Source organism: Pseudomonas sp. RA_105y_Pfl2_P56, assembly GCF_963970845.1.
Lineage (GTDB): Bacteria > Pseudomonadota > Gammaproteobacteria > Pseudomonadales > Pseudomonadaceae > Aquipseudomonas > Aquipseudomonas baetica_A.
The window spans coordinates 1-50,804 of sequence record NZ_CAXAPL010000041.1 but is presented as its reverse complement, the minus strand read 5'-3'; the positions used below and the strand labels follow the sequence as shown (position 1 = coordinate 50,804).

The 50,804-nt window shown below is 58.7% G+C and carries 68 protein-coding genes and 2 pseudogenes; 21 read left to right on the top strand and 49 right to left on the bottom strand.

Annotation, left to right across the window (positions count from 1 at the left end; genetic code table 11):
- The first annotated feature begins 161 nt into the window (after window positions 1-161).
- The gene (locus tag AACY11_RS23195) at window positions 162-2,045 is read left to right on the top strand and encodes a TonB-dependent receptor domain-containing protein (protein ID WP_339464752.1); all 1,884 of its coding nucleotides are present in this window, start codon (window positions 162-164) and stop codon (window positions 2,043-2,045) included.
- A 62-nt stretch (window positions 2,046-2,107) separates the two neighbouring features.
- On the opposite strand, the gene AACY11_RS23190 is transcribed toward AACY11_RS23195, so the two are convergent.
- The 12 genes from AACY11_RS23190 to nrdR form a co-directional block, all read right to left on the bottom strand.
- On the bottom strand, window positions 2,108-2,908 hold the full coding sequence (locus AACY11_RS23190) for a cobalamin-binding protein (RefSeq protein ID WP_339464753.1): 801 nt from the start codon (window positions 2,906-2,908) through the stop codon (window positions 2,108-2,110).
- A complete protein-coding gene (locus tag AACY11_RS23185) occupies window positions 2,908-3,327 on the bottom strand; it encodes an MFS transporter (protein ID WP_339431308.1) in 420 nt (139 codons plus the stop codon). Before AACY11_RS23185 ends, AACY11_RS23190 begins: the two co-directional genes overlap by 1 nt.
- The gene (ribA, locus tag AACY11_RS23180) at window positions 3,324-3,941 is read right to left on the bottom strand and encodes a GTP cyclohydrolase II (RefSeq protein WP_339431307.1); all 618 of its coding nucleotides are present in this window, start codon (window positions 3,939-3,941) and stop codon (window positions 3,324-3,326) included. The genes AACY11_RS23185 and ribA overlap by 4 nt, the downstream gene beginning before the upstream one ends.
- A 162-nt stretch (window positions 3,942-4,103) precedes the next feature.
- Complete coding sequence (locus AACY11_RS23175) at window positions 4,104-4,841, bottom strand: substrate-binding periplasmic protein (RefSeq protein ID WP_339431306.1); 738 nt, start codon at window positions 4,839-4,841, stop codon at window positions 4,104-4,106.
- A 36-nt stretch (window positions 4,842-4,877) separates the two neighbouring features.
- Window positions 4,878-5,381 carry a phosphatidylglycerophosphatase A family protein gene (locus tag AACY11_RS23170; RefSeq protein WP_221730243.1) on the bottom strand — a complete coding sequence of 168 codons (504 nt, stop codon included), beginning with the start codon at window positions 5,379-5,381 and terminating at the stop codon, window positions 4,878-4,880.
- Window positions 5,378-6,343: a thiamine-phosphate kinase gene (gene thiL / locus AACY11_RS23165; RefSeq protein ID WP_339464754.1), complete on the bottom strand. Its 966-nt coding sequence runs from the start codon at window positions 6,341-6,343 to the stop codon at window positions 5,378-5,380. Before thiL ends, AACY11_RS23170 begins: the two co-directional genes overlap by 4 nt.
- Before the next feature lie 18 nt (window positions 6,344-6,361).
- A complete protein-coding gene (nusB, locus tag AACY11_RS23160; RefSeq protein WP_339495775.1) occupies window positions 6,362-6,862 on the bottom strand; it encodes a transcription antitermination factor NusB in 501 nt (166 codons plus the stop codon).
- Window positions 6,859-7,335, bottom strand: coding sequence for a 6,7-dimethyl-8-ribityllumazine synthase (gene ribH, locus AACY11_RS23155; RefSeq protein WP_003228649.1), 477 nt, complete (start codon window positions 7,333-7,335; stop codon window positions 6,859-6,861). The genes nusB and ribH overlap by 4 nt, the downstream gene beginning before the upstream one ends.
- 91 nt (window positions 7,336-7,426) lie before the next feature.
- Complete coding sequence (gene ribBA / locus AACY11_RS23150; protein WP_095188502.1) at window positions 7,427-8,518, bottom strand: bifunctional 3,4-dihydroxy-2-butanone-4-phosphate synthase/GTP cyclohydrolase II; 1,092 nt, start codon at window positions 8,516-8,518, stop codon at window positions 7,427-7,429.
- Window positions 8,519-8,534: 16 nt separating this feature from the next.
- Window positions 8,535-9,200 carry a riboflavin synthase gene (locus tag AACY11_RS23145; protein WP_339431303.1) on the bottom strand — a complete coding sequence of 222 codons (666 nt, stop codon included), beginning with the start codon at window positions 9,198-9,200 and terminating at the stop codon, window positions 8,535-8,537.
- A gap of 47 nt (window positions 9,201-9,247) precedes the next feature.
- On the bottom strand, window positions 9,248-10,381 hold the full coding sequence (ribD, locus tag AACY11_RS23140; protein ID WP_339431302.1) for a bifunctional diaminohydroxyphosphoribosylaminopyrimidine deaminase/5-amino-6-(5-phosphoribosylamino)uracil reductase RibD: 1,134 nt from the start codon (window positions 10,379-10,381) through the stop codon (window positions 9,248-9,250).
- Window positions 10,378-10,842, bottom strand: coding sequence for a transcriptional regulator NrdR (gene nrdR / locus AACY11_RS23135; RefSeq protein ID WP_176470114.1), 465 nt, complete (start codon window positions 10,840-10,842; stop codon window positions 10,378-10,380). The genes ribD and nrdR overlap by 4 nt, the downstream gene beginning before the upstream one ends.
- A 128-nt stretch (window positions 10,843-10,970) precedes the next feature.
- Here nrdR and AACY11_RS23130 point away from each other — a divergent pair, with 128 nt between their 5' ends.
- The 3 genes from AACY11_RS23130 (at window position 10,971) to trxA (ending at window position 13,046) form a co-directional block, all read left to right on the top strand.
- Window positions 10,971-11,435, top strand: coding sequence for a YbaY family lipoprotein (locus AACY11_RS23130; RefSeq protein WP_339431301.1), 465 nt, complete (start codon window positions 10,971-10,973; stop codon window positions 11,433-11,435).
- A complete protein-coding gene (locus AACY11_RS23125) occupies window positions 11,432-12,088 on the top strand; it encodes a class I SAM-dependent methyltransferase (protein ID WP_339495774.1) in 657 nt (218 codons plus the stop codon). Before AACY11_RS23130 ends, AACY11_RS23125 begins: the two co-directional genes overlap by 4 nt.
- A gap of 85 nt (window positions 12,089-12,173) precedes the next feature.
- A complete protein-coding gene (gene trxA / locus AACY11_RS23120; RefSeq protein WP_339495773.1) occupies window positions 12,174-13,046 on the top strand; it encodes a thioredoxin in 873 nt (290 codons plus the stop codon).
- Between the two features lie 4 nt (window positions 13,047-13,050).
- Here trxA and AACY11_RS23115 read toward each other — a convergent pair whose 3' ends face one another.
- Window positions 13,051-13,407, bottom strand: a complete 357-nt coding sequence (locus tag AACY11_RS23115; protein WP_339464760.1) for a hypothetical protein — start codon at window positions 13,405-13,407, stop codon at window positions 13,051-13,053.
- A gap of 135 nt (window positions 13,408-13,542) precedes the next feature.
- Here AACY11_RS23115 and AACY11_RS23110 point away from each other — a divergent pair, with 135 nt between their 5' ends.
- From AACY11_RS23110 to AACY11_RS23090, 5 genes are all read left to right on the top strand, one after another.
- Complete coding sequence (locus AACY11_RS23110; protein WP_339431297.1) at window positions 13,543-14,142, top strand: DUF2796 domain-containing protein; 600 nt, start codon at window positions 13,543-13,545, stop codon at window positions 14,140-14,142.
- Between the two features lie 53 nt (window positions 14,143-14,195).
- Window positions 14,196-14,906 (top strand): ABC transporter ATP-binding protein, encoded by a 711-nt coding sequence (locus tag AACY11_RS23105; protein ID WP_187678771.1) that lies wholly within the window; start codon window positions 14,196-14,198, stop codon window positions 14,904-14,906.
- A 1-nt stretch (window position 14,907) separates the two neighbouring features.
- Window positions 14,908-16,173, top strand: coding sequence for an ABC transporter permease (locus AACY11_RS23100; protein WP_339431296.1), 1,266 nt, complete (start codon window positions 14,908-14,910; stop codon window positions 16,171-16,173).
- Between the two features lie 11 nt (window positions 16,174-16,184).
- On the top strand, window positions 16,185-16,703 hold the full coding sequence (locus tag AACY11_RS23095) for a DUF3299 domain-containing protein (RefSeq protein ID WP_339464761.1): 519 nt from the start codon (window positions 16,185-16,187) through the stop codon (window positions 16,701-16,703).
- A 191-nt stretch (window positions 16,704-16,894) separates the two neighbouring features.
- Complete coding sequence (locus AACY11_RS23090; protein ID WP_221730257.1) at window positions 16,895-17,593, top strand: OmpW/AlkL family protein; 699 nt, start codon at window positions 16,895-16,897, stop codon at window positions 17,591-17,593.
- Window positions 17,594-17,773: 180 nt separating this feature from the next.
- Here AACY11_RS23090 and AACY11_RS23085 read toward each other — a convergent pair whose 3' ends face one another.
- Complete coding sequence (locus AACY11_RS23085; protein ID WP_339431294.1) at window positions 17,774-18,703, bottom strand: NAD-dependent epimerase/dehydratase family protein; 930 nt, start codon at window positions 18,701-18,703, stop codon at window positions 17,774-17,776.
- A complete protein-coding gene (locus AACY11_RS23080) occupies window positions 18,696-19,580 on the bottom strand; it encodes a sugar nucleotide-binding protein (protein ID WP_339431293.1) in 885 nt (294 codons plus the stop codon). Before AACY11_RS23080 ends, AACY11_RS23085 begins: the two co-directional genes overlap by 8 nt.
- A gap of 324 nt (window positions 19,581-19,904) precedes the next feature.
- On the opposite strand from AACY11_RS23080, the pseudogene AACY11_RS28505 reads away from it, so the two are divergent.
- The 4 genes and pseudogenes from AACY11_RS28505 to AACY11_RS23065 all read left to right on the top strand — a co-directional run.
- Window positions 19,905-20,000 (top strand): annotated as a pseudogene (locus AACY11_RS28505) (DUF72 domain-containing protein); the annotation flags it as partial.
- A gap of 2 nt (window positions 20,001-20,002) precedes the next feature.
- Window positions 20,003-20,800: an endonuclease/exonuclease/phosphatase family protein gene (locus AACY11_RS23075; RefSeq protein ID WP_339495772.1), complete on the top strand. Its 798-nt coding sequence runs from the start codon at window positions 20,003-20,005 to the stop codon at window positions 20,798-20,800.
- Window positions 20,797-22,071 (top strand): cardiolipin synthase ClsB, encoded by a 1,275-nt coding sequence (gene clsB, locus AACY11_RS23070; protein WP_339431291.1) that lies wholly within the window; start codon window positions 20,797-20,799, stop codon window positions 22,069-22,071. The genes AACY11_RS23075 and clsB overlap by 4 nt, the downstream gene beginning before the upstream one ends.
- Complete coding sequence (locus AACY11_RS23065) at window positions 22,068-23,054, top strand: lysylphosphatidylglycerol synthase domain-containing protein (protein WP_339495771.1); 987 nt, start codon at window positions 22,068-22,070, stop codon at window positions 23,052-23,054. Before clsB ends, AACY11_RS23065 begins: the two co-directional genes overlap by 4 nt.
- 42 nt (window positions 23,055-23,096) lie before the next feature.
- On the opposite strand, the gene AACY11_RS23060 is transcribed toward AACY11_RS23065, so the two are convergent.
- The gene (locus tag AACY11_RS23060) at window positions 23,097-24,098 is read right to left on the bottom strand and encodes a GlxA family transcriptional regulator (protein ID WP_339464764.1); all 1,002 of its coding nucleotides are present in this window, start codon (window positions 24,096-24,098) and stop codon (window positions 23,097-23,099) included.
- A 101-nt stretch (window positions 24,099-24,199) separates the two neighbouring features.
- On the opposite strand from AACY11_RS23060, the gene AACY11_RS23055 reads away from it, so the two are divergent.
- The 7 genes from AACY11_RS23055 (at window position 24,200) to AACY11_RS23025 (ending at window position 29,386) form a co-directional block, all read left to right on the top strand.
- On the top strand, window positions 24,200-24,748 hold the full coding sequence (locus AACY11_RS23055; protein ID WP_339431288.1) for a cysteine hydrolase family protein: 549 nt from the start codon (window positions 24,200-24,202) through the stop codon (window positions 24,746-24,748).
- 238 nt (window positions 24,749-24,986) lie between these two features.
- A complete protein-coding gene (locus AACY11_RS23050) occupies window positions 24,987-25,568 on the top strand; it encodes a YjfI family protein (RefSeq protein WP_238547068.1) in 582 nt (193 codons plus the stop codon).
- A 17-nt stretch (window positions 25,569-25,585) separates the two neighbouring features.
- Entirely contained in the window at window positions 25,586-26,284 is a 699-nt protein-coding gene (locus AACY11_RS23045) for a PspA/IM30 family protein (protein ID WP_339431286.1), read from the top strand.
- Between the two features lie 149 nt (window positions 26,285-26,433).
- Entirely contained in the window at window positions 26,434-27,084 is a 651-nt protein-coding gene (locus AACY11_RS23040) for a DUF2491 family protein (protein ID WP_339431285.1), read from the top strand.
- Window positions 27,085-27,099: 15 nt separating this feature from the next.
- Window positions 27,100-27,525, top strand: coding sequence for a DUF350 domain-containing protein (locus AACY11_RS23035; protein WP_339464766.1), 426 nt, complete (start codon window positions 27,100-27,102; stop codon window positions 27,523-27,525).
- A gap of 17 nt (window positions 27,526-27,542) precedes the next feature.
- Window positions 27,543-28,226, top strand: a complete 684-nt coding sequence (locus AACY11_RS23030) for a DUF1190 domain-containing protein (protein ID WP_339431283.1) — start codon at window positions 27,543-27,545, stop codon at window positions 28,224-28,226.
- A gap of 2 nt (window positions 28,227-28,228) precedes the next feature.
- Window positions 28,229-29,386: a glutathionylspermidine synthase family protein gene (locus tag AACY11_RS23025; protein ID WP_339495770.1), complete on the top strand. Its 1,158-nt coding sequence runs from the start codon at window positions 28,229-28,231 to the stop codon at window positions 29,384-29,386.
- A gap of 75 nt (window positions 29,387-29,461) precedes the next feature.
- Here the strand turns inward: AACY11_RS23025 and AACY11_RS23020 are convergent, their stop codons facing one another.
- A complete protein-coding gene (locus AACY11_RS23020) occupies window positions 29,462-29,986 on the bottom strand; it encodes a single-stranded DNA-binding protein (RefSeq protein ID WP_007917224.1) in 525 nt (174 codons plus the stop codon).
- Window positions 29,987-29,995: 9 nt separating this feature from the next.
- Complete coding sequence (locus AACY11_RS23015) at window positions 29,996-31,393, bottom strand: MFS transporter (protein ID WP_339431281.1); 1,398 nt, start codon at window positions 31,391-31,393, stop codon at window positions 29,996-29,998.
- A 191-nt stretch (window positions 31,394-31,584) separates the two neighbouring features.
- Here AACY11_RS23015 and uvrA point away from each other — a divergent pair, with 191 nt between their 5' ends.
- Window positions 31,585-34,419, top strand: a complete 2,835-nt coding sequence (gene uvrA / locus AACY11_RS23010; RefSeq protein WP_339495769.1) for an excinuclease ABC subunit UvrA — start codon at window positions 31,585-31,587, stop codon at window positions 34,417-34,419.
- A gap of 62 nt (window positions 34,420-34,481) precedes the next feature.
- Here uvrA and bfr read toward each other — a convergent pair whose 3' ends face one another.
- The 31 genes and pseudogenes from bfr to AACY11_RS22855 form a co-directional block, all read right to left on the bottom strand.
- On the bottom strand, window positions 34,482-34,946 hold the full coding sequence (gene bfr / locus AACY11_RS23005; RefSeq protein ID WP_339431279.1) for a bacterioferritin: 465 nt from the start codon (window positions 34,944-34,946) through the stop codon (window positions 34,482-34,484).
- Window positions 34,947-35,095: 149 nt separating this feature from the next.
- Window positions 35,096-36,550: a catalase gene (locus AACY11_RS23000; protein WP_339495768.1), complete on the bottom strand. Its 1,455-nt coding sequence runs from the start codon at window positions 36,548-36,550 to the stop codon at window positions 35,096-35,098.
- Between the two features lie 239 nt (window positions 36,551-36,789).
- A complete protein-coding gene (gene rplQ, locus AACY11_RS22995; protein WP_003176402.1) occupies window positions 36,790-37,176 on the bottom strand; it encodes a 50S ribosomal protein L17 in 387 nt (128 codons plus the stop codon).
- Between the two features lie 42 nt (window positions 37,177-37,218).
- Window positions 37,219-38,220: a DNA-directed RNA polymerase subunit alpha gene (locus AACY11_RS22990; protein ID WP_003186012.1), complete on the bottom strand. Its 1,002-nt coding sequence runs from the start codon at window positions 38,218-38,220 to the stop codon at window positions 37,219-37,221.
- Between the two features lie 22 nt (window positions 38,221-38,242).
- Window positions 38,243-38,863 carry a 30S ribosomal protein S4 gene (gene rpsD / locus AACY11_RS22985; protein WP_003176404.1) on the bottom strand — a complete coding sequence of 207 codons (621 nt, stop codon included), beginning with the start codon at window positions 38,861-38,863 and terminating at the stop codon, window positions 38,243-38,245.
- A gap of 18 nt (window positions 38,864-38,881) precedes the next feature.
- Window positions 38,882-39,271, bottom strand: coding sequence for a 30S ribosomal protein S11 (rpsK, locus tag AACY11_RS22980; RefSeq protein WP_002555466.1), 390 nt, complete (start codon window positions 39,269-39,271; stop codon window positions 38,882-38,884).
- A gap of 30 nt (window positions 39,272-39,301) precedes the next feature.
- Entirely contained in the window at window positions 39,302-39,658 is a 357-nt protein-coding gene (gene rpsM / locus AACY11_RS22975; protein ID WP_009045849.1) for a 30S ribosomal protein S13, read from the bottom strand.
- A 130-nt stretch (window positions 39,659-39,788) separates the two neighbouring features.
- Complete coding sequence (rpmJ, locus tag AACY11_RS22970) at window positions 39,789-39,905, bottom strand: 50S ribosomal protein L36 (RefSeq protein WP_002555468.1); 117 nt, start codon at window positions 39,903-39,905, stop codon at window positions 39,789-39,791.
- A gap of 27 nt (window positions 39,906-39,932) precedes the next feature.
- Window positions 39,933-41,261, bottom strand: a complete 1,329-nt coding sequence (gene secY / locus AACY11_RS22965; RefSeq protein WP_003228718.1) for a preprotein translocase subunit SecY — start codon at window positions 41,259-41,261, stop codon at window positions 39,933-39,935.
- Window positions 41,262-41,699, bottom strand: coding sequence for a 50S ribosomal protein L15 (gene rplO, locus AACY11_RS22960; RefSeq protein ID WP_042561340.1), 438 nt, complete (start codon window positions 41,697-41,699; stop codon window positions 41,262-41,264). It lies immediately after the preceding gene.
- Between the two features lie 3 nt (window positions 41,700-41,702).
- Window positions 41,703-41,879 carry a 50S ribosomal protein L30 gene (gene rpmD, locus AACY11_RS22955; protein WP_003176408.1) on the bottom strand — a complete coding sequence of 59 codons (177 nt, stop codon included), beginning with the start codon at window positions 41,877-41,879 and terminating at the stop codon, window positions 41,703-41,705.
- A gap of 2 nt (window positions 41,880-41,881) precedes the next feature.
- Window positions 41,882-42,382 (bottom strand): 30S ribosomal protein S5, encoded by a 501-nt coding sequence (gene rpsE, locus AACY11_RS22950; RefSeq protein ID WP_003176409.1) that lies wholly within the window; start codon window positions 42,380-42,382, stop codon window positions 41,882-41,884.
- Between the two features lie 3 nt (window positions 42,383-42,385).
- Entirely contained in the window at window positions 42,386-42,736 is a 351-nt protein-coding gene (gene rplR, locus AACY11_RS22945) for a 50S ribosomal protein L18 (protein WP_003186037.1), read from the bottom strand.
- Window positions 42,737-42,746: 10 nt separating this feature from the next.
- A complete protein-coding gene (rplF, locus tag AACY11_RS22940; RefSeq protein WP_003176412.1) occupies window positions 42,747-43,280 on the bottom strand; it encodes a 50S ribosomal protein L6 in 534 nt (177 codons plus the stop codon).
- A gap of 12 nt (window positions 43,281-43,292) precedes the next feature.
- Window positions 43,293-43,685: a 30S ribosomal protein S8 gene (gene rpsH, locus AACY11_RS22935; RefSeq protein WP_007966178.1), complete on the bottom strand. Its 393-nt coding sequence runs from the start codon at window positions 43,683-43,685 to the stop codon at window positions 43,293-43,295.
- 209 nt (window positions 43,686-43,894) lie between these two features.
- Window positions 43,895-44,200, bottom strand: coding sequence for a 30S ribosomal protein S14 (gene rpsN / locus AACY11_RS22930; RefSeq protein ID WP_003228726.1), 306 nt, complete (start codon window positions 44,198-44,200; stop codon window positions 43,895-43,897).
- Window positions 44,201-44,213: 13 nt separating this feature from the next.
- A complete protein-coding gene (gene rplE, locus AACY11_RS22925) occupies window positions 44,214-44,753 on the bottom strand; it encodes a 50S ribosomal protein L5 (protein ID WP_003210069.1) in 540 nt (179 codons plus the stop codon).
- Window positions 44,754-44,773: 20 nt separating this feature from the next.
- Entirely contained in the window at window positions 44,774-45,088 is a 315-nt protein-coding gene (gene rplX, locus AACY11_RS22920; RefSeq protein ID WP_003186046.1) for a 50S ribosomal protein L24, read from the bottom strand.
- A gap of 11 nt (window positions 45,089-45,099) precedes the next feature.
- Window positions 45,100-45,468, bottom strand: a complete 369-nt coding sequence (gene rplN, locus AACY11_RS22915) for a 50S ribosomal protein L14 (RefSeq protein ID WP_002555479.1) — start codon at window positions 45,466-45,468, stop codon at window positions 45,100-45,102.
- A 23-nt stretch (window positions 45,469-45,491) separates the two neighbouring features.
- The gene (gene rpsQ / locus AACY11_RS22910; RefSeq protein WP_003194644.1) at window positions 45,492-45,758 is read right to left on the bottom strand and encodes a 30S ribosomal protein S17; all 267 of its coding nucleotides are present in this window, start codon (window positions 45,756-45,758) and stop codon (window positions 45,492-45,494) included.
- Between the two features lie 2 nt (window positions 45,759-45,760).
- On the bottom strand, window positions 45,761-45,952 hold the full coding sequence (rpmC, locus tag AACY11_RS22905) for a 50S ribosomal protein L29 (protein WP_002555481.1): 192 nt from the start codon (window positions 45,950-45,952) through the stop codon (window positions 45,761-45,763).
- The gene (rplP, locus tag AACY11_RS22900) at window positions 45,952-46,365 is read right to left on the bottom strand and encodes a 50S ribosomal protein L16 (RefSeq protein ID WP_003232424.1); all 414 of its coding nucleotides are present in this window, start codon (window positions 46,363-46,365) and stop codon (window positions 45,952-45,954) included. The genes rpmC and rplP overlap by 1 nt, the downstream gene beginning before the upstream one ends.
- A 12-nt stretch (window positions 46,366-46,377) precedes the next feature.
- On the bottom strand, window positions 46,378-47,064 hold the full coding sequence (rpsC, locus tag AACY11_RS22895; protein ID WP_003176422.1) for a 30S ribosomal protein S3: 687 nt from the start codon (window positions 47,062-47,064) through the stop codon (window positions 46,378-46,380).
- A gap of 13 nt (window positions 47,065-47,077) precedes the next feature.
- Window positions 47,078-47,410: a 50S ribosomal protein L22 gene (gene rplV, locus AACY11_RS22890; RefSeq protein WP_003103908.1), complete on the bottom strand. Its 333-nt coding sequence runs from the start codon at window positions 47,408-47,410 to the stop codon at window positions 47,078-47,080.
- An 11-nt stretch (window positions 47,411-47,421) separates the two neighbouring features.
- Window positions 47,422-47,697 (bottom strand): 30S ribosomal protein S19, encoded by a 276-nt coding sequence (rpsS, locus tag AACY11_RS22885; protein ID WP_003228731.1) that lies wholly within the window; start codon window positions 47,695-47,697, stop codon window positions 47,422-47,424.
- 16 nt (window positions 47,698-47,713) lie between these two features.
- Window positions 47,714-48,538 carry a 50S ribosomal protein L2 gene (rplB, locus tag AACY11_RS22880; protein WP_042561342.1) on the bottom strand — a complete coding sequence of 275 codons (825 nt, stop codon included), beginning with the start codon at window positions 48,536-48,538 and terminating at the stop codon, window positions 47,714-47,716.
- Between the two features lie 14 nt (window positions 48,539-48,552).
- A complete protein-coding gene (rplW, locus tag AACY11_RS22875; RefSeq protein ID WP_002555488.1) occupies window positions 48,553-48,852 on the bottom strand; it encodes a 50S ribosomal protein L23 in 300 nt (99 codons plus the stop codon).
- Window positions 48,849-49,451 carry a 50S ribosomal protein L4 gene (rplD, locus tag AACY11_RS22870; RefSeq protein ID WP_003228735.1) on the bottom strand — a complete coding sequence of 201 codons (603 nt, stop codon included), beginning with the start codon at window positions 49,449-49,451 and terminating at the stop codon, window positions 48,849-48,851. The genes rplW and rplD overlap by 4 nt, the downstream gene beginning before the upstream one ends.
- A 12-nt stretch (window positions 49,452-49,463) precedes the next feature.
- Window positions 49,464-50,099, bottom strand: coding sequence for a 50S ribosomal protein L3 (gene rplC, locus AACY11_RS22865; RefSeq protein ID WP_003228738.1), 636 nt, complete (start codon window positions 50,097-50,099; stop codon window positions 49,464-49,466).
- Between the two features lie 80 nt (window positions 50,100-50,179).
- Window positions 50,180-50,491, bottom strand: a complete 312-nt coding sequence (gene rpsJ / locus AACY11_RS22860) for a 30S ribosomal protein S10 (protein ID WP_003186070.1) — start codon at window positions 50,489-50,491, stop codon at window positions 50,180-50,182.
- A gap of 158 nt (window positions 50,492-50,649) precedes the next feature.
- Window positions 50,650-50,804: pseudogene (locus AACY11_RS22855) on the bottom strand (hypothetical protein); the annotation flags it as partial.

Genomic DNA, 50,804 nt, shown 5'->3' with positions numbered 1-50,804 from the left:
CCCAAGCACTGGTCGCACTAGCCCGCAAGCTTGCCCGGGTGGTATTTGCTCTGTTGAAAAACCAGAGCGAATACTCACCTAAAGCGGTTTAGGGGCTAGGCATGAACCATAGAATCTCCCACATTTGGTTTGTGTACACCTGAAAGACCTACGGATCACCGATGAACCTCTCGCGCCTCGCCCTGCCCTTCCTTCTGTTGCCAGCCACCAGCGCCCTCGCTGACACCTTCGAACGCGATCAGGCCCTGAAACTGCCGGACACGCTGATCAGCGCCAACCGTCAGGTCGAAGCGCGCAACGACAGCAGCGCCGCCAACACGGTGTTCACCCGTGAAGACATCGACCGCCTGCAACCCAGCGACGTACCCGATCTTTTGCGGCGCGTGCCCGGCGTGCAGGTGGCGCAAACCGGTGGGCGCGGCAGCCTGCCGGGCATTTACATCCGCGGCACGCAGTCGGCGCAGAGCCTGGTACTGGTCGATGGCCAGCGCATCGGCAGTTCCACTTCCGGCGACAGCAACCTGCAGCACTTGAACATCGAGCAGATCGAACGCGTCGAAGTGCTGCGCGGTTCGCGTTCGGTGATTTACGGCAGCGATGCGATTGGCGGGGTGATTCAGATCTTCACCCGACGCGGCACTGAGCAAGGCTTGCAGCCACGCCTGCACGTCGGTTTCGGCAGCCATCAGATCTGGGAGCGCAGCCTTGGCTTGTCCGGTGGCGATGACAAAACCCGCTTCAATCTGGGTGCCAGCCTGGATGAAACCGCCGGGATTGACCGCACACACGAGTCCTACCCCAGCGACGGCGATCACGACGCTTACCGCAACAAGTCCGTCAGTCTGAGCCTCAGCCATGCGCTGACCGAGGACGTCGAAGTCGGCGCGAACCTGCTGGATAACCGAGGCAAGAGCGAGTTCGACAACCCGTTCGGCCGTTTCGACATGAACACGTTTGAGTCTGTGCAACAACAGCCGTACAGCGATTTCAACGTCAGTAGCGTCAGCACTTACCTCGACGCACGGATCAATGAAACCTGGAAAACCCGCGTCGAGTTCGGCCATACCGAAAACCGCGAGAAGACGCTCGACAAGCTCAGCGACGAGCGCACGGTGTTCAACACCTACCGCGACTCGCTGAACTGGCAGAACGACCTGACCCTGGATACGCGCAACAGCCTGATTCTGGGCGGCGACTGGTACGAAGACCGCGTCAACAGCAGCACCGCGTTCGACGAGAACAGCCGCTGGAACCGCGCCGCGTTCATCCAGCATCGTTATCAGGCTGACAGCTTCTCCACCGAACTGGGCCTGCGCCACGACGACAACCAGCAGTTCGGCAGCCAGAACACCTGGAGCGGCACGTTCACCCTGCCGCTGAACCCGGACAACGATTTGCTGCTCAGCTACAGCGAAGGGTTCCGCGCACCGACCTTCAATGACCTGTACTACCCGGAGTTCAGCAACCCGAACCTGAAACCGGAAACCTCGAAAAGCTACGAACTGCAATGGCGCAGCCAGTTGAACGACAGCACCCGCCTGGAAGCCTCGCTGTACCGTACCGACCTTGAGGACGCGATCATATTCGGCAGCAACTCGCGGCCGCAGAACGTGGCCTCAGCCCGAATCAACGGTTTCGAAGCGGCGCTGAAACAGGAGCTGTTCGGCTGGCAGAGCAATCTCGGCGTGGCGATCATCGATCCGCGTGATCGCGAAACCGGGCACACCTTGGCACGTCGGGCGCGACGCACGTTGAGTTGGGATCTGGATCGGCAGTTCGATCGACTGAGCCTCGGCGCCAGTTGGCAGGCGATCAGCAGCAGTTACGACGACCTGAAAAATCAGCAGCCATTGGGCGGATACGCGCTGTTCGGATTGCGCAGCAGTTGGACGCTGAACCGCGAGATCAAGCTGGAGTTGAAGGTGGATAACGTGCTGGACAAGGGTTACAGCCGGGCGAACTACAGTTATGACGGCAATCAGTATGGCTATCGCGAAGAGGGCCGAGCGTGGATGTTTGGAGTGACCTGGACGCCGGGCCGCTGATCCAGAATTTGCGCCGCCTTGGCTAGCCTCTTTGCGAGCAAGTCGAAGAATTCACCTCGGTCTCAGCGCTCAGGCGCGATTAGGTGGCAGAGCCTGGCGGTTGCCTCGATCATCTGCCCGCTCGGGCGCTCCAAGCCTTTATCAGTGACCAGCAACAGTTGGCCACGCGCTACCGCCACTACCTGCGGCCAGGCTTTCCAGGCATCAAGCTGGGCCTGAGCGCCGGCCACAATCACCTCGGGATTGCGCTGCAACACCGCCTCGATACTGACCTGCGGGGCCGGCAGGCTCAGATCGGCGAACACGTTGCGCGCACCGCACACTTCAAGCGCCGCGCTGATGATCTGCCCGCCACCGACGGTGTACAACGGCTTGTCCCAGACTTGGTAAAACACTTTCAGCGGCGCGTCCCGGCGATAGCGCAGGCGCAGATTGTCGAGTTTGCTGCGCAACTGCGCCGCCAGTGTCACCCCGCGCTCGGGTCGCTTCAGTCGAGCGGCAATGGCTTCAATCTGTGCAGACAGCTGTTCGAGATTGTGCGGTTCGGCCACGTAAGTCGGGATATTCAGATGTTTGAGTTGGTCGCGTTGCGCCGGGCCGACACTGCCGGGCCACAGCAGCAATAAATCAGGCTTGAGGCTGAGCAAACGCTCCATGTCGAGTTGGCCGTAACGACCGACCGAGGGAACGTTGGCAATCGCAGGCGGACGCTCGCCGGCATCCAGCACACCGACCAGCAGATCAGCCGAGTCCAGCTCAACGACGATTTCAGAAAGAGAAGGTGCGAGGCTGACGACCCGCAGGCTCGCCAGCACCGGGCCGCTGACGGCCAGCAGCAGAACCGCCAGCAAGAAACGGCGCATCAGCCGAGTTGACGCGGGATACGGTAGAGGTAGAACAGCACCGCAGTGGACAGCGCCAGCAGCACCAGGGGTACCGCCTCAAGGCCAACGAATACCGCCACTGCGCCGATCCACGCCGGCAACGCTGCCGCAAGGAATGCGTTACGGCGAACCGCTGCCAGAGCGATCCAGGCCGCTGGTTCATCGGCGCTATCGAGGGCTTTTTGCGTGGCGATCAATGCGTGCTTATAGCGGCCGAAAAACTTCAGGCTGACAAACATCGACGCCACGCCGGCAATGAACAGCGGCATCGCTAGCACCGGCAGAACGCCCTCGCCCTGACCAAACAGCGCGTTGAGCAAAAACAGCGGTACCAGCGCCAGCGACAGGTATTTCCACCAGTCGACGCTCAGACGACGACGAACCTGACCTCGGGTCACGCCCGATCTACCTCGCCCTGATGCTCGTTGCCCATCATGTGGTCGAGCTTGCTGGCCTTGGTTGCCAGGTAAAGTTTGTTGTGCGGATTGTGGCCGGTGTGCAACGGCACGCGTTCGGCGACGACGATACCCATTTCGGTCAAGGCTTTGACCTTGCGCGGGTTGTTGGTCATCAGACGCAGGGACTTCACGCCCAGATGCTCGAGCATCGGCAGGCACATGGCGTAGTCGCGCTGATCGGCGGCGAAGCCCAGGCGTTCGTTGGCTTCGACGGTATCAGCGCCGCCGTCCTGCAACTCATAGGCGCGGATCTTGTTCAACAGACCGATGCCACGGCCTTCCTGACGCAGGTAGAGCAACACGCCACGGCCTTCGCGAGCGATGGCTTTGAGGGCGCCCTCCAGTTGCGAGCCGCAGTCGCAACGCTGGCTGAACAAGGCGTCGCCCGTCAGGCATTCGGAGTGCAAACGGCCGAGTACCGGGGCTCCGTCGGCAAAATCACCCAGGCTCAGCACAACGTGCTCTCGGCCGGTGGCTTCATCGAGAAAACCGTGCATGGTGAATTGCGCAAAAGGCGTTGGCAGCTTGGAAGCGGCGACAAAGACGACAGGCACCGGTGTGCTCCTGATCTAAAGAGTCTGAAAATTCGCAGGCGGGCATTGTAACAGCAGGTTCCTACAGACGCTTAGGCTGAATTATCGGGCATAACGATCAAAAAGCTTGATAACTGCGGGCCCGCTCCCACAGGGGGACAGTGCTGGACGCAAGATCTGTGGTCAGTTCGGCTCGAACGGATACGGCTGCTTCCACTTCTCAAAGATCGGTTTCAGCTCACCGCTCTTCACCAAATGCTCCATGCGCTTGTCGAACAGCGCCATCAACGTACGGGCCTGTGACGTATTGGCGAAGCACAGATACAGGGGCAACTCTGCAATATGGGTTTTGCGAAACTGCGCTGGATCGTTGGCCCGACTCACGACGAAATCGACTTCCGTCAGCGCATCGATGTAATAGTCGGCGCGATTGTGGGTCAGCATCGATAAAATTCCGGTTCGCCGGATGACTTCATTGAAGCTGCGCACGTTGGGAAGATAATTCTGATAGTCGTAGCCACGAACCCAGGCCAAGCGGTAGTTGCCCAGGGTTTCGGGGGTTGGCGCGGGGTTGCTGGCAAGGCCCAGGGCATAGATGTGATCGGTGTCGAAACTCCAGCGAGGATAGAGCAGGTCGCTGGCTTCATCATGATAAGCACCCACACAGGCATCAATTTCGCCGCGCTGGGCCAGCCCCACTGAGCGTGTATAGGGCTCAGTGCGAATATCCAGTTGCACCCCGGCCGGCTCGAATACTTTGCGCAGCACATCCCAGGCCAAGCCATGGCCATCAGCGGCGGTGTAGTCTGCCCAGTCTTCACTGGCCAAATGAATGACCGTTGGCGCATGCGTTGCTTCCTGCGCATTGACCACAGTGCCCAGCAGAGCAAAAACCAACAGCGCCCACCAGCGTCGAGCCATCCCTAGTCCCTCACTTAACCCTGACAAGTCCTCAGATCAGGCGAAAACCCAAACCAGCCCTTGCATCGACAGCCAGGCGAACACGCCAGCCAGCACGTCGTCGAGCATGATGCCAACGCCGCCATGGACATGCCGGTCGATCCAGCGAATCGGCCACGGTTTAAGAATGTCGAAGAAGCGGAACATCAGGAAACCCGCCAGCAACCAGTACCAGCCTTCCGGCACCAGCCACAGGGTGATCCACATCCCGACCATTTCGTCCCAGACGATGCCTTCGTGGTCGTGCACCCGCAGATCATCAGCCACTTTGCCGCACAGCCAGAAGCCGAACAGCATGGTGATGCCGAGCATCAGCCAGTAACCCCAGTCAGGCAACATCTGCCACAACGGGATGAAGGGTAGCGCAACCAGCGAGCCCCACGTGCCCGGCGCCTTGGGCAAGGTGCCCGAGCCGAAGCCGAATGCGAGGAAATGCCAAGGATTGCGCCAGACCGACGGCGGCACGAATTCGGCCGGTACCTGTTTCGGGTGATCTGTCACGGTGACTCCTGAAAATGTTGATAGCCCCGGATTTGCGGGGTGATGTCCTGTCCTTCGCGATCGAGCAGCACCACACCCTGGCCCTGCGCCACGCGACCGATCACATGGATCGGCCACCCATTGGCCAGCAGCGTCGGCAACTCGACGGACGGTAGCGTGAAGGCCAGCACATAATCATCACCACCGCTCAACGCCGCACGTTCGGCGCCACGCTGACCGAGAAACGCGACCAATGCATCCGACAGCGGTACACGCTCGCGTTCAATCTCAAGCCGCACCTTTGACGCCAGGGCAATATGGCCGCAATCGGCCAGCAAACCGTCAGAGATATCCAGCGCTGAAGTCGCTTTGCCGCGCAACGCCTGACCCAGGGCCAGTTGCGGTTGTGGCGACCAGTAATGATCGAGCAGCGGCTGGGCGATATGTGCCTGGGCCTCACGCTGACCGAGCACCAACGGCAAGGCGCCAGCGGCGTTACCCAGTTCACCGCCGACACAGAGCAAATCCCCCGGTTGCGCGCCGTTGCGGGTCAACGCTTGACCCGCAGGCACGCGCCCAAACACGGTCACCGTCAGACTCAACGGCCCACGCGTGGTATCACCGCCGACCAGCGCCACGCCGCAATCCTGCGCCATGCGGTTCAAACCGCGGGCATAGGCTTGCAGCCAATCGGCGGTCACCGTCGGTACAGTCAGGGCAAGGGTAAAAGCGATGGGCGTAGCACCCATGGCGGCCAGATCGCTGACCGCGACGGCCAGCGAGCGCTGACCGAGCAGAAACGGATCGCAAGGGTCGGCAAAATGCACGCCGGCCACCAGCGTATCGGTGGAAATCGCCAGCTGTTCTCCGGGAGCAACCGCCAGCAAGGCGCAGTCGTCGCCGATTCCCAGTGCAACGCCTTCGCCGCCCTGCGCACAGGGCGCGGCGGCGAAGAAATTGCGGATCAGCTCAAACTCGCCCATAGCCGTTTCAAACGCCAATCAGCGCTTGAACGCCTTCACTTCAGCTTCACGCAGGCGTGGGGCCAGCTTGTCGAGCACGCCGTTGACGAATTTGTGGCCGTCGGTCGAACCGTAGACTTTCGCCAGTTCGATCCCTTCGTTGATGACCACGCGGTACGGCACGTCGACACGTTTGAGCAGCTCCCAGGTGGACAGGCGCAGTACGCACAGTTCAACCGGGTCGAGTTCCTCGATGGTCAGGTCCAGGCACGGCGCCAACGCGGCGTCGATTTCGGTCAGGCTGGCCGGAACACCGTGCAGGATGTCGTGGAAGTAGCTGGCATCGGCAAAGGTAAAATCGTTATCGACGCGAAACTGCGCTTCGATTTCGTTCAGCGAGGTACCGGCCATGTGGCGCTGGTACAGCGCCTGAGTTGCCAACTGACGGGCAGCCCGGCGCTTCTCGCTTTTCGAAGGCTTGCCGGCGTCCGTTGGACGTGGCTCGCGCGGGTTGAAACGATCGCTTTCGTCGCTAATCACTTGGCCTCCAACTGCGCCAGCAGGCTGACCATTTCCAGAGCGGACAGGGCAGCTTCAGCACCTTTGTTACCGGCCTTGGTGCCGGAACGTTCGATGGCTTGCTCGATGGAATCAACGGTCAGGACGCCGAAAGCAACCGGTACGCCGAACTCCATGGACACCTGGGCCAGGCCCTTGGTGCACTCGCCCGCCACGTATTCGAAGTGCGGAGTACCGCCACGAATGACCGCACCGAGGGCGATGATGGCTGCAAACTCGCCTTTCTGAGCGACTTTCTGCGCAACCAGCGGAATTTCGAAGGCGCCAGGTGCGCGGATGATGGTGATGTCGCTTTCGCTCACGCCATGGCGAACCAGGGCATCAACTGCACCGCTGACCAGGCTTTCAACCACGAAGCTGTTGAAACGGCCCACTACCAAAGCGTAGCGGCCTTTAGGGGCGATGAAGGTACCTTCGATGGTCTTCAGGGTCATTCGTCAGATCTCTTAAAGAGCCGGGACGCGTCTTTTACGCGTCCCTCAGTGATTTATTTGCCGCGAATACAGGGCCGGAAACAACCGGTCATTATTCGGAGGGCACGTATTCTACAACTTCCAGATCGAAACCGGATATCGCATTAAATTTCATCGGTGCGCTCATCAAGCGCATTTTGCGAACACCGAGGTCACGCAGGATCTGCGAACCGGCACCGACGATGCTGTAAGTGGTCGGTTTTTTCACCACAGCCTGATCGGCGGTCTCACGGATGTGCGCCAGCAGCACGTCACCGTCAAGCGGGTGACCGAGCAACAGCACCACACCGCTGCCGGCCTCGGCAACCGCCGCCATGGCCGCGCGCAGGCTCCAGCGGCCCGGCTGCTTGACCATCAGCAGGTCGCGCAGCGGGTCCATGTTGTGTACGCGAACCAGCGTTGGCTCTTCGGCGCAAACCGTGCCCAACGTCAGGGCCATGTGCACGTCGCCTTCCACCGAATCACGATAGGTCACCAGATTGAATTGGCCCAGTTCGCTGTCCAGTGGCTGCTCGGCAATCCGCTGAACGGTACGTTCGTGGATCATCCGGTAGTGAATCAGGTCGGCGATGGTGCCGATCTTGATGTTGTGCTCGGCGGCGAACGCTTCCAGTTCGGTACGACGGGACATGGTGCCGTCGTCGTTCATCACTTCACAGATCACGCCGCTCGGCTCGAAACCGGCCATGCGCGCCAGGTCGCAAGCGGCTTCAGTGTGACCGGCGCGAGCCAGGGTGCCACCGGCCTGAGCCATCAGCGGGAAGATGTGGCCCGGGCTGACGATGTCTTCAGCCTTGGCGTCTTTGGCGGCAGCCGCTTGCACGGTGCGCGCACGGTCGGCGGCGGAGATGCCGGTGGTCACGCCTTCGGCGGCTTCGATCGACACGGTGAACTTGGTACCGAAGCCGGAACCATTGCGCGGGGCCATCAGCGGCAGCTTCAGCAGTTCGCAGCGCTCACGGCTCATCGGCATGCAGATCAGGCCACGGGCGTGCTTGGCCATGAAGTTGATGTGTTCGGCCTTGCAGCATTCGGCGGCCATGATCAGGTCGCCTTCATTCTCGCGGTCTTCGTCATCCATGAGGATGACCATCTTGCCTTGGCGGATGTCTTCAACCAGTTCTTCGATGCTATTGAGCGCCACAAGGCACCCCCTTCAGTCAGGATTTGAGGTAGCCGTTTTGGGCCAGAAAGCTTTCGGTAATCGTGCTGCCGGCCGTCGACTCTGCGGCCTTGTCACCCAACAGCAGACGTTCCAGATAACGCGCCAGCAAGTCGACTTCCAGGTTCACCCGGCGACCTGGCTTGTAAGACGCCATGATGGTTTCGCTCAGGGTGTGCGGAATGATCGTCAGCATGAACTCAGCGCCATCGACCGCGTTCACGGTCAGGCTGGTGCCGTCGACGGTGACCGAGCCTTTATGGGCGATGTACTTGGCCAGTTCCTTCGGCGCGCGGATACGAAATTCCACGGCGCGGGCATTGTCGCTGCGCGAAACGACTTCGCCGACACCGTCAACGTGACCGCTGACCAGGTGCCCGCCGAGGCGAGTGGTCGGGGTCAGGGCTTTTTCCAGATTGACCGGGCTGCCGCTTTTGAGGTCGTTCATGGCGGTGCAGTCGAGGGTTTCGCGGCTGACGTCGGCAGCAAAGCCGTCGCCCGGCAGCTCAACGGCGGTCAGGCAGACGCCGTTGACGGCGATGCTGTCGCCGAGCTTGACGTCGCTCAGGTCGAGCTTGCCGGTTTCAACATGCACCCGTACATCGCCGCCCTTTGGGGTCAGTGCACGGATGCTGCCGATGGATTCGATGATGCCGGTAAACATGGGGTTCTCCTTGAGAACGAAGCCAGCGCTAACGCGATGGCCGGGAATTATACGCTCGCCGAAAGCACAGGGATCGCAGTGACTCGCCAGTCATCGCCAACGGCGCGGATTTCAGTGATTTTCAGCTCGGGGGCGTCCTTCATAGAGGCCAGCGGCCAGTCCAGTAGCGGACGCGCCGTAGAACCAAGGAACTTGCCGGCGATGAAAATCACGAACTCATCGACCAGACCGAGCTGGGCAAAAGCACCGGCCAGACGCGGGCCGGCCTCGACCAATACGTCGTTGACGCCACGGTTGGCCAGTTCGACCAGCAGTTGATGCAGATCGACCTGACCGTCATCACCCGGCACGATCAGGCATTCCGGGCCGTTGGCGTATTGCTCTTCGACCGCCATGCAGGTGGCGACCAAAGCAGGGCCGGCCTTGAAGAACGGTGCATCCAGCGGCACGCGCAGGCGCCCGTCGATCAGCACCCGCAGCGGTGGACGGCTCATGGCCTGCGCCGTTTGCTCGGCATCCAGGCCCAGTTCGTCAGCACGCACGGTCAACCGCGCGCCGTCGGCCAGCACCGTGTCGGCACCGGTCAGCACCACGCTGGCCTGGGCGCGCAACCGCTGCACCGCCGAACGTGCCGCCGGGCCGGTGATCCACTGGCTCTCGCCGCTTTCCATCGCCGTGCGACCGTCCAGACTCATGGCCAGTTTGACCCGCACGAACGGCAAGCCGAGTTCCATGCGCTTCAGAAAACCTTGATTGAGCTGGCGTGCCTGGCCTTCCAGTACGCCGCTTGCGGTGACGATCCCGGCATCGGCCAGACGCTGCAAACCACGACCGGCCACTTGCGGGTTCGGATCACGCATCGCCGCGACCACCCGGCCAACGCCGGCATTCACCAGCGCATCGGCGCACGGCGGTGTACGGCCGTGGTGACTGCACGGCTCCAGCGTGACGTAGGCGGTAGCGCCCCGGGCCAGTTCACCGGCAGCGCGCAAGGCGTGGACTTCAGCGTGAGGTTCGCCTGCGCGTTCGTGCCAGCCTTCGCCGACAATCTGCCCGTCCCGCACGATCACACAGCCAACCCGGGGGTTGGGGTGCGTGGTGTAGTGACCTTTGCGCGCCAGTTCCAGCGCACGGGCCATGAAGTGGGCGTCGAGGATGGCCTGCTCGGCGACGGTGGTCATTGTTTCACCGGTTCGCGGGCGAGGCGGTCGATCTCTTCGCGGAACTCGTTGAGGTCCTGGAAGCGTTTGTAGACCGAAGCGAAACGGATGTAGGCGACTTCATCAAGCTTTTGCAATTCGGCCATCACCAGTTCGCCGACCACGAGGGATTTGACCTCGCGCTCGCCGGTGGCGCGCAGTTTGTGCTTGATGTGGACCAGAGAGGATTCGAGGCGCTCGACGCTCACCGGACGTTTCTCCAGGGCGCGCTGCATGCCGGCGCGGAGTTTTTCTTCGTCGAACGGTTGGCGGCTGCCATCGGTTTTGATCAGGCGCGGCAACACCAGTTCGGCCGTCTCGAACGTCGTGAAACGTTCGCCGCAGGCCAGGCATTCACGCCGGCGGCGCACCTGTTCGCCCTCGGCGACCAGACGCGAGTCGATGACCTTGGTGTCGTTGGCACCGCAGAAGGGACAGTGCATGGTGGCTGGCAACAAAAAAAGGGAGGGCCATGGTAGCGCATCCCCGTGGCAAGACAAGCCATAGGGTTTGCGGTATACAGACGGGCATGATCGTTTGATCCATGGATTTCATTTTTCCGGAGCTGCCAATGCCGTTACGTCCGCTCGTTTTGCTCAGTCTTTTCAGCCTGCTGGTGGCCTGCGGCAGCGACGCCCCCAAGCCTCAGCCCCCAACGCCGGGCCCCGCGCCACAACAGGCGCAGAAAAAAGCCAAAGAAGCGGCCGACCTAGGCCCGTTGCCGGCTTATCAACGGGAACTGAGCGGCACCCTGCAAGGCGTACCGGCCGGTGCCGAAGTCGAACTGGCGCTGCTGGTGATCGATGAGAAGGATCGCCCGCAGCAATTGCTCGCCAGTTCCAGCCTGATCGGCAACAACCAGATTCTGCCGTTCCATGTGCGCTTCAACCCCGAGGCTTTCCCGGCCGGGGCGCGGGTTGAATTGCGTGGCCGCGCCAGCCAGTCCGGTCAGTTGATTTTGCATCTGCCGTCACAAACCATTACCCAGCCGACCACTCAGGCACTGGGCCAACTGCAATTTGTCAAAGCACCATGAATGCACCGTTCGACCTGCAACAGGCGCTGGGTGAACTGCTCGGCGACGCCAGACTGAAAGCCTGTGCGTTGCCGGACACCGATTTGCAGTTGTGGCTGATCGACGGCGACAACATGGCGCGCGAATTCAGCCAGGAAGAAACCCAACGGATTCTGCACGAGCCGCCGTACTGGAGTTTTTGCTGGGCCAGCGGCCTGGCGGTGGCGCGTTATCTGGCCGAGTTCCCCGAATGGGTACGCGGCAGACGCGTGCTGGATTTCGGCGCCGGTTCCGGTATTGCCGCGATTGCGGCGGTGAAGGCCGGGGCGCTGGAAGTGGTGGCCTGCGATCTCGATCCGCTGGCGATTGCCGCGTGCAGGGCGAATGCCGAACTCAATGACGTGCAGATGGGTTATTCGACGGATTTCTTTGCCGAGGCGGATCGCTTTGATCTGATTCTGGTGGCGGATGTGTTGTACGACCGGGCGAATCTGCCGTTGCTCGATGCGTTTCTCAGCCGGGGCCGCGAAGCGCTGGTGGCGGATTCGCGGGTTCGGGACTTTCGCCATCCGTTGTACGAGCGCATTGAAATGCTTGAGGCCATGACCTTGCCGGATCTGGCAGAGCCTGAAGAATTCAGACATGTCAGCCTGTACCACGCGCGGCGTGACTAAAGGCTTCGTCGGAACGCCGCCCCGCTTCCGGCCACACCCCGCCAAGCCGTATAGTTGCCCCATCCACGCTTTTACGAGATCCCCCATGAGTCAGCCAACGCCGTACATCTTCGACGCCACGACTGCCGACTTCGACCAGTCGGTGATCGAGGCTTCCTTCAATAAACCCGTGCTGGTGGATTTCTGGGCCGAATGGTGTGCGCCGTGCAAGGCGCTGATGCCGATGCTGCAAGGCATTGCCGAGAGTTATCAGGGCGAGCTGCTGCTGGCCAAGGTCAATTGCGATATCGAGCAGGACATCGTCGACCGCTTCGGTATTCGCAGCCTGCCGACCGTGGTGCTGTTCAAGGACGGTCAACCGGTCGACGGTTTTGCCGGCGCCCAACCGGAATCCGCCGTACGCGCCTTGCTCGAACCCCATGTGCAGATGCCGCCACCTGCCGCAGCCGATCCGTTCGAACAGGCTCAGGCACTGTTCGATGACGGCCGCTTTGCCGATGCCGAAGCGGCGCTGGTGGTCATGCTCAATGACGACAATACCAACGCCAAGGCCTTGATCCTGTACGCCCGCTGCCTGACCGAACGCGGTGAACTGAGCGAAGCGCAAACGGTGCTCGACGCGGTCAAGGGCGATGAGCACAAAGCCGCGCTGGCCGGGGCCAAGGCACAGATCAAGTTCTTCGGACTTGCCCGCGACCTGCCCGATGCCGCCGACCTGAAAGCACGGCTGGCGAAAGATCCGCAGGACGATGAGGCGGTGTATCAACTGGCGATCCAGCAACTCGCTCGCCAGCAATACGAAGCGGCGCTGGAGGCGATGCTCAAGCTGTTCATCCGCAACCGCAACTATGGCGAAGGCTTGCCGCACAAGACCTTGCTGCAGGTGTTCGAGTTGTTGGGTAACGATCACCCGCTGGTGACCGCCTACCGACGCAAAATGTTTGCGGCGCTGTACTAAGCGCTCACTCGACCCAGCTGTAGAGCGGCGTATCCCCGCCGCTCGCCACTTTTACCTGTGAACTGTGCCGCAAGCGCACCAGCAGGCGCTTGCCCGCCGTGGCACTGCCGGTCAGTCCTTGCAACTGATCGAGCAGATCCGGACCACTGAGTTGCCCGGCCTTGCGCAACAAATCCTGCGCGACCTGCCACAAGGCATCGTCTTGATTCATCGGTTTGGCCGCTGGCGCTGCTGCGCTCTGCGGTTGCTCAGTCGGTAACTGCCCGCTCATGGCCGAACCGAGCCGCGCCCAGTCGCTGTCATCGAGTTCCACCGTCAAATCCACCGGCACCGCGCCGACGGTTCCGCGTATCCGCAACATTGAGTTCGCTCCCGCACTTTTCTGACACGCATGCTCCCACGGGACTTGTGTAACGCCAAGCGCACGGGCAAACTCTGCGCACTTTCGTTATAAGATTACATAACAAACTCTTCACTTTACTTCCCGGAGACCGTCATGCGTCGTCTGCTGCTCGCTTTGCCGTTTGCCCTGTTGCCGTTGGCCATCGCCCATGCGGCTGATGAACATGACCACGATCACGACCATGAGCACGGCAGCCTCGGTGCGCATGAACATGGTGTCGGTCGCCTGAATGCTGCGCTCGACGGGCAAACACTGGAGCTGGAACTGGAAAGCCCGGCGATGAATCTGGTCGGCTTCGAACACGTCGCCTCCACAGAGGCCGACAAGACCAAGGTCGCCGCCGCCCGCGCGCAACTCGAAAAACCGCTGGTGCTGTTCAGCCTGCCTGCCGCTGCCGGTTGCAAAGTGGTCAGCCAGGAACTGGAAAGCCCGCTGTTCGGCGACAAGCCGCAGGCCGACGATCATGACGACGATGAAGCCGACAAGGGCGGCCACGAACATCACCACGACCACAGCGAAATCCATGCTCACTATCAGTTCAACTGCACAGCCCCGGGCGCGTTGAAGACGCTGGATCTGGCGAACATCTTCAACACCTTCCCGGCGACCCAGAAAATTCAGGTACAACTGATCAGCGCCAGCGGCCAGCAGGGCACTGAAGTAACGGCCAAGGCTGCCGCGCTTAAGTTCTGATTACTGCGAAACTCCCACAAGGGGGTATGTGTTCACTCCATGAAACTGGCGCCATGACCCAAGCACTCATCGAACTGTCCGACCTGGGCTTCAGTTGGCCCGGCCACCCGCCGCTGCTGGACATCCCGGCGTTTCGTCTGGAACCGGGCGAAACCCTGTTCCTCAAAGGCCCCAGCGGCAGCGGCAAGACCACCCTGCTTGGCTTGCTCGGCGGGGTACAGAAACCCGATCGCGGCAGCATTCGCCTGCTCGGCCAGGAGCTGACCGCACTCTCCGCCGGTGCCCGCGATACGTTCCGCGTCGATCACACCGGCTACATCTTCCAGCAGTTCAACTTGCTGCCATTTCTCTCGGTGCGCGAGAACGTCGAGCTACCCTGCCACTTTTCCAGACTGCGCGCCGAACGGGCCAAACAGCGCCATGGCAGCGTCGATCAAGCCGCCGCCACCCTGCTCGCCCACCTGGGCCTGAAGGACGAGAGCATCCTCAGCCGTCGTGCCGATTCGCTGTCGATCGGCCAGCAACAACGAGTCGCCGCCGCCCGCGCCTTGATCGGCCAGCCAGAATTGGTGATCGCTGACGAACCGACTTCGGCGCTGGATTACGACGCTCGGGAAAACTTTATCCGCTTGCTGTTCGCCGAATGCCGCGAGGCCGGTTCGAGTCTGCTGTTTGTCAGTCACGACCAGAGTCTGGCCCCGCTGTTCGACCGTCACCTGTCCCTGGCCGAACTCAATCGCGCCGCCACGTCTGCCGAGGTCTGAGATGTATCTGTTTCGTCTGGCCATGGCCAGCCTGGCCAACCGCCGCTTTACCGCTTTGCTGACCGCGTTCGCCATCGCCCTGTCGGTCTGCTTGCTGCTTGCCGTCGAGCGCGTGCGCACCGAGGCCAAAGCCAGTTTCGCCAGCACCATCAGCGGCACCGACCTGATCGTCGGCGCCCGCTCCGGTTCGGTGAATCTGTTGTTGTACTCGGTGTTCCGCATCGGCAACGCCACCAACAACATCCGTTGGGACAGCTTCGAGCACTTTGCCAATAACCCGAAAGTGAAATGGGCGATCCCCATGTCCCTCGGCGATTCCCATCGCGGTTATCGGGTAATGGGCACCACCCAGGCGTATTTCGAGCATTACCAGTACGGTCGCCGGCAACACCTGGAACTCGCGAAGGGGCGCGCCTTCGCCACCGATCCGTTCGAGGTGGTACTCGGTGCGGAAGTGGCCGATGCCCTGCACTACAAACTCGGCGACAAGCTGGTGCTGGCCCACGGCGTGGCGGCAATCAGTCTGGTCAAACACGACGACAAACCGTTCACCGTGGTCGGCATTCTCAAACGCACCGGCACCCCGGTGGATCGTACGTTGCACATCAGCCTTGGCGGCATGGAGGCCATCCACATCGACTGGCACAACGGCGTGCCGGCGCGGGGCAACGGGCGGATCACGGCCGATCAGGCGCGCAACATGGACCTGACGCCGCAAGCGATCACCGCGTTCATGCTCGGCCTCAACAGCAAGATTTCCACCTTTGCGCTGCAACGCGAGATCAACGAATTCCGTGGTGAACCGATGTTGGCGATCCTGCCCGGCGTGGCGTTGCAGGAGTTGTGGAGCCTGATGAGCACCGCTGAAAAAGCACTGTTCGTGGTCTCGCTGTTCGTGGTGCTGACCGGGTTGATCGGCATGCTCACAGCGATTCTCACCAGCCTCAACGAGCGCCGTCGCGAGATGGCGATTCTGCGTTCGGTCGGTGCGAGGCCGTGGCACATCGCAAGCCTGCTGGTGCTGGAGGCGTTTGCGCTGGCGTTTGCCGGGGTGATTGCTGGGCTGGGGTTGCTGTACATCGGCATCGCCGCCGCGCAGGGTTACGTGCAGGCCAATTACGGTTTGTATCTGCCGCTGGCGTGGCCGAGCGAGTATGAATGGACACTGCTCGGTGGCATTCTGGCGGCCGCGCTGCTGATGGGCAGCGTGCCGGCCTGGCGCGCGTATCGCCAATCCTTGGCCGATGGCCTGTCGATCCGTTTATGAGGATGTTCACCATGCCCCGCGCCATGCTCGCGCTGCTGTTACTGGTCGCCCTGCCCGTGTGGGCGGCGGTGCCCAAAGACCTGACCTGGTCGGAGATGATCCCGCCGGACGCCGCGCCGGAAGTGCCCAACATGACGCCGCTGCATGACCTGTCGAAGATGAGCGATGCGTTGTCCGCCGAGTCGGCGCCAGCGGCCAAGCAGGATTTGCCCGACGCCCCGGTGGTGCAGTCACTTGACGGGCAGAACATTCGTCTGCCGGGGTATATCGTGCCGCTGGAAGTGAATGAAGAAGGACGCACCACGGACTTTTTGCTGGTCCCCTACTTCGGTGCCTGCATCCATGTTCCGCCACCGCCGTCGAACCAGATCGTGCATGTGAAAAGTGAGTTGGGCGTGAAGCTCGATGAGCTGTATCAGCCGTATTGGGTCGAGGGGCCGTTGCAGGTCAAAGCCTCGAGCAGCGAGCTGGCGGATGCGGGGTACCAGATGGAGGCGGACAAGATTTATGTGTATGAGCTGCCGGAGTGAGTCCCGCTAGTTTCGTGTTGTTTGAGCGGACGCCTTCGCGAGCAAGCCCGCTCCCACAGGGGATTTGTGTTGATGCAAGGTTCCACACAAATCAGCCCCTTCACTGTTTCATTGAGCTGAGTCAAAAGACCGTATCAGTTGGCTTCGTACCATAGGACATCAAACATTTTTAACGTCCTTTCGGAGCCCCCATGAACAAGTCCTTGCTCAGCGCTTCGCTGTTTGCCCTCGCGCTCGCAGCCCCGCTCGCCCACGCCCACGATGCCGGTGACATCCTGATTCGTGCCGGTGCGATCACCGTCAACCCGAAGGCCGACAGCTCCAGCGTCAAGGTCGATCAGGGGCCGTTGAGCGGCACCAATCTGGGCGGCAAGGCGACCATGAGCAGCGACACTCAACTGGGCCTGAACTTCGCTTACATGCTCACCAACCACGTCGGCATTGAGTTGCTCGCGGCCACGCCGTTCGAACATGACGTGAAGCTCAAAGGCACCGGCCTGGCAGCAGCCAACGGCAAGCTCGGCACACTGAAACACCTGCCACCGACCCTCAGCGTCGTCTACTACCCGCTGGATTCGAAATCGCCGTTCCAACCGTACGTGGGCGGCGGCATCAACTACACCTGGATCTACGACGAGCACGTCGGCAGCGAAGCCAGCGCCAACGGCTTCAGCAACTTCAAGGCGAAAAACTCCTGGGGCCTGGCCTGGCAGGTCGGCGCGGACTACATGCTGACCGACAAAATCATGCTCAACGCCCAAGTGCGCTACATCGACATCGATACCCGCGCCACCGTCGAGAACAACGCCGTGGCGCCCGGTACTCGCGCACGGGTGAATGTGGATGTTGATCCGTTCATCTACATGGTGGGTTTGGGCTATAAGTTCTAAGTCGATTGACCGAACGTTCACGTGGTGGTGAATGAGGCTTGGTGGTGAGCAGGCTTGAAACTGACGGCAACTGCTTTGCGGTTGACCGGGGGAAAATCCCCTCGCCACAGGGATAGCGACAAATTCCGGCCGTGAAAAAGGCGCCTGTCACAGGGCGCCTTTTTCATGTCTGAAACAAACTTACTTGCCGAGCAACCGCGCCAGACCAACGCTCATCGGCGTCTGCCGGGGCAACTTGAAACGCTCAAGCAACCGGGTGTTATTCGCCCGCGAATGGCGGATATCACCGGAGCGGGCCGGGCCGAAGCTGACCGCTGGCAATTCACCGACGACGGTTTCCAGTTCCGCAAGCATCTGCTTGAGGCTCATCGCCTGATTCCAGCCGACATTCACCGCACCGACTTCCACTTCAGGCCTCTGGATCGCCTGCACCAACAGGTCAACCAGATCCTCGACATACAGAAAGTCCCGCGTCTGCTCGCCATCGCCGAACACGGTGATCGGCAAGCCTTTCTGCGCACGTTCGCTGAAGATGCTGATGACCCCGGAATACGGTGAGGACGGATCCTGGCGTGGGCCGAAGATGTTGAAGAAGCGGAAAACCACCGGTTCCAAAGCGTGCTGACGGCGGTAGAAATCAAAATAATGCTCGCCAGCCAGTTTGTCCGACGCGTAGGGCGTCAGCGGCGCTTTTGGCGTGTCTTCATCAATTGATTCGCCCTCGCCATTGTTGCCGTACACCGCAGCGCTGGAGGCGTACAACACACGTTTGACCCCGGCCAGGCGCATCGCTTCGCAAACGTTCAGCGTGCCGATGAAATTGCTCTGGTGAGTCTTCACCGGGTCATCCACCGACGCTTGCACCGAGGCCACGGCCGCCAGGTGCGCTACGGCGCTGCAACCCTGCATCGCTTGGGTGACCAGCACTGCGTCAGCCACATCACCGACAATCAACTCGACCCTGGGGTTGTCCAGCGGCAGATTGCTGCGTTTGCCGGTCGACAAGTCATCGAGAATTCGCACCGAATGGCCTTGAGCAAGCAATGCGTCGGTCAGGTGCGAGCCAATGAAACCCGCGCCGCCGGTGATTAAAACAGTCCCTTCAGCCATGTCGGTAAAACCTATCCAGTAAGCCCGGGAGCGCTGCACGCCAGGCGCGCGGCTTGATCCCGAATGTGTGCAGAATTTTCTTGCAGGCCAGGACCGCGTGTTGCGGTTCCTCGGCGGCGTCCGGCCGCGCGGCGTGAGCCTGAGCGGTCGGTGCTTCGATGGCCAGCGCGTGCAGGCTGCGGGCCTCGGTCAGAATCGCCTGGCCCAGCGCCAGCGGTGTGGTCGCCTCGTGGCCGGCGTAGTGATAAGTGCCCCACAGCGGCGCGGCGCAATCGAGTTGCTTGAGCACCGAAATGATCACCCGTGCGGCGTCATCGACTGGCGTCGGATTGCCGCGACGATCATCGGCCAGGAGCAACTCTTCCGGTTGCTCGGCACGGGCAAGAAAACGCCCGAGGGTGCCATCAGGGCTGTCATCGAGCAGCCAGCCAAAACGCAACAACACATGCTGCGGACACGCTGCACGCACACTTTGCTCGATGCGCCACAAGGCCTGACCACGCAAACCCAGCGGCACTGGTTCGTCTTTTTCGCTGTAGGCCGTGGCACGTGAGCCGTCGAACACGCGATAACTGGACGGCTGCACGAGGACGATATTGTGGTGCCGGCACAGTTCGGCCAGACGCTCGATAGCGCGCTCCTGCCCGGCCATGCGGCTTTCGCTGACGGTCTCGGCCTGGAACCAGTCGAAATAGTAGGCGAGGTTGATCAACGCATCGGGACGGGTGTCGTCGAGCAGTTGCGTCAGGCTCGCGGCATCCCAGCCGTCTTCGGGCGGGCGGGGGGCGAGGAAACCGATGTCTTCTTCCGCACCGAGGCGAATCAGCGCCTGCCCAAGGGCATTTCCGCCGCCCAGTAACATAAGGCGCATTCGCATAGAGTCAGCAGGCCCAGTCTGATTGGAACGATGGCTTTGGCGACGTTGCTTGTGGCCCCGTCGTCGATAATTGCCGGAATCGTTGCATTTTGCGGGTTTAGTGCGCAACCGTCACCCGTAAAGTGTCGATGGCCGGAATTTGTGTACGAGCAACTGCCCCATCGCTGGCCGCCACCGGTGCTGCGGCGCACACTCCTTTTGTGGGAGCGGGGTGTACGGGGTTTCTCGAAAATGCACCGTCCGTAAAGCCATCGAAACTTTCCCGAACCGCCCGCAGTCATCAACACACTGAGGCTGTACGGGGACTTTCGACGGGAGGGCGGCATGGCAACGATTCATATCGGCATTTTCGACTGGCGCTACGCCCCGTGGCGCGGGGATTTCGCCCCTCATGGGCTGGCATTCGCCTCGCGGGGGCTGCCATGAGCATTCCGGAACCGGTCGGTTTCACCGATGAAGGATCGGTCGTCGTGCCATCGGTACGCAGCTTCACTGTGCTGACGGTTAACACGCACAAGGGGTTCACCGCACTCAATCGACGATTCATCCTGCCGGAGTTGCGCGAAGCGGTGCGCAGTGTGGCCGCCGACGTGGTGTTCCTGCAGGAAGTCCACGGCACCCACGAACTCCATCCCAAGCGCTATAACAACTGGCCGACGATGCCGCAGTACGAATTCCTCGCCGACAGCCTCTGGCCGCAGTTCGCTTATGGACGCAATGCGGTGTATCCGGAGGGCGACCACGGCAACGCTGTGTTGTCGAAATTCCAGATCATCCGCCATGACAACCTCGACGTCTCGATCAGCGGCCACGAAAGCCGTGGCTTGTTGCATTGCGTGCTGCGCCTGCCCGGCGATCGCACCGAGGTACATGCGATCTGCGTGCATCTGGGCCTGCGCGAAAGCCACCGCAACGCTCAGCTTGGCTTGCTGATGCAGCGCCTTGCCGAACTGCCAGACGATGCTCCAGTAATCGTCGCCGGTGACTTCAATGACTGGCGCCAGCGTGCCGACGCATTGCTCAAGCCTTGCGGCTTGCGGGAAGTGTTCGCCGAACATCACGGCAAACCGGCGCGCAGCTTTCCCGCGCGTCTGCCGACCCTGCGACTGGACCGCATCTACGTGCGCAACCTCAAGACCCGTCAGCCAAAAGTGCTGGCGAACCGGCCCTGGTCCCACCTTTCCGACCATGCACCGTTATCGGTGGAGATCGAACTATGAACAGCGCACCACTGGAGAAGTCCGCCGCGGAATCGGTGAACATCACCCCGCCGATACGCGAACCCGGGCACGTCGATGTCGAATACCGCTGGCAGAGCAACAACCGCATCGAACTGCTGGAAAACGGCGAGGCGTATTTCCCGCGCGTGTTCGACGCGATGCGTGCAGCCAAGAGTGAGATCCTGCTGGAGACCTTCATCGTTTTCGAGGACAAGGTCGGCAAGGAGTTGCAGCAAATCCTGATCGACGCCGCCCGCCGTGGCGTGCGCACGACTGTCAGCCTCGACGGCTTCGGTTGTGGCGAGTTGACCACCGGCTATCTCACCGCACTGAGTGAGGCCGGCGTCTATCTGCAGATGTTTGATCCGGCCCCCAAACATCTGGGCATTCGCACCAACTGGTTTCGGCGCCTGCATCGCAAGATTGTGGTGGTCGACGGCACGGTTGCATTTATTGGCGGGATCAACTTTTCCGGCGATCACCTGGCCGACTTCGGCCCCGAGGCCAAGCAGGATTATTCGGTGCAGATCCAGGGCCCGGCCGTGGCGGACATTCACCATTTCGCACTGTTGCAAAGCGGGCGACCCGGACGTGCCAGATTCTGGTGGCAACGCCGCCGGCAGCGCCGGACAGAAATGGCCTTCACCGATCACGATGGTCAGGTGCGCCTGGTGTTTCGCGACAACAACCAGCACCACACCGACATCGAAGACGTGTATTTACAGGCCGTGCGCAGTGCTCAGCGGCGAGTGGTGATCGCCAACGCTTACTTCTTTCCCGGCTACCGCTTGTTGAAGGAGATTCGCAATGCAGCGCGGCGCGGCGTCGATGTTCGACTGATTCTGCAAGGTGAACCGGATGTGCTGGTGGCCAAAATCGCGGCGCGCATGACCTATGACTATCTGCTCAAGGCCGGGGTGAAAATCCACGAGTATTGTCAGCGCCCGCTGCACGGCAAAGTCGCGCTGGTGGATGAGGACTGGAGCACGGTCGGCTCAAGCAATCTTGACCCGCTCAGCCTGTCGCTGAACCTGGAAGCCAACGTCGTGATCCGCGATCGCGCCTTTAACCGTGACCTGTTCGAGCGCCTCGAAAACCTGAGCCTCAACCATTGCCAGACGGTAGATCCGGCCATGGTTCCACGCGGACGAATCTGGCACATGACCGTGGGCTTTCTGGTGTTCCACTTTCTGCGGCATTTTCCGGCAATGGCCGGTTGGCTACCGGCACACAAACCCAGGCTCAAGCCGTTTCGAGGTGACCGCTCATGAGTCATACCCAAGCGCAATCGAGCGGCAATTCAGCGCCCGCCGCGCACTCACGCTGGAGCAAGTGGAAACGTCCGTTGACCGTGCTGTTTTTCCTCGCGCTGATGGTATTGCTGACGCTTTTCGCCCGCCGTATCGAGTGGGCCGACGTGTTGGAAACTCTCGCCGATTTCAAGCTGCGCACGCTGATCATTGCCGCCGGCCTGACGCTGCTGAGCTTTCTGACGTACGCCAGTTTCGACCTGATCGGCCGCACCTACATTCGCCAGGACCTGACCTGGAAACAGATCCTGCCGGTGGGGATCATCAGCTATGCGTTCAACCTGAATCTGAGTGCCTGGGTTGGCGGCATAGCCATGCGTTACCGGCTGTACTCGCGTCTGGGCGTGAGCAACAGCAACATTGCCAAAATCCTCGGGCTGAGCCTGGCGACCAACTGGTTCGGCTACATGACCATCGCAGGCGTGGTGTTCAGCAGTGGACTGGTGAGCATGCCGCCGGGCTGGAAAGTCAGCACCACAGCGCTGCAGGGTATCGGTGTGGTGTTGCTATTGATCAGTGCCGGGTATCTGGCCGCGTGCCAGTTCTCCAAGCGCCGCGAGTGGTCGATTCGCGGCGTGGAAATCAACCTGCCGTCGCTGCGCATGGCCTTGCTGCAACTGCTGCTGGGCGCGCTGAACTGGTCGTTGATGGCGGCGGTGATCTTCACCTTGCTGCCGAGCAAGCTCGACTATCCGCTGGTGCTCGGCGTGCTGTTGATCAGTGCGATTGCCGGGGTCATTACTCACATTCCGGCGGGGTTGGGCGTACTGGAAGCAGTGTTCGTTGCACTGCTGCAACACGAAGCGTCGCGGGGCAGTCTGGTGGCGGGGTTACTGGCCTATCGGGCGATTTATTTTCTGTTGCCGTTGTTGATTACGCTCGTGATGTATCTGGTGGTGGAGGCCAAGGCCAAAGCGCTGCAGATCGAAAAGACGCCTTCCTGATGTTGTTTTGAGGCTGCCGGCTTCGTCACGAGCAGCCCCCAATCAGGTACTCGGTGTTTTCACTGGCGCAGTGACACCAAACCGCGCGCGATAATCACTGGGCGCCAGCCCGGTAACTTTCTTGAAGGTCGCCCGAAACGCTCCTGGGTCTTGATACCCCACCTTCCACGCAATGTGATCAATCGTACCGTTGGTGAATTCAAGCATCTCGCGTGCCTTGCCGACGCGTAAATGCTGACAGTATTCGGTCGGTTTCAACCCGGTCGCGGCGCGGAAGCGGCGCAGGAATGTGCGCTCCTCCAACCCCGCGCGTTCGGCCATTGCCGTCAGCGAAACATCCGTCGCGCCAGTGCTTTGCAGCCAATGCTGAACCTTGAGAATCGGCGCATCGCCATGACTGAGGATCGGCGCAAAATGACTGCCGCACTCACTGGCGCTGTCGCTGTGTTCGATCACCAGAAACCGCGCAGTAGCGGTAGCGATGCTCGGGCCCAACAGCCTGTCGACCAGACGCAGCCCCAACTCCGACCAAGCCATCAGCCCGGCCGTGGTGATCAGGTCGCCGTCATCGACAATCGGTGCATCGGCGTTGAGTCTGATGTTCGGATAGCGTTCGGCGAAGACCTTGGCCGAGGTCCAGTGACTGGTGGCGCTGCGGCCGTCGAGCAGACCGCTCTCCGCCAGCAGAAAAGAGCCTGCGCAGACGCCGCCAAGCGTTGCGCCACGGGCGTGTTGTTCACGCAGCCAGTGCAGCAACCCGGTTGATGCCTGAGCTTCGCAGAAACCACCGATCGAGGGTGGAATCAGTACCGCCAGCAATTCGCTTTCGCCCCCCGTACAACTGTCGAAAACCCGCTTCGGCGCCTGATCGCCTTCAACCTGCCAATGACTGACCCGCAGTAACGGCAGTTGTGCAGCCTCATGCTCGGCGGCAATCCCGTTCGCCACCGCGAACAGATCAGTCAAACCGTGCACGGCCGCCATTTGTGCGCCGGGATAAATCAGCACGCCCAACCCGGCCACGGCAGCCCTTTGTGCACCCATTGTCAGTTTTCCCCTGTCTATTGTCGGTGCGGCCAATCCTCGAGTCGCTCGGCAGCGCCAATACTGAAGGCACTTCCAGCCAATCCATCGAGGACACACCCATGGCCAAGCAAGCGCTCATCGTAGTCGATATCCAGAATGACTACTTCCCCCAAGGCAAATGGCCGCTCACCGGTGCCGACGCCGCTGCCGACAACGCCGCGCGACTGATCGCAGCCTTCCGCGAAGCCGGCGATTCGGTGGTGTTCATTCGACATGAGTTCACCTCATCGGACGCCGCGTTTTTCACCCCCGGCTCGGACGGCGCCAAACTGCACCCCAAAGTGCTCAATCGTGCCGACGAACCCGTGGTACTCAAACACTTCGTCAACGCGTTCCGCGAAACCGAGTTGCAATCGATTCTCGACGAACAAGGCATCAAGGAACTGGTGGTGGTCGGCAGCATGAGCCACGTGTGCATCGACGGCATCACCCGTGCGGCGGCGGATCTGGGCTATGACGTCACGGTGATTCACGACGCCTGCGCCAGCCGCGATCTGGAGTTCAACGGCATGACCGTACCGGCAGACCACGTCCACGCGGCCTTCATGTCAGCCCTGGGCTTCGCTTACGCCAGCGTGGTGTCCACCGACGAGTTCCTCCTGCGCTGACGCTCCCGGAAACACTTTGCAAAATAAACTGCGCCCGCCCCGTTGCGGGCGTTTTTGCGAGCGCCGGAAAAATCTCACGCGTGAGCCATTGATGGCACTTTGAATTGGTTGTAGTGTGGCCCACGCGTGAGATGTTCATAACGGAATCAATGCCATGAAAAGCCGCTCCCCCGCTACCGCATCAGACCCAAAGGGAGTGCGCTCAAAACCGTCCGCGAAAAAACCATCCAGCTTTTATATGAAGCAGATGCGTGCGGGCCTGGCGGCTGCCGGTTATGTGAAACACGAAACTTGGGTGCTTCCGGAAAACCGAAGCTTGCTCAAACAAATGGAGCAACAGCTACGCCAACCGATTCTGGCTGGCTCTTTCATGTCGGAGAATTACATGAGCGCAGGCAACAACTGGAATATCGACAGCCTCTTCAACGCCCTCAAGGCCCTGGACGAGGTCGCTTCGCAAGAGATCACGCTGTCTCTGATCCAGAGCTCCGAACCCAGCATCAAGCTGGAAATGAACGAATTCGGCGGTCTGCCGATTCACATCGCCCTGGCCGGCGCACAGATCATCGTCGACACCGTGCTGGTGGACATCGATTCGATCACCGACGTGCGCGCCTTCAACGACGCCGTACTGCGCAGCCGGGAAATGTTCCCGCTGTCGTCGATCGGTATCGAGTCGATGCCGAACGGGCAGACCGTCTACAACATGTTTGGCGCCCTCAGCGCCGACTCGAGCCTGACCAACGTGGTGACCGAGGTGAAAACCCTGGTCGATAACGTGCAGCGCGCCAGCGAAGCCTTCGAACACTTCTTCAAGTAATCAACAGGGAATATCCAATGACTCAGTCCATCTGGAGCAAGTTGTTCACCGCACTGCGCGGCGGCGCCAATGAAGTCGGCGAAGCGATCGTCGACCAACAGGCCCTGCGCATCCTCGACCAGGAAATCCGCGATGCGGATACCGCGCTGTCGAACGCCCGTCGCGAATTGATCACCATCATGGCCAAGCACAAGCTGGCCGCCGACCGCGTGAGCGAGTACGACGCCAAGATCAAGGATCTGGAAGCCAAGGCTGTTTCGGCTCTGAACGCCGGTCGCGAAGACCTGGCGATGGAAGTGGCCGAAGCGATTTCGACCCTGACCAACGACCTGACCGCCGAAAAAGCCCAAAGCGACGAGTTTGGCAACTATGCCGACAACATGCGCAAGGACATCAACAAGGCCGAAGCCCGGATCAAGAGCCTGCGCCAACAAGTGGACATGGCCAAGGCCCGTGACAGCGTGCAGAAAGCCCAGGTCAGTGCATCGATCGCCAGCGGCGGCGCCAACGGCAAACTGGAAACCGCGGTCGGCACCCTGAACCGCCTGCAAGCCAAGCAGCAGCAACGCGCTGCCGAACTGAGTGCGGCCGATGAACTGGCAGACGCTTCAACCGGCAACGACCTGGATCGTAAACTGCGCGACGCCGGCATCACGCCGAATGAAGGCAGCGCCAATGCGATTCTTGAACGCCTTAAGCAGAAATCCGCTCAGTAACACCGCGATAAAAAACCCTGTGGGGGCGAACAACCCCGCTCCCACAGGGTTTGTGCTGAGCAAATGACGCTGCTCGTTCGTCGCTCGGCCCGGTACACTAGCGGCGCTTTTTACGACGAACACCTCCACCCGCTTCAAGGAACGTACCCATGGGATGGTTTAAAGATTTGCTGGGCACCAGCAACTGGCAGACCGCTGCGCCAACACCCACCGTCGCCAGTGGCCCACTCGGGATGGCCCAAGGCAAGGGCGTCAGATTCGATTCGACGCTGGCCCTGCTGCTCGACGGTTCGACTTCGGTACGAGTCCCCTTCGATCAGGCGATCTGGAGCGCAGGCTGGGTCGACCTCGGCCAGTCCAATAAACTGCACCGCTATTACATGAACGACGAGGATTTCTGGGTACAGATCCACGTCACCGGCGATGATCAGATCGAATCGGTCATCCTGTTCAACTACCTCAGTTACGTGACAGTCAACAGTGACGCCGAACTGCAGCGACTGGCCGGCCCCAACAGCCTGATCGGTTTGCCGACCTACACCCACGAAGGTGTCGAATTCACCCGCGAGTGGGGCACCGAACAAGGCCAGACCGAACTGGTGCCGCTGACCGAGCAGGTGGTCAACCCGGACGAGAGCTACACCATCGAACACCACGCCATGCTTTACGCCCGCGAGACCGGCCTGACCGATCGTCGCGAGCTGTTGTTGTTCTCCGTCGAACAAGACGAAGAAGGCACCGTCAGCCTGAGCACCTCGCTCGGCATTTCGCTGTACACGACTGACCTGAGCACCATTTAAATAAGGACGCTTTTCATGCTGGAAGTGCTGGCTGTCTCGCTGAACAAGACCGCTCTGACCGGTTTCATCGTTTACCTGATCGGCGCCGTGTTGCTGTTCATGCTGTTTCAATTCGTCTACACGCGCATCACCCCGCACAAGGAATTCGAGCTGATCCGCTCCGGCAACACGGCCGCCGCCATTGCGCTGTCCGGTGCAATCATCGGTTTCGCCATTCCTGCCAGCAACGTGATCGCCTATTCGGTCAACGTCCTCGACTTCGTGCTCTGGGCCGTGATTGCCGCAGCAGTGCAACTACTGGCGTTTCTCGCCACTGGCCTGGTGCTCAAAGGCACTTCCCAGCGCATCGCCAACGGTGAAATCGCTTCCGGCATCTACGTCGCAGCGGTAGCGATCAGCGTCGGCATGCTCAACGCTGCGTGCATGACACCGTCCAACTGATCGGCAGGAAGCCTTAGATGAAACGAAGCAAGTACGTTCAGTTGTCCCTCGCCGCGTCGGTGGCCATGGCCATTTCCGGCGAAGCGGCAGCGGTGGATCAGGCGCGCAATTTCCAGAGCGTTGAGCAGTGCGTCGATGCCGAAGTGGCAGCCGACGTCTGCTCCAACGCCTACGTCGCGGCGCTCACCGAACACCGGCGTATCGCTCCGGCGTACGACGACAAGGCCAAGTGCGACGCGGACTTTGCTGCCGACTGGTGCCAGAAAAACTCCGACGGCCGCTTCGTGCCGAAACTCGGCGGTTTCAAAGTGCCGCAGAACGGTGAAACCCCACAAAATCTCGACGCCATCGCCGATGCGCAGATGCCGGCCGGTGACACGACGGCTGCCCAGAATGTGCAAAACACTTCCCACACCTCGAGTGGCGGCGGCTGGCTGAGCGGATGGCTGATCGGCAACGCGATGAGCAACAACTCGAATCGCACGGTCTATCGCGACCGCGATACGCGCCAGCCCTACAACACCTCGACGCAGTCAAAAAGAATCGAGTCGGCGCCCCGTAGCCAACCGACCTACGAGAGCAGCAAAAGCAAACCGGTGAACGTCGCCTCCTCCACCTCCCGTGGCGGTTTTGGCAGCCAGTCCAGTGCCCGCAGCGGTTGGGGTGGTTGGGGCAGCAGTTCCGGCCGCTCGAGCAGCTGACGATGAAAAAGGTCCACTGCGCCGAGCGCCCCGACTGGAAACAAACGGCCGAGAGCCTCGGCTTTATGTTCCACACCATCGACGACGAGCCCTACTGGGACGAAAGCGCGTATTACCAGTTCACGCTCACGCAAATCGAAAACGATCTCGAGGACCCGACCACCGAACTGCACGAGATGTGCATGGACCTGGTCGACCGCGTGGTACACAGCGAAGAACTGCTGAATCGCCTGAGCATCCCGCCTGCGTACTACGACATGATCCGAACGTCCTGGCTGGAAGGACATCCGCATCTGTACGGGCGCATGGACTTTTCCTACAGCGGCAACGGCCCGGCGAAACTGCTGGAACTCAACTACGACACGCCAACCAGCCTTTACGAGGCGGCGGCGTTCCAGTGGGGTTGGCTGGAGCAATGCATTGAGCGCGGCACGCTGCCCAGCCATGCCGACCAGTTCAACAGCATCGACACCAAGCTGCATCAAGCCTTTGCCGAGTTGCAGCTCAAGCGACCTTTCTACTTTGCCTCAATGAAAGACTCGGTCGAGGATAAAGGCACCACCGATTACCTGCGACTGATCGCGGAAAAGGTCGGCATCGAATCCCGGCACATCGACATCGAAGACATTGGCCTGACGGCCGAGGGCCGCTTTGTCGACCTGCAAGATCGCTGGATCCCGCACCTGTTCAAGCTGCACGCCTGGGAATTCATCTTCCATGAACCGTTCGGCGCGGCGATTGCCGAGTGCGATACGCAGTTTTTCGAGCCTGCGTGGAAAGCGATCCTGTCGAACAAAGGCGCACTGCCGCTGTTGTGGGAGTTGCACAAAGGCCATCCGAATCTGCTCGCAGCGCACCTCGATCCGAACCCGGCCAGTGCCGTGCCCAAAGGCTGGGTGCGCAAACCGTACTTCTCCCGGGAAGGTGCAAACATCGAACTGCAAACCGCGCAAGGTCTGATCGTCAAAGAAGATGGGCCCTACACCGATGCGCCATTTATCCTTCAGGAGTTCGCACCACTGCCGAAGTTCGGTAACAGCTACACGCTGATCGGCTCCTGGGTGATTGGCGATCAGGCGGCGGGTATTGGCGTGCGTGAGGACAACAGTCTGATCACCAAGGATTCAAGCCGGTTTCTGCCGCATTTGATTCTTGACTGACAAACCACCGCCCACAAAAAAGGCCTGTCGCGTTGAACGACGGGCCTTTTTATTTAGATCGTATGCAGCCAAGAATTAGAACGGAATATCGTCATCGAAGCTGTCGAAATCCGGAGCCGGTTGCGGTGCGGCCTGCTGTGGAGCCGGGGCCGAACGCTGCTGTGGCGCCGACTGCTGCGGGCGTGGAGCCTGCTGACGTGGCGTTGGAGCGGACTGCTGATAGTTGTTGCCGCCGCCTTGTTGGTCGCCCTGTTGTGGACGGCCGCCGAGCAGTTGCATGGTGCCTTGCATGTCGACCACGATTTCGGTGGTGTAACGCTTGATACCGTCTTTTTCCCACTCGCGGGTCTGCAGCTTGCCTTCGATGTAGACCTGCGAACCTTTGCGCAGGTACTCACCGGCGATCTCGGCCACCTTGCCGAACATCGAAACACGGTGCCACTCGGTCTTCTCGACCTTCTGACCGGTTTGCTTGTCGGTCCACTGTTCGCTGGTTGCCAGACTCAGGTTGGTCACGGCGTTACCGTTAGGCAGGTAGCGAACTTCGGGATCCTGGCCGCAAGTGCCGACCAATATGACTTTGTTAACCCCACGGGCCATAACGTTCTCCTAGGCTTCGCAAGCAGCCCCGGCCGGGTTGTTCACCAGGCGTTCGAGGGTGTCGCGATCCACTAATTCTTTGTCCAGTTTGATGTAAACAGCCGCTTCATCCGCAACTATCACTGCATCGGTTACCCCCACGAGGGCCTTGAGGCGCTCGACCAGACCCGCTTCGCGGATCGCCTCGGGCGACAACGGCAAGCGCAGGCTCGTCACGTAGGGAGGTTCGCGCATGGTAACAGCAAAGGCCAGCCAGATGGCAGCCAGCCCCGCACATCCGAGGAACACAACCGACAGACCGCCATGCTGAAACAGCCAGCCGCCGAGTATCCCGCCGAGTGCCGAACCGAGGAACTGACTGGTGGAATACACGCCCATGGCCGTGCCCTTGCCACCTGCCGGTGAAACCTTGCTGATCAGCGACGGCAGAGAAGCCTCCAGCAGATTGAACGCGGTGAAGAACACCACCGTGCCGATCACCAGAGCCCGCAGGCTGTCACCGAACTTCCAGAAGAATAGCTCAGTCAGCATCAGCGTCATGACGGCGCCGAGCAAGATTCGTTTCATTTTGCGTTTCTTCTCGCCATAGATGATGAACGGGATCATGGCGAAGAAAGAAATCAGCAGCGCGGTCAGGTAAACCCACCAATGCTGCTCCTTGGGCAACCCGGCTTTTTCCACCAGGGCCAAGGGCAGCGCGACGAAGCTCGACATGAGCATCGCGTGCAATACAAAGATGCCAAGATCGAGGCGCAGCAGATCGGGATGCTTGAGCGTCGGCAGCAGCGCCTGACGCGCCACGCCGGACTCACGATGCTGCAACGGCCCGGTTGAGCGCGGCACCATGAACATGATGATCAGGATCCCGATCAGTGCCATGCCGCCTGTTGCGAGGAACAGTCCGGACAAACCGAAAACCCGGGTCAGCAGCGGCCCGACCACCATCGCCACAGCGAAGGACAAACCGATGGTCATGCCGATCATCGCCATCGCTTTGGTGCGGTGCTGTTCACGGGTCAGGTCGGAGAGCAAGGCCATGACCGCGGCGGAGATCGCGCCGGCGCCCTGCAGGATCCGCCCGGCGATCACGCCCCAGATCGAATCGGCCTGGGACGCCAGCACACTGCCGAGGGCGAAGACGATCAGCCCCAGGTAAATGACCGGCCGGCGGCCAATGCGGTCGGAAATGATCCCGAACGGAATCTGAAAAATCGCCTGGGTCAGGCCGTAAGCACCAATTGCCAGCCCGATCAGGGCCGGGGTCGCGCCTGCCAGATCCATGCCGTAGGTCGCCAGTACTGGCAACACCATGAACATGCCAAGCATACGGAAGGCGAACACCAGGGCCAGACCGCTCGCCGCGCGGGTCTCGCTGCCACTCATGCGTTCGCTGTGGGGATCGTGCATGGAAAAACCTCGTGTGAACCGGCGGCGATTCTACCAGTCCCATCGGAAGACGGGGTATATCGCGACGCTATGACACGCCTACATGAAACTCTCTTCATGCAAGGCAAAAAACGCTGCGCTTGATAGTGTGCATCCATCCAGTATTTGCCCGTATACTCCTACGTTTTCGACGCCCGCCGAGCGAGGCCACTTTGGACAAGATCCTGATACGTGGGGCCCGTACCCACAACCTGAAGAACATCGACCTGACCCTGCCACGGGACAAGCTGATCGTCATCACCGGCCTGTCCGGATCCGGCAAGTCGTCCCTGGCCTTCGACACACTCTACGCCGAAGGTCAGCGCCGCTATGTCGAATCCCTGTCGGCTTACGCCCGGCAGTTCCTGTCGATGATGGAAAAACCCGACGTCGACACCATCGAAGGCCTGTCGCCTGCGATTTCCATCGAACAGAAATCGACCTCGCACAACCCCCGCTCCACGGTCGGCACCATCACCGAAATCTACGACTATCTGCGCCTGCTGTATGCACGCGTCGGTACGCCCCGCTGCCCCGACCACGACATTCCACTGGAAGCACAGACCGTCAGCCAGATGGTCGACCTGGTACTGGCCCAGCCGGAAGGCAGCAAATTGATGCTACTGGCCCCGGTGATCCGCGAGCGCAAAGGCGAACACTTGTCGGTGTTTGAAGAGCTGCGCGCTCAGGGCTTCGTCCGTGCCCGGGTCAATGGCCGGATCTGCGAGCTCGACGAGCTGCCGAAACTGGATAAACAGAAGAAGCATTCGATCGACGTGATTGTCGACCGTTTCAAGGTTCGCGCCGATCTGCAGCAGCGTTTGGCCGAATCGTTCGAGACCGCACTCAAACTGGCGGACGGCATTGCCCTCGTGGCGCCGATGGACGATGAGCCGGGCGAAGAGATGATCTTCTCCGCGCGTTTCGCCTGCCCGATCTGCGGCCACGCGATCAGCGAGCTCGAACCAAAACTGTTTTCCTTCAACAACCCGGCCGGCGCCTGCCCGACTTGCGATGGCCTGGGCGTGAAGCAATTCTTCGACATCAAGCGACTGGTCAATGGTGATCTGACCCTGGCCGAAGGGGCCATTCGCGGCTGGGACAGGCGCAACGTCTACTACTTCCAGATGCTGGGCTCATTGGCTTCGCATTACGGGTTCAGCCTGGAAGTGCCCTTCAACGAACTGCCAGCCGATCAGCAGAAATTCATCCTGCACGGCAGCGGCTCGCAGAACGTCGACTTCAAATACCTTAACGACCGTGGCGATATCGTCAAACGTTCGCACCCGTTCGAAGGCATCGTGCCGAACCTCGAGCGTCGCTACCGCGAAACCGAATCGGCGAGCGTGCGTGAAGAGCTGGCCAAGTTCCTCAGCACTCAGTCTTGCCCGGACTGCCGTGGCACCCGTCTGCGTCGTGAGGCTCGGCATGTCTGGGTCGGCGAAAAAACGCTGCCGGCAGTGACCAATCTGCCGATTGGCGATGCGTGTGAATACTTCGGCGAACTGAAAATGACTGGCCGTCGTGGCGAAATCGCGGACAAGATTCTCAAGGAAATCCGCGAGCGCCTGCAGTTTCTGGTCAACGTGGGCCTGGACTATCTGTCGCTGGATCGCAGTGCCGACACGTTGTCCGGCGGCGAAGCACAGCGGATCCGGCTGGCCAGCCAGATCGGTGCCGGCCTGGTGGGCGTTCTGTATATCCTCGATGAGCCTTCCATCGGCTTGCACCAGCGTGATAACGACCGGCTGCTCGGCACACTCAAACACCTGCGCGACATCGGCAACACAGTGATTGTGGTCGAGCACGACGAAGACGCGATTCGCCTGGCTGACTATGTCGTGGATATCGGCCCCGGTGCCGGTGTGCATGGCGGACAGATCGTTGCCGAAGGTACGCCAGCCGAAGTCATGGCGCACCCCGATTCCCTGACCGGCAAGTACCTGTCGGGCCGGGTGAAGATCGAGGTGCCGGCCAAGCGTACACCGCGCAACAAGAAACAGGTTCTGGCGCTCAAGGGTGCACGGGGCAACAACCTGCGTAACGTCGATCTGGAAATTCCGATCGGCCTGCTGACTTGCGTGACGGGTGTTTCCGGCTCGGGCAAATCGACCCTGATCAACAACACCCTGTTCCCGCTGAGCGCTACCGCACTCAACGGTGCGACCACTCTGGAAGCAGCCGCGCACGACAGCATCAAGGGCCTGGAACATCTGGACAAAGTGGTCGACATTGATCAGAGCCCGATTGGGCGCACACCACGGTCCAACCCGGCAACTTATACCGGGCTGTTCACCCCGATCCGGGAACTGTTCGCCGGCGTGCCCGAGTCGCGTTCCCGAGGCTACGGCCCGGGGCGTTTCTCGTTCAACGTCAAGGGCGGTCGCTGCGAGGCGTGCCAGGGTGATGGCCTGATCAAGGTTGAAATGCACTTCCTGCCGGATATCTATGTTCCGTGCGACGTGTGCAAGAGCAAACGCTACAACCGCGAAACCCTTGAGATCAAATACAAGGGCAAGAACATCCACGAAACTCTCGAGATGACCATCGAAGAGGCTCGAGTGTTCTTCGACGCGGTACCGGCACTCGCGCGCAAGCTGCAAACCTTGATGGATGTGGGGCTGTCGTACATCAAGCTGGGGCAGTCGGCTACGACCTTGTCCGGTGGTGAGGCGCAGCGGGTCAAACTGTCCCGTGAGTTGTCCAAACGCGATACCGGCAAGACGCTGTACATCCTCGACGAGCCGACCACGGGCCTGCACTTCGCGGATATCCAGCAATTGCTCGACGTCCTGCATCGCCTGCGCGACCACGGCAACACCGTGGTGGTGATCGAGCACAACCTTGACGTGATCAAGACTGCCGACTGGCTGGTCGATCTCGGGCCTGAGGGTGGTTCCAAGGGTGGCCAGATCATTGCCACCGGCACGCCCGAGGAAGTGGCCGAGATGAAGCAATCTCACACCGGCCATTACCTCAAGCCACTGCTGATCCGTGATCGGGCCTAGACACCGAGCATGAAAAAGCCCCTGTCACTTCGTCAGTGACAGGGGCTTTTTTGTATTACATGTCAGGTGTGGGATTGCAGGTAGTTCTGGAGACCGATTAGCTTGATCAGGCCCAACTGCTTTTCCAGCCAGTAGGTGTGATCTTCTTCGGTATCGTGGAGCTGAACGCGCAATATCTCACGGCTGACGTAGTCGTTGTGCTGTTCGCAGAGCTCGATGCCTTTGCACAATGCCGCACGGACTTTGTACTCAAGGCGCAGATCGGCTTCGAGCATCTCCGGGACGGTGGTGCCGACATCCAGATCATCCGGACGCATGCGTGGCGTACCTTCAAGCATCAGGATCCGGCGCATCAACGCGTCAGCATGGCCTGCTTCTTCTTCCATCTCGTGGTTGATTCGTTCGTAGAGCTTGGTGAATCCCCAGTCCTCATACATCCGCGAGTGGACAAAATACTGGTCACGCGCGGCCAGTTCGCCGGTCAGCAACGTGTTGAGGTAATCGATAACGTCTGGGTGGCCTTGCATCGCCCTACATCTCCCTGCTTGAAAGGCTGTAGTTTGAACCAACCTGACTGTCAGGTCACCCTCCATGCGCAATAAAAGCGAAGATAATCTGAGAAAAGCAGGCTAAATAACGCAAAAACCGCCCTAATGAGGGCGGTTCTGCTTCTCGTTTAGACTTCGTTAAGCTGTACGTTGAGCAGCTTTGCAATTGCTTCGCCATACGCCGGATCAGCTTTGTAGAAATGCTGCAACTGGCGATCCACAACATCAGGCGTCACACCGGCCATCGCTCCTGCAATGTTACTGACCAGCAGCGCTTTCTGTTCGTCATTCATCAAGCGGAACAGTGCCCCCGCCTGACTGTAGTAATCACTGTCCTCGCGATGATCGTAGCGGTCAGCCGCACCGCTCAAGGCCAGCGCCGGCTCTGCATAACGCGGCGCTTGTTTGGGCGACTCTACGTAACTGTTCGGCTCGTAATTTGGCGCTGCGCCACCGTTGCTGCCGAAAGCCATCGAACCGTCGCGCTGGTATGTGTTCACCGCACTGCGTGGCGCATTCACAGGCAATTGCTGGTGATTGGTACCAACACGGTAGCGGTGAGCATCAGCGTAAGCGAATACACGACCTTGCAGCATACGATCCGGCGACAAACCGACGCCAGGCACCATGTTGCTCGGGCCGAACGCGGCCTGCTCGACTTCAGCGAAGTAGTTCAGCGGATTGCGGTTCAGCTCCAACTCACCTACTTCGATCAGCGGGAACTCTTTCTGCGACCAGGTCTTGGTCACGTCAAACGGGTTCTCATAGTGCGCCGCTGCCTGAGCCTCGGTCATGATCTGAATGCACACGCGCCATTTCGGGAAGTCACCGCGCTCAATTGCTTCAAACAGATCACGCTGCGCGTAATCCGGGTCAGTGCCAGCCAGACGAGCGGCATCAGCCGGCGCAAGGTTTTTGATGCCTTGCTGGGTCTTGTAGTGCCACTTCACCCAGTGACGCTCGCCTTGAGCGCTGATCAGACTGTAAGTGTGACTACCAAAGCCGTGCATGTGACGGTACCCGTCCGGGATCCCGCGGTCAGAAAAAAGAATGGTGACTTGGTGTAACGCTTCCGGCGAATGCGACCAGAAGTCCCACATCATCTGCGCACTCTTCAGATTACTTTGTGGCAGGCGCTTTTGGGTGTGGATGAAGTCAGGGAATTTCAGCGGGTCGCGAATGAAGAAGACTGGCGTGTTGTTGCCGACAATGTCCCAGTTACCTTCCTCGGTGTAGAACTTCAGCGCAAAGCCACGCGGATCTCGCTCGGTGTCGGCAGAACCGCGCTCGCCACCTACCGTTGAAAAACGCAGGAAGGTCGGGGTTTGCTTCCCTACGGACTCGAACAGCTTAGCGCTGGTGTAATCGGTGATATCGCGGGTTACGGTAAACGTACCGTAAGCACCCGAGCCCTTAGCGTGCACCCGGCGCTCAGGAATGTTTTCACGATTAAAGTGGGCAAGCTTCTCGATCAGATGAAAATCGTCGAGCAGCAGCGGGCCTCGCGGGCCGGCGGAGCGAGAATTCTGGTTATCAGCGACAGGCGCGCCACTGGCGGTCGTAAGCGTTTTGGTCTGGCTCATACGGTCTTCTTCCTCTGTCAGTCTTGGAGCTGCCGGCTAATCGGCTTGGACGGGAGTATCAATCAACAATGTGACACCTACAAATTCATTAACCTGCACACATCGATAGAAAATTACTAATTAAACTTCCCAGCACATAGTGACAACAGAACAGAGGGAGATGCTTGTACGTAAAGCGCTTTTCTTACAGGCACAAAAAACCGGGCACTAGGCCCGGTTCTTTGTTTCAGACTGACGTCTTACTCGGCGGATACAGCTTCGCCAGCAGTAGCACGATCAACCAACTCGACGTACGCCATAGGCGCGTTGTCGCCAGCGCGGAAACCGCACTTGAGGATGCGCAGGTAGCCACCCTCACGGGTAGCATAACGCTTGCCCAGGTCGTTGAAGAGCTTACCAACGATAGCTTTCGAACGAGTACGGTCGAAAGCCAGACGGCGGTTAGCCAGGCTGTCTGTCTTGGCCAGAGTGATCAGCGGCTCAGCAACGCGACGCAGTTCTTTGGCTTTTGGCAGAGTAGTTTTGATCAGCTCGTGCTCGAACAGCGACACCGCCATGTTTTGAAACATGGCCTTGCGGTGCGAGCTGGTGCGGCTCAGGTGACGACCACTTTTACGATGACGCATGGTTCATTCCTTACCAAACACAACGTTCGGTGATTACGACGATCAGGCAGTCGCCTTGTCGTCCTTCTTAAGACTTGCAGGCGGCCAGTTGTCGAGGCGCATGCCGAGGGACAGACCGCGGGAGGCCAGAACGTCCTTGATTTCAGTCAAGGATTTCTTGCCCAGGTTCGGAGTCTTCAACAGCTCTACTTCGGTACGCTGAATCAGGTCACCGATGTAGTAGATGTTTTCCGCCTTAAGGCAGTTAGCCGAACGTACAGTCAGTTCCAGATCGTCAACCGGGCGAAGCAGGATCGGATCGATCTCGTCTTCCTGCTCGACAACCACTGGCTCACTGTCACCTTTGAGGTCGACGAACGCAGCCAACTGCTGTTGCAGAATGGTTGCAGCGCGGCGGATAGCCTCTTCAGGATCCAGGGTACCGTTGGTTTCCAGATCAATAACCAGCTTGTCCAGGTTGGTACGCTGCTCGACACGGGCGTTTTCCACCACGTATGCGATACGGCGAACCGGGCTGAACGAAGAATCAAGCTGCAAGCGACCGATGCTGCGGCTTTCGTCTTCATCGCTCTGACGCGAGTCGGCTGGTTCATAACCACGACCACGAGCTACGGTGAGCTTCATGTTCAGGGCGCCGTTAGACGCCAGGTTAGCGATTACGTGATCGGGATTAACGATCTCGACATCATGATCCAGCTGAATATCGGCAGCGGTAACCACCCCCGAACCCTTCTTCGACAAGGTCAGCGTAACTTCGTCACGACCGTGCAGCTTGATGGCCAGACCTTTAAGGTTCAACAGGATTTCAATTACGTCTTCCTGTACACCTTCGATGGCGCTGTACTCGTGGAGCACACCGTCAATCTCGGCCTCGACTACTGCGCAGCCGGGCATTGAGGACAACAGGATGCGTCGCAGCGCGTTGCCCAGGGTGTGGCCAAAACCACGCTCGAGAGGCTCGAGAGTGATCTTGGCGCGGGTTGGACTGACAACCTGCACATCAATATGGCGGGGTGTCAGGAACTCATTTACCGAAATCTGCATGGATGCACCTATTTTCTAGCCCTTACTTGGAGTAGAGCTCGACAATCAGGCTTTCGTTGATGTCGGCGGACAGATCACTGCGAGCAGGAACGTTCTTGAAAACGCCCGACTTCTTCTCAGTGTCTACTTCTACCCATTCTACGCGGCCACGTTGGGCACACAGATCGAGAGCTTGGACAATGCGAAGTTGGTTTTTTGCTTTCTCGCGAACTGCAACCACGTCACCAGCACGAACCTGATACGACGGAACGTTTACGGTCTGACCGTTAACGCTGATCGACTTGTGCGATACCAGCTGACGGGATTCGGCACGAGTCGAACCAAAGCCCATACGGTATACAACGTTGTCCAGACGGCATTCGAGCAGTTGCAGCAGGTTTTCACCAGTTGCACCTTTCTTGCCAGCAGCTTCTTTGTAGTAGCCGCTGAACTGACGCTCGAGAACGCCGTAAATACGACGGACCTTCTGCTTTTCACGCAGTTGGGTGCCGTAGTCGGACTGGCGACCGCGGCGTTGGCCGTGGATACCAGGTGCTGCTTCAATGTTGCACTTCGATTCGATCGCGCGCACGCCGCTCTTCAGGAAGAGATCGGTGCCTTCGCGACGAGCGAGTTTGCATTTTGGACCAATGTAACGAGCCATTCTTTACAATCTCCTGGATTACACGCGGCGCTTCTTCGGCGGACGGCACCCGTTGTGCGGGATTGGCGTCACGTCGGTGATGCTGGCGATCTTGTAGCCACAGCCGTTCAAAGCGCGGACTGCGGATTCACGACCTGGACCTGGACCCTTGACGTTAACGTCAAGATTTTTCAGGCCATATTCCAGCGCAGCTTGACCAGCACGTTCAGCAGCTACTTGAGCAGCAAACGGGGTGGACTTGCGGGAACCGCGGAAACCCGAACCACCGGAGGTAGCCCAGGAAAGAGCGTTACCTTGACGGTCGGTAATGGTCACGATGGTGTTGTTAAAAGATGCATGGATGTGGGCGATGCCATCAACCACTGTCTTTTTAACTTTTTTACGAGGACGAGCAGCAGGTTTTGCCATGATTAAATTCCTGTCGATTCGCTGGGGCGATTACTTGCGGATCGGCTTACGCGGACCTTTACGGGTACGCGCGTTGGTCTTGGTACGCTGACCGCGCACTGGAAGACCGCGACGATGACGCAGACCGCGATAGCAACCGAGGTCCATCAAGCGCTTGATTTTCATGTTGATTTCGCGACGCAGGTCACCTTCAGTGGTGAACTTCGCCACTTCGCCACGCAGCTGTTCAATTTGCTCGTCGCTCAGATCTTTGATCTTTGCTGCTGGGTTTACCCCAGTCTCTGCACAGATCTTCTGTGCAGTAGTGCGACCGACACCATAGATGTAGGTCAGCGAGATAACAGTATGCTTGTTATCTGGAATGTTAACGCCTGCAATACGGGCCATTCAGTGGGACTCCAATTGACAGCTACCTACGCCCCGGAAGCCAAGAAATAGGGCGCGAGATAATATCGCTGTAATAACAAATAATCAACCCGGTAGCGCACTAGCTACCGGGCTTGAAGCACAATCACACTCAGCCTTGGCGCTGTTTGTGACGCGGTTCCGCGCTGCAAATTACTCGAACAACACCTTCGCGGCGAATAATCTTGCAGTTACGGCACAGCTTTTTCACCGATGCACGAACTTTCATCACCAACTCCTCGAACCTTATGGGTACTCAGCGCAACATGCCGCTGCCGTAACCCTTCAGGTTGGCTTTCTTCATCAGGGATTCGTACTGGTGCGAAACGAGGTGCGATTGTACTTGAGACATGAAGTCCATCACAACCACGACCACGATCAGCAACGAGGTCCCGCCAAGGTAGAACGGAACGTTTGCTGCAACCACCAGGAACTGGGGCAACAAGCACACGGCCGTCATGTAAAGAGCACCGAACATGGTCAAGCGGGTCAGAACGCCATCAATATAGCGCGCAGACTGCTCACCTGGACGGATACCCGGAATAAAGGCACCGGACTTCTTCAGGTTTTCCGCTACGTCTTTCGGATTGAACATCAACGCCGTATAGAAGAAGCAGAAGAAAATAATCCCTGCACTAAACAGCAGAATATTCAACGGCTGACCAGGAGCGATCGACTGCGAGATGTCCTGCAACCAGCCCATACCTTCAGACTGACCAAACCAGGCACCCAACGAAGCCGGAAACAGCAAAATGCTGCTCGCGAAAATAGCCGGAATAACACCGGCCATGTTCACCTTCAGCGGCAAGTGGCTTGTCTGCGCAGCAAAAACCTTACGACCCTGCTGACGCTTGGCGTAATGAACAGCAATACGACGCTGACCACGCTCAATGAACACCACAAAACCGATAATCGCTACTGCCAGCAAACCGATGGCAACCAAGGCAAAAATATTGATATCACCCTGACGCGCAGACTCGAAAGACTGCCCGATCGCTCTCGGAAGACCGGCGACGATACCCGAAAAAATCAACATCGAGATACCGTTACCTACACCACGCTCAGTAATCTGCTCACCCAGCCACATCATGAACATCGCACCAGCCACAAAAGTGGATACCGCGACGAAATGGAAGCCAAAGTCACCAGTGAACGCAACGCCCTGCCCCGCCAGACCAATGGACATGCCAATGGCCTGAACGAGAGCGAGGACGACGGTGCCGTAGCGGGTGTACTGGCTGATCTTGCGACGGCCAGCTTCACCTTCCTTCTTCAACTGCTCCAACTGCGGACTGACGGCTGTCATCAGTTGCATGATGATCGATGCCGAAATGTACGGCATGATCCCCAATGCAAAGATGCTCATCCGTTCCAGCGCGCCGCCGGAGAACATGTTGAACAAGCTAAGAATGGTCCCCTCATTCTGTCGAAACAGGTCTGCGAGTCGGTCCGGGTTGATACCTGGAACCGGGATGTGTGCGCCTATTCGGTAGACGATAATCGCCAGGAACAGAAAACGCAGACGAGCCCAAAGTTCAGACATACCGCCTTTGCCGAGCGCAGAGAGAGCACCTTGCTTAGCCATTTATTCCTCGAACTTGCCGCCAGCTGCTTCGATAGCCGAACGCGCACCTTTGGTGGCGCCGATTCCCTTGCCGATAGTGACAGCGCGAGTCACTTCACCGGACAGCATGATTTTTACACGCTGTACGTTGACGTTGATCACGTTGGCATCTTTCAGGGACTGCACGGTGACGATGTCGCCTTCCACTTTAGCCAGCTCGGACAAACGCACTTCTGCGCGATCCATGGCTTTCAGGGAAACGAAACCGAACTTCGGCAGACGACGATGCAGCGGCTGTTGACCGCCTTCAAAGCCTGGAGCAATGGTGCCACCGGAGCGGGAGGTTTGACCTTTGTGACCACGGCCACCAGTCTTACCCAAACCACTACCGATACCACGGCCCGGACGATGCTTTTCGCGACGGGAACCCGGCGCTGGACTCAGATCATTGAGTTTCATCGATTAACCCTCGACACGCAGCATGTAGTAAGCCTTGTTGATCATCCCGCGATTCTCGGGAGTATCCTGAACTTCTACAGTGTGACCGATGCGACGCAGACCCAGACCCTTAACACACAGTTTGTGGTTAGGGATTCGGCCGGTCATGCTTTTGATCAGCGTTACTTTAACGGTAGCCATGATCAGAAGATCTCCTTGACAGTCAGACCACGCTTGGCAGCGATGGACTCAGGAGATTGCATGGCTTTCAAACCCTTGAAAGTGGCGTGAACCACGTTTACAGGGTTAGTCGAGCCGTAGCACTTGGCCAGAACGTTCTGAACACCAGCAACTTCGAGGACAGCACGCATAGCGCCGCCAGCGATGATACCGGTACCTTCAGAAGCAGGCTGCATGTACACCTTCGAAGCGCCATGAGCGGACTTCATTGCGTACTGCAGAGTGGTGCCGTTCAGGTCAACCTGGATCATGTTGCGGCGAGCAGCTTCCATTGCCTTCTGGATCGCAGCAGGCACTTCACGCGACTTGCCACGGCCGAAGCCAACACGCCCTTTACCATCACCAACCACGGTCAACGCGGTGAAAGTGAAGATACGGCCGCCTTTAACGGTTTTGGCTACGCGGTTAACTTGAACCAGCTTCTCAATGTAGCCTTCGTCGCGCTTTTGGTCGTTATTTGACATAACTTAGAACTCCAGCCCAGCTTCACGAGCAGCATCAGCCAGCGCTTTAACGCGGCCATGGTACTTGAAGCCAGAGCGGTCGAAAGCCACTTGCGAGACGCCAGCGGCCTTAGCACGCGTAGCGACCAGCTGGCCAACCTTTGTGGCCGCGTCGATGTTGCCAGTGGCGCCATCACGCAGTTCTTTATCCAAAGTCGAGGCACTTGCCAGGACTTTGTTGCCGTCGGCCGAGATGACCTGGGCGTAGATGTGCTGCGACGAGCGGAACACGCAGAGACGCACGACTTCGAGTTCGTGCATTTTCAGGCGTGCTTTGCGAGCGCGACGCAGTCGAGTAACTTTTTTGTCGGTCATTTGCTATGCCCTACTTCTTCTTGGCTTCTTTACGACGGACGACTTCGTCCGCGTAGCGCACACCTTTGCCTTTGTACGGCTCTGGTGGACGGAAGTCGCGGATCTCAGCGGCCACTTGACCCACCAGCTGCTTATCGATGCCCTTGATCAGGATATCGGTCTGGCTAGGAGTCTCAGCGGTGATGCCTTCCGGCAGTTCGTAATCCACTGGGTGCGAGAAGCCAAGGGCAAGGTTCAAAACCGTGCCTTTTGCTTGCGCTTTGTAACCAACACCGACCAGCTGGAGCTTACGCTCGAAGCCTTGGCTTACGCCTTGGACCATGTTGTTTACCAACGCACGCGTGGTACCGGCCATTGCGCGAGTTTGTTGATCGCCATTGCGAGCAGCAAAACGCAGCTCACCAGCTTCTTCAACAATTTCAACAGACGAATGGATGTTCAGTTCAAGAGTACCCTTGGCACCCTTCACCGAAAGCTGTTGGCCTGCGAATTTTACTTCGACACCGGCTGGCAGCTTAACGGGGTTCTTAGCGACGCGAGACATGCTTATCCCCCCTTAGAACACAGTGCAAAGAACTTCGCCGCCGACACCGGCAGCGCGCGCAGCACGATCCGTCATCACACCTTTGTTGGTGGAGACGATAGACACGCCAAGACCGCCACGAACTTTCGGCAGATCTTCAACGGACTTGTACTGACGCAGGCCTGGACGACTAACGCGCTTCACTTCTTCGATAACCGGACGGCCTTCGAAGTACTTCAGCGAGATGGACAACGACGGCTTAGCGTCGGTGGTGATCTGAAAATCCGCGATGTAACCTTCGTCCTTCAGGACTTTTGCTACAGCCACCTTCAACGTGGAAGACGGCATGCTTACGACAGACTTTTCAGCCATCTGGGCATTACGGATTCGAGTTAGCATGTCCGCTAACGGGTCCTGCATACTCATGGGCTAGACGCTCCTAAAACAGAAAAATTAGCCTTGCGGCTACTACTTGTCGCCGAGAACTTCCGGGCATGAAAAACACGGGCTCAGGCGAGCCGGTCATTCTAGACACACCCCAGAAATGAATCAAGCCCCAAAAGGGGCTTGATTCAAATTCAAGGCCACCGATGGTCAGGTTCTTGCGAAACCGACCATCAAGGCTTTGACAGCGATTACCAGCTGGCTTTAACCAGACCTGGAACGTCACCACGCATTGCAGCTTCACGCAGCTTGTTACGGCCAAGGCCGAACTTGCGGTAAACGCCGTGCGGACGACCAGTCAGGCGGCAACGGTTACGCATGCGCGAAGCGCTTGCATCACGTGGTTGCTTCTGCAGAGCTACGGTAGCTTCCCAACGCGCTTCTGGACTTGCGTTCAGATCAACGATGATAGCTTTCAGCGCTGCACGCTTGGTGGCGTACTTGGCAACAGTGAGCTGACGCTTCAGCTCACGGTTTTTCATGCTCTTCTTGGCCATTTTCCTACTCCAATCAGTTGCGGAACGGGAATTTGAAAGCACGCAGCAGAGCGCGGCCTTCATCATCGTTCTTGGCAGTGGTGGTCAGGGTAATGTCCAGACCGCGGAGAGCATCGATCTTGTCGTAGTCGATTTCCGGGAAAATGATCTGCTCTTTCACACCCATGCTGTAGTTACCACGACCATCAAAGGACTTGGCATTCAGGCCGCGGAAGTCGCGAACCCGAGGCAGGGAGATCGACAGCAGACGATCCAGGAACTCGTACATACGCTCACGGCGTAGAGTCACCTTGACGCCGATCGGCCATCCTTCACGGACTTTAAAGCCAGCGATGGATTTACGAGCGTAGGTCACAACGACTTTTTGGCCGGTGATCTTTTCCAGGTCAGCAACAGCATGCTCGATGACTTTTTTGTCGCCGATCGCTTCGCCCAGACCCATGTTCAGGGTGATTTTGGTAACGCGCGGAACTTCCATCACGTTCGAAAGCTTAAGTTCTTCCTTAAGTTTCGGAGCGATTTCCTTCCGGTAAATCTCTTTTAGTCGTGCCATGGTCTTCTACCTAGCAGTGTTCAAGCATCAACCGCTTTTTGGGTCGACTTGAAGACACGAATTTTCTTACCGTCTTCAACTTTGAAACCAACGCGGTCAGCCTTGTTGGTTTCGCCATTGAAGATGGCTACGTTAGAAGCGTGCAGTGGCGCTTCTTTCTCGACGATACCGCCTTGTACGCCCGACATCGGGTTAGGCTTGGTATGACGCTTGACCAGGTTCAGACCACCAACAACCAGACGGTTGTCAGCAAGAACCTTCAGCACCTTACCGCGCTTACCTTTGTCTTTGCCGGCGATCACGATGATCTCGTCGTCACGACGAATCTTTTGCATGTCGGATCTCCTTACAGCACTTCTGGGGCGAGCGAGACGATCTTCATGAACTTCTCAGTACGAAGTTCACGGGTCACTGGCCCAAAGATACGGGTGCCGATCGGCTCTTGCTTGTTGTTCAGAAGAACAGCAGCGTTGCCATCAAAGCGGATAATGGAGCCATCAGCACGACGTACGCCGTGACGAGTGCGGACTACAACAGCAGTCATCACTTGGCCTTTTTTCACTTTACCGCGAGGAATTGCTTCCTTCACGGTAACTTTGATGATGTCACCGATACCAGCGTAACGACGATGGGAGCCACCCAGCACCTTGATGCACATAACACGGCGAGCGCCGCTGTTATCGGCCACATCGAGCATGGATTGAGTCTGAATCATATAATTTCTCCGACCCCTAGTCCTTAGACTTCCACAGCGCGTTCGAGAACATCAACCAATGCCCAAGACTTGGTCTTGGCCATCGGACGAGTTTCACGAATAGTGACTTTGTCGCCGATGTGGCACTGATTGGTTTCGTCGTGCGCGTGCAGCTTAGTCGAACGCTTAACGTATTTACCGTAGATCGGGTGCTTAACGCGACGCTCGATCAGAACGGTGATGGTTTTGTCCATCTTGTCGCTGACAACACGGCCAGTCAGCGTACGGACAGTTTTTTCGGCTTCAGCCATGATCACTTACCTGCCTGCTGGTTGAGCACAGTCTTCACGCGAGCGATGTCACGCTTAACTTGCGAGAGCAGATGAGACTGCCCCAACTGGCCAGTTGCTTTCTGCATACGCAGATTGAACTGGTCGCGCAGCAAGCCGAGCAGTTGCTCGTTCAGCTGCTGTGCGGATTTTTCACGAAGTTCATTCGCTTTCATCACATCACCGTCCGTTTAACAAAGGCGGTGGCGAGCGGCAGCTTTGCAGCAGCCAAGGCAAAAGCCTCACGCGCCAGCTCTTCAGTTACACCCTCGATTTCATACAGGACTTTGCCTGGCTGAATCTGGGCTACCCAGTATTCGACGTTACCCTTACCTTTACCCATCCGAACTTCGAGAGGCTTTTTGGAAATAGGCTTATCCGGGAATACACGGATCCAGATCTTGCCGCCACGTTTAACGTGACGGGTCAGAGCACGACGCGCTGACTCGATCTGACGAGCGGTGAGACGACCACGAGCTACAGACTTCAGCGCGAACTCGCCGAAGCTGACTTTGCTACCGCGCTGAGCCAGACCACGGTTGTGGCCTGTCATCTGCTTGCGGAACTTCGTACGCTTAGGTTGCAACATTTGGCGTACCCCTTACTTAGCAGCTTTTTTACGAGGCGCTGGTGCTTGTGGTTTCAGCTCTTCTTGGCGACCACCAATTACTTCGCCTTTGAAGATCCAAACCTTTACACCGATCACACCGTATGTGGTGTGAGCTTCGTAGTTGGCATAGTCGATGTCGGCACGCAGGGTGTGCAACGGCACACGACCTTCGCGATACCATTCAGTACGTGCGATTTCAGCACCGCCGAGACGACCGCTCACTTGGATTTTGATGCCTTTGGCACCAATGCGCATGGCGTTCTGTACAGCGCGCTTCATAGCGCGACGGAACATTACGCGACGCTCCAGCTGCTGAGCTACGCTCTGCGCAACCAGCATACCGTCGAGCTCCGGCTTACGGATCTCTTCGATATTGATGTGCACAGGCACACCCATTTGCTTGGTCAGGTCCTGACGCAGTTTCTCAACATCTTCACCTTTCTTCCCGATAACGATACCTGGGCGAGCGGTGTGGATGGTGATACGTGCAGTTTGCGCCGGACGATGGATATCGATACGGCTTACGGACGCGCTTTTTAGTTTGTCTTGGAGATACTCACGCACCTTCAGATCAGCGAACAAATAGTCCGCATAAGTCCGACCGTCTGCGTACCAGACGGAGGTGTGCTCCTTGACGATTCCCAGGCGAATGCCAATGGGATGTACTTTCTGACCCATCTCTTCGACTCCGTTACTTGTCAGCAACCTTGACAGTGATATGGCAAGACCGCTTGACGATGCGATCAGCACGGCCTTTGGCACGCGGCATGATGCGCTTCAGCGAACGCCCTTCGTTGACGAAAACGGTGCTGACCTTCAGGTCATCAACGTCTGCGCCTTCGTTATGCTCGGCGTTGGCTACGGCCGACTCCAGCACTTTCTTCATGATCTCGGCGGCTTTCTTACTGCTGAAAGCCAACAAGTTGAGCGCTTCGCCCACCTTCTTCCCGCGGATCTGGTCGGCGACCAAGCGGGCTTTCTGGGCGGAGATTCGAGCGCCCGACAACTTAGCGGCTACTTCCATTTCCTAACCCCTTAACGCTTGGCTTTCTTGTCTGCTACGTGCCCACGATAAGTGCGGGTACCGGCAAACTCGCCCAGTTTGTGGCCGACCATGTCTTCGTTAACGAGAACCGGGACGTGTTGACGACCGTTGTGTACTGCGATGGTCAGACCGACCATTTGTGGCAGGATCATAGAACGACGCGACCAAGTCTTAATTGGTTTGCGATCGTTCTTCTCCGCCGCCACTTCGATCTTCTTCAGTAGGTGAAGATCAATAAAAGGACCTTTTTTCAGAGAACGTGGCACTGTCGTATCCCTCTATTTACTTGCGACGACGGACGATCATTTTGTCGGTACGCTTATTACCACGAGTCTTCGCGCCCTTCGTCGGGAAGCCCCATGGCGATACCGGATGACGACCACCAGAGGTACGACCTTCACCACCACCATGTGGGTGGTCAACCGGGTTCATGGCAACACCACGAACGGTTGGGCGAACGCCACGCCAGCGTTTGGCACCAGCTTTACCCAGCGAACGCAGGCTGTGCTCGGAGTTCGAGACTTCGCCCAGGGTCGCACGGCATTCAGCCAGAACTTTACGCATTTCACCGGAGCGAAGACGCAGGGTAACGTACACACCTTCACGAGCGATCAGCTGAGCCGAAGCACCAGCAGAACGAGCGATCTGTGCGCCTTTACCTGGCTTCAGTTCGATGCCGTGTACGGTGCTACCAACTGGAATGCTGCGCAGTTGCAACTGGTTGCCTGGCTTGATCGGAGCCAAAGCACCCGAAATCAGCTGGTCGCCAGCGCTCACGCCTTTAGGGGCGATGATGTAACGGCGTTCGCCGTCTGCGTACAACATAAGAGCAATGTGAGCAGTACGGTTTGGATCGTATTCGATACGCTCAACAGTGGCTGGAATGCCATCTTTGTCGTTGCGACGGAAATCGACCATACGATAATGCTGCTTATGACCACCACCGATGTGACGCGTGGTAATACGGCCATTGTTGTTACGACCACCAGTCTTCGATTTTTTCTCGAGCAGCGGTGCGTGAGGAGCGCCTTTATGCAGCTCCTGGTTGACCACCTTGACCACAAAACGGCGGCCAGGGGAAGTCGGTTTGCATTTAACGATTGCCATGATGCACCCCTTCCTTACTCAGCACTGCTGCTGAAATCGAGATCTTGGCCTGGCTGAAGGGAGATAACTGCCTTCTTCCAGTCATTGCGCTTGCCCAGACCGCGAGCTGTGCGCTTGCTCTTACCCAAAACATTCAGGGTAGTAACACGCTCAACTTTCACGCTGAACAGGCTTTCGACGGCCTTCTTGATTTCCAGCTTGGTTGCGTCAGTCGCAACCTTGAAAACGAACTGGCCTTTCTTGTCAGCCAGAACCGTAGCCTTCTCGGAAACGTGCGGGCCAAGCAGAACTTTAAATACGCGTTCCTGGTTCATCCCAGCAGCTCCTCGAATTTCTTCACGGCCGACACGGTGATCAACACCTTGTCGTATGCGATCAGACTAACTGGATCGGAACCTTGAACGTCACGTACATCTACGTGCGGCAGGTTACGAGCAGCCAGGTACAGGTTCTGATCAACAGCGTCCGACACGATGAGAACATCGGTCAGGCTCATGTTGTTCAGCTTGCCCAGCAGATCTTTGGTTTTCGGAGTTTCAACAGCGAAATCCTGAACCACGACCAGACGATCCGTACGCACCAGCTCAGCAAGGATGGAACGCATTGCTGCGCGATACATCTTCTTGTTCAGCTTCTGGGAGTGATCCTGTGGACGAGCTGCAAAAGTGGTACCGCCGCCACGCCAGATTGGGCTACGGATAGTACCGGCACGAGCACGGCCAGTACCTTTCTGACGCCATGGGCGCTTACCGCCACCACGAACGTCGGAACGGGTCTTTTGCTGCTTGCTACCCTGACGGCCGCCGGCCATGTAGGCCACGACTGCTTGGTGAACCAGCGTCTCGTTGAACTCGCCGCCAAATGTCAGTTCGGAAACTTCGATCGCTTGAGCGTCATTTACATTTAATTGCATGTCAGCTTCCCCTTAACCGCGAGCCTTGGCTGCTGGACGTACAACCAGGTTGCCGCCAGTAGCGCCAGGAACAGCGCCCTTGACCAACAACAGATTGCGTTCAGCGTCCACGCGCACTACTTCCAGGGACTGCACGGTCACGCGCTCAGCGCCCATATGACCGGACATTTTTTTGCCCTTGAATACACGACCAGGAGTCTGGCACTGGCCGATAGAGCCTGGGACGCGGTGGGATACGGAGTTACCGTGGGTGTTATCTTGCCCGCGGAAATTCCAACGCTTGATCGTACCCTGGAAGCCTTTACCCTTGGACTGACCGGTTACATCAACCAGTTGACCAGCGGCAAAGATTTCAGCGTTGATCAGATCGCCAGCCTGGTACTCGCCTTCTTCAAGACGGAATTCCATGGTAGTGCGACCAGCGGCAACGTTCGCTTTAGCGAAGTGGCCAGCCTGAGCTGCTGTTACACGCGAAGCACGACGCTCGCCGACAGTGACTTGCACTGCACGATAGCCATCGGTCTCTTCAGTTTTGAACTGGGTGACGCGATTCGGCTCGATCTCAATGACCGTGACCGGAATGGAGACACCTTCTTCGGTGAAAATACGGGTCATACCGCATTTACGACCGACTACACCAATAGTCATGTTGTAAACCTCATGAGTGTACGGGGCTTTCACCCGCTATGGCCGCCCATTTCAGAGCGTTACACGACTAAGACCGAGTCTTAGCCGAGGCTGATCTGCACTTCCACACCGGCCGCAAGATCAAGCTTCATAAGAGCATCAACGGTTTTATCCGTTGGCTGGACGATGTCCAGAACGCGCTTATGAGTGCGGATTTCGTACTGGTCACGCGCGTCTTTGTTGACGTGCGGGGAAACCAGAACGGTAAACCGCTCTTTACGGGTAGGCAGTGGAATTGGACCACGCACTTGAGCACCAGTACGTTTCGCGGTTTCCACGATTTCCTGGGTTGATTGGTCGATCAGGCGATGGTCAAAAGCCTTCAACCTGATACGGATTTGCTGATTTTGCATTGGATTTCAGACTCCGGCTGCTATTCCCACCGGGCGCAATACGCCCGTTAAAAGGAGGCGCAATTCTATAGACGCCCCAGATAGGTGTCAACCCAATAAAAAAGCCCCCGCTGAGCGGGGGCTTTTTCAATCCATCAAGCTGACTCTACAAAAGAGACTTACTCGATGATTTTGGCTACGACGCCAGCGCCGACGGTACGACCGCCTTCACGGATAGCGAAACGCAGACCGTCTTCCATCGCGATGGTTTTGATCAGGGTAACAGTCATCTGAATGTTGTCACCTGGCATTACCATTTCAACGCCTTCTGGCA

Excerpts from the sequence above, each read along its gene's own strand:
- AACY11_RS23195 (WP_339464752.1), top strand. The coding sequence starts at position 162 with ATGAACCTCTCGCGCCTCGCCCTGCCCTTCCTTCTGTTGCCAGCCACC.
- AACY11_RS23190 (WP_339464753.1), bottom strand. The coding sequence starts at position 2,908 with ATGCGCCGTTTCTTGCTGGCGGTTCTGCTGCTGGCCGTCAGCGGCCCG.
- AACY11_RS23175 (WP_339431306.1), bottom strand. The coding sequence starts at position 4,841 with ATGGCTCGACGCTGGTGGGCGCTGTTGGTTTTTGCTCTGCTGGGCACT.
- thiL (WP_339464754.1), bottom strand. The coding sequence starts at position 6,343 with ATGGGCGAGTTTGAGCTGATCCGCAATTTCTTCGCCGCCGCGCCCTGT.
- ribH (WP_003228649.1), bottom strand. The coding sequence starts at position 7,335 with ATGACCCTGAAGACCATCGAAGGTACCTTCATCGCCCCTAAAGGCCGC.
- AACY11_RS23145 (WP_339431303.1), bottom strand. The coding sequence starts at position 9,200 with ATGTTTACCGGCATCATCGAATCCATCGGCAGCATCCGTGCACTGACC.
- ribD (WP_339431302.1), bottom strand. The coding sequence starts at position 10,381 with ATGACCACCGTCGCCGAGCAGGCCATCCTCGACGCCCACTTCATGGCC.
- nrdR (WP_176470114.1), bottom strand. The coding sequence starts at position 10,842 with ATGCACTGTCCCTTCTGCGGTGCCAACGACACCAAGGTCATCGACTCG.
- AACY11_RS23130 (WP_339431301.1), top strand. The coding sequence starts at position 10,971 with ATGCCGTTACGTCCGCTCGTTTTGCTCAGTCTTTTCAGCCTGCTGGTG.
- AACY11_RS23125 (WP_339495774.1), top strand. The coding sequence starts at position 11,432 with ATGAATGCACCGTTCGACCTGCAACAGGCGCTGGGTGAACTGCTCGGC.
- trxA (WP_339495773.1), top strand. The coding sequence starts at position 12,174 with ATGAGTCAGCCAACGCCGTACATCTTCGACGCCACGACTGCCGACTTC.
- AACY11_RS23115 (WP_339464760.1), bottom strand. The coding sequence starts at position 13,407 with ATGTTGCGGATACGCGGAACCGTCGGCGCGGTGCCGGTGGATTTGACG.
- AACY11_RS23110 (WP_339431297.1), top strand. The coding sequence starts at position 13,543 with ATGCGTCGTCTGCTGCTCGCTTTGCCGTTTGCCCTGTTGCCGTTGGCC.
- AACY11_RS23105 (WP_187678771.1), top strand. The coding sequence starts at position 14,196 with ATGACCCAAGCACTCATCGAACTGTCCGACCTGGGCTTCAGTTGGCCC.
- AACY11_RS23100 (WP_339431296.1), top strand. The coding sequence starts at position 14,908 with ATGTATCTGTTTCGTCTGGCCATGGCCAGCCTGGCCAACCGCCGCTTT.
- AACY11_RS23095 (WP_339464761.1), top strand. The coding sequence starts at position 16,185 with ATGCCCCGCGCCATGCTCGCGCTGCTGTTACTGGTCGCCCTGCCCGTG.
- AACY11_RS23090 (WP_221730257.1), top strand. The coding sequence starts at position 16,895 with ATGAACAAGTCCTTGCTCAGCGCTTCGCTGTTTGCCCTCGCGCTCGCA.
- AACY11_RS23085 (WP_339431294.1), bottom strand. The coding sequence starts at position 18,703 with ATGGCTGAAGGGACTGTTTTAATCACCGGCGGCGCGGGTTTCATTGGC.
- AACY11_RS23080 (WP_339431293.1), bottom strand. The coding sequence starts at position 19,580 with ATGCGAATGCGCCTTATGTTACTGGGCGGCGGAAATGCCCTTGGGCAG.
- AACY11_RS23075 (WP_339495772.1), top strand. The coding sequence starts at position 20,003 with ATGAGCATTCCGGAACCGGTCGGTTTCACCGATGAAGGATCGGTCGTC.
- clsB (WP_339431291.1), top strand. The coding sequence starts at position 20,797 with ATGAACAGCGCACCACTGGAGAAGTCCGCCGCGGAATCGGTGAACATC.
- AACY11_RS23065 (WP_339495771.1), top strand. The coding sequence starts at position 22,068 with ATGAGTCATACCCAAGCGCAATCGAGCGGCAATTCAGCGCCCGCCGCG.
- AACY11_RS23060 (WP_339464764.1), bottom strand. The coding sequence starts at position 24,098 with ATGGGTGCACAAAGGGCTGCCGTGGCCGGGTTGGGCGTGCTGATTTAT.
- AACY11_RS23055 (WP_339431288.1), top strand. The coding sequence starts at position 24,200 with ATGGCCAAGCAAGCGCTCATCGTAGTCGATATCCAGAATGACTACTTC.
- AACY11_RS23050 (WP_238547068.1), top strand. The coding sequence starts at position 24,987 with ATGAAGCAGATGCGTGCGGGCCTGGCGGCTGCCGGTTATGTGAAACAC.
- AACY11_RS23045 (WP_339431286.1), top strand. The coding sequence starts at position 25,586 with ATGACTCAGTCCATCTGGAGCAAGTTGTTCACCGCACTGCGCGGCGGC.
- AACY11_RS23040 (WP_339431285.1), top strand. The coding sequence starts at position 26,434 with ATGGGATGGTTTAAAGATTTGCTGGGCACCAGCAACTGGCAGACCGCT.
- AACY11_RS23035 (WP_339464766.1), top strand. The coding sequence starts at position 27,100 with ATGCTGGAAGTGCTGGCTGTCTCGCTGAACAAGACCGCTCTGACCGGT.
- AACY11_RS23030 (WP_339431283.1), top strand. The coding sequence starts at position 27,543 with ATGAAACGAAGCAAGTACGTTCAGTTGTCCCTCGCCGCGTCGGTGGCC.
- AACY11_RS23025 (WP_339495770.1), top strand. The coding sequence starts at position 28,229 with ATGAAAAAGGTCCACTGCGCCGAGCGCCCCGACTGGAAACAAACGGCC.
- AACY11_RS23020 (WP_007917224.1), bottom strand. The coding sequence starts at position 29,986 with ATGGCCCGTGGGGTTAACAAAGTCATATTGGTCGGCACTTGCGGCCAG.
- AACY11_RS23015 (WP_339431281.1), bottom strand. The coding sequence starts at position 31,393 with ATGCACGATCCCCACAGCGAACGCATGAGTGGCAGCGAGACCCGCGCG.
- bfr (WP_339431279.1), bottom strand. The coding sequence starts at position 34,946 with ATGCAAGGCCACCCAGACGTTATCGATTACCTCAACACGTTGCTGACC.
- AACY11_RS23000 (WP_339495768.1), bottom strand. The coding sequence starts at position 36,550 with ATGAGCCAGACCAAAACGCTTACGACCGCCAGTGGCGCGCCTGTCGCT.
- rplQ (WP_003176402.1), bottom strand. The coding sequence starts at position 37,176 with ATGCGTCATCGTAAAAGTGGTCGTCACCTGAGCCGCACCAGCTCGCAC.
- AACY11_RS22990 (WP_003186012.1), bottom strand. The coding sequence starts at position 38,220 with ATGCAGATTTCGGTAAATGAGTTCCTGACACCCCGCCATATTGATGTG.
- rpsD (WP_003176404.1), bottom strand. The coding sequence starts at position 38,863 with ATGGCTCGTTACATTGGTCCAAAATGCAAACTCGCTCGTCGCGAAGGC.
- rpsK (WP_002555466.1), bottom strand. The coding sequence starts at position 39,271 with ATGGCAAAACCTGCTGCTCGTCCTCGTAAAAAAGTTAAAAAGACAGTG.
- rpsM (WP_009045849.1), bottom strand. The coding sequence starts at position 39,658 with ATGGCCCGTATTGCAGGCGTTAACATTCCAGATAACAAGCATACTGTT.
- rpmJ (WP_002555468.1), bottom strand. The coding sequence starts at position 39,905 with ATGAAAGTTCGTGCATCGGTGAAAAAGCTGTGCCGTAACTGCAAGATT.
- secY (WP_003228718.1), bottom strand. The coding sequence starts at position 41,261 with ATGGCTAAGCAAGGTGCTCTCTCTGCGCTCGGCAAAGGCGGTATGTCT.
- rplO (WP_042561340.1), bottom strand. The coding sequence starts at position 41,699 with ATGAAACTCAATGATCTGAGTCCAGCGCCGGGTTCCCGTCGCGAAAAG.
- rpmD (WP_003176408.1), bottom strand. The coding sequence starts at position 41,879 with ATGGCTACCGTTAAAGTAACGCTGATCAAAAGCATGACCGGCCGAATC.
- rpsE (WP_003176409.1), bottom strand. The coding sequence starts at position 42,382 with ATGTCAAATAACGACCAAAAGCGCGACGAAGGCTACATTGAGAAGCTG.
- rplR (WP_003186037.1), bottom strand. The coding sequence starts at position 42,736 with ATGACCGACAAAAAAGTTACTCGACTGCGTCGCGCTCGCAAAGCACGC.
- rplF (WP_003176412.1), bottom strand. The coding sequence starts at position 43,280 with ATGTCTCGCGTCGCTAAGAACCCCGTTAAGCTGCCAGCCGGTGTCGAA.
- rpsH (WP_007966178.1), bottom strand. The coding sequence starts at position 43,685 with ATGAGTATGCAGGACCCGTTAGCGGACATGCTAACTCGAATCCGTAAT.
- rpsN (WP_003228726.1), bottom strand. The coding sequence starts at position 44,200 with ATGGCCAAGAAGAGCATGAAAAACCGTGAGCTGAAGCGTCAGCTCACT.
- rplE (WP_003210069.1), bottom strand. The coding sequence starts at position 44,753 with ATGGCACGACTAAAAGAGATTTACCGGAAGGAAATCGCTCCGAAACTT.
- rplX (WP_003186046.1), bottom strand. The coding sequence starts at position 45,088 with ATGCAAAAGATTCGTCGTGACGACGAGATCATCGTGATCGCCGGCAAA.
- rplN (WP_002555479.1), bottom strand. The coding sequence starts at position 45,468 with ATGATTCAGACTCAATCCATGCTCGATGTGGCCGATAACAGCGGCGCT.
- rpsQ (WP_003194644.1), bottom strand. The coding sequence starts at position 45,758 with ATGGCTGAAGCCGAAAAAACTGTCCGTACGCTGACTGGCCGTGTTGTC.
- rpmC (WP_002555481.1), bottom strand. The coding sequence starts at position 45,952 with ATGAAAGCGAATGAACTTCGTGAAAAATCCGCACAGCAGCTGAACGAG.
- rplP (WP_003232424.1), bottom strand. The coding sequence starts at position 46,365 with ATGTTGCAACCTAAGCGTACGAAGTTCCGCAAGCAGATGACAGGCCAC.
- rpsC (WP_003176422.1), bottom strand. The coding sequence starts at position 47,064 with ATGGGTCAGAAAGTACATCCCATTGGCATTCGCCTGGGAATCGTCAAG.
- rplV (WP_003103908.1), bottom strand. The coding sequence starts at position 47,410 with ATGGAAGTAGCCGCTAAGTTGTCGGGCGCTCGAATCTCCGCCCAGAAA.
- rplB (WP_042561342.1), bottom strand. The coding sequence starts at position 48,538 with ATGGCAATCGTTAAATGCAAACCGACTTCCCCTGGCCGCCGTTTTGTG.
- rplW (WP_002555488.1), bottom strand. The coding sequence starts at position 48,852 with ATGAACCAGGAACGCGTATTTAAAGTTCTGCTTGGCCCGCACGTTTCC.
- rplD (WP_003228735.1), bottom strand. The coding sequence starts at position 49,451 with ATGCAATTAAATGTAAATGACGCTCAAGCGATCGAAGTTTCCGAACTG.
- rplC (WP_003228738.1), bottom strand. The coding sequence starts at position 50,099 with ATGACTATTGGTGTAGTCGGTCGTAAATGCGGTATGACCCGTATTTTC.
- rpsJ (WP_003186070.1), bottom strand. The coding sequence starts at position 50,491 with ATGCAAAATCAGCAAATCCGTATCAGGTTGAAGGCTTTTGACCATCGC.